This is a genomic window from Streptomyces sp. NBC_01571, from assembly GCF_026339875.1.
Lineage (GTDB): Bacteria > Actinomycetota > Actinomycetes > Streptomycetales > Streptomycetaceae > Streptomyces.
The window spans coordinates 8,629,018-8,686,688 of record NZ_JAPEPZ010000001.1; the positions used below are offsets into that span (position 1 = coordinate 8,629,018).

General features: G+C 69.1%; 32 protein-coding genes, 1 tRNA gene and 3 pseudogenes (1 of these 36 running past the window's edge). 18 read left to right on the plus strand and 18 right to left on the minus strand.

Features of this window, described 5'->3' with window-relative positions:
* Nucleotides 1–2,422, plus strand: partial view of a hypothetical protein gene (locus OHB41_RS38710; RefSeq protein WP_266704078.1) — the 3' portion only. It extends 5,594 nt beyond the left edge of the window; 2,422 of the gene's 8,016 nt are visible here — the last part of the coding sequence; the start codon falls outside the window, past its left edge; its stop codon occupies nt 2,420–2,422.
* A gap of 620 nt (nt 2,423–3,042) precedes the next feature.
* Here OHB41_RS38710 and tpg (OHB41_RS38715) read toward each other — a convergent pair.
* A pseudogene (gene tpg / locus OHB41_RS38715) lies at nt 3,043–3,444 on the minus strand (telomere-protecting terminal protein Tpg); the annotation flags it as partial.
* A 106-nt stretch (nt 3,445–3,550) separates the two neighbouring features.
* On the opposite strand from tpg (OHB41_RS38715), the gene OHB41_RS38720 reads away from it, so the two are divergent.
* The 4 genes from OHB41_RS38720 (at nt 3,551) to OHB41_RS38730 (ending at nt 6,580) form a co-directional block, all read left to right on the plus strand.
* Nucleotides 3,551–4,492 carry a transposase gene (locus tag OHB41_RS38720; protein ID WP_266695978.1) on the plus strand — a complete coding sequence of 314 codons (942 nt, stop codon included), beginning with the start codon at nt 3,551–3,553 and terminating at the stop codon, nt 4,490–4,492.
* Nucleotides 4,489–5,259 carry a transposase gene (locus OHB41_RS38725; RefSeq protein WP_266704082.1) on the plus strand — a complete coding sequence of 257 codons (771 nt, stop codon included), beginning with the start codon at nt 4,489–4,491 and terminating at the stop codon, nt 5,257–5,259. Before OHB41_RS38720 ends, OHB41_RS38725 begins: the two co-directional genes overlap by 4 nt.
* 4 nt (nt 5,260–5,263) lie before the next feature.
* On the plus strand, nt 5,264–5,743 hold the full coding sequence (locus tag OHB41_RS52410; RefSeq protein ID WP_353962912.1) for a DUF6233 domain-containing protein: 480 nt from the start codon (nt 5,264–5,266) through the stop codon (nt 5,741–5,743).
* 399 nt (nt 5,744–6,142) lie between these two features.
* On the plus strand, nt 6,143–6,580 hold the full coding sequence (locus tag OHB41_RS38730) for a hypothetical protein (protein ID WP_266704084.1): 438 nt from the start codon (nt 6,143–6,145) through the stop codon (nt 6,578–6,580).
* A gap of 77 nt (nt 6,581–6,657) precedes the next feature.
* Here the strand turns inward: OHB41_RS38730 and OHB41_RS38735 are convergent, their stop codons facing one another.
* The 5 genes from OHB41_RS38735 to OHB41_RS38755 form a co-directional block, all read right to left on the minus strand.
* Nucleotides 6,658–7,899: an endonuclease domain-containing protein gene (locus OHB41_RS38735; protein WP_323138431.1), complete on the minus strand. Its 1,242-nt coding sequence runs from the start codon at nt 7,897–7,899 to the stop codon at nt 6,658–6,660.
* Between the two features lie 258 nt (nt 7,900–8,157).
* Nucleotides 8,158–8,240, minus strand: a tRNA-Leu gene (locus tag OHB41_RS38740).
* Nucleotides 8,241–8,606: 366 nt separating this feature from the next.
* The gene (locus OHB41_RS38745; RefSeq protein ID WP_266704088.1) at nt 8,607–8,837 is read right to left on the minus strand and encodes a hypothetical protein; all 231 of its coding nucleotides are present in this window, start codon (nt 8,835–8,837) and stop codon (nt 8,607–8,609) included.
* Nucleotides 8,837–9,334 carry a single-stranded DNA-binding protein gene (locus OHB41_RS38750; protein WP_266704090.1) on the minus strand — a complete coding sequence of 166 codons (498 nt, stop codon included), beginning with the start codon at nt 9,332–9,334 and terminating at the stop codon, nt 8,837–8,839. Before OHB41_RS38750 ends, OHB41_RS38745 begins: the two co-directional genes overlap by 1 nt.
* Nucleotides 9,335–9,542: 208 nt before the next feature.
* A complete protein-coding gene (locus tag OHB41_RS38755) occupies nt 9,543–10,070 on the minus strand; it encodes a hypothetical protein (protein ID WP_266704092.1) in 528 nt (175 codons plus the stop codon).
* Nucleotides 10,071–10,659: 589 nt separating this feature from the next.
* Here OHB41_RS38755 and OHB41_RS38760 point away from each other — a divergent pair.
* The 3 genes and pseudogenes from OHB41_RS38760 to tpg (OHB41_RS38770) form a co-directional block, all read left to right on the plus strand.
* A complete protein-coding gene (locus tag OHB41_RS38760) occupies nt 10,660–12,369 on the plus strand; it encodes an IS1182 family transposase (protein WP_266704094.1) in 1,710 nt (569 codons plus the stop codon).
* A gap of 134 nt (nt 12,370–12,503) precedes the next feature.
* Entirely contained in the window at nt 12,504–14,213 is a 1,710-nt protein-coding gene (locus OHB41_RS38765; RefSeq protein ID WP_266697308.1) for an IS1182 family transposase, read from the plus strand.
* 16 nt (nt 14,214–14,229) lie between these two features.
* Nucleotides 14,230–14,631 (plus strand): annotated as a pseudogene (gene tpg, locus OHB41_RS38770) (telomere-protecting terminal protein Tpg); the annotation flags it as partial.
* A gap of 7,171 nt (nt 14,632–21,802) precedes the next feature.
* On the opposite strand, the gene OHB41_RS38775 reads toward tpg (OHB41_RS38770), so the two are convergent.
* The gene (locus OHB41_RS38775; RefSeq protein WP_266704096.1) at nt 21,803–29,101 is read right to left on the minus strand and encodes a hypothetical protein; all 7,299 of its coding nucleotides are present in this window, start codon (nt 29,099–29,101) and stop codon (nt 21,803–21,805) included.
* A 368-nt stretch (nt 29,102–29,469) separates the two neighbouring features.
* Here OHB41_RS38775 and OHB41_RS38780 point away from each other — a divergent pair, with 368 nt between their 5' ends.
* Entirely contained in the window at nt 29,470–30,363 is an 894-nt protein-coding gene (locus OHB41_RS38780) for an IS1380 family transposase (RefSeq protein WP_266704098.1), read from the plus strand.
* Here OHB41_RS38780 and OHB41_RS38785 read toward each other — a convergent pair.
* Genes OHB41_RS38785 through OHB41_RS38800 form a run of 4 tightly spaced genes read right to left on the minus strand, consistent with a single transcriptional unit; the run spans nt 30,341 to nt 34,807 of the window.
* On the minus strand, nt 30,341–30,886 hold the full coding sequence (locus OHB41_RS38785; protein WP_266704101.1) for a GNAT family N-acetyltransferase: 546 nt from the start codon (nt 30,884–30,886) through the stop codon (nt 30,341–30,343). The genes OHB41_RS38780 and OHB41_RS38785 overlap by 23 nt on opposite strands.
* 26 nt (nt 30,887–30,912) lie before the next feature.
* Nucleotides 30,913–33,345, minus strand: a complete 2,433-nt coding sequence (locus OHB41_RS38790) for a site-specific integrase (protein ID WP_266697517.1) — start codon at nt 33,343–33,345, stop codon at nt 30,913–30,915.
* Nucleotides 33,342–33,689 (minus strand): helix-turn-helix domain-containing protein, encoded by a 348-nt coding sequence (locus OHB41_RS38795; RefSeq protein WP_526024906.1) that lies wholly within the window; start codon nt 33,687–33,689, stop codon nt 33,342–33,344. Before OHB41_RS38795 ends, OHB41_RS38790 begins: the two co-directional genes overlap by 4 nt.
* 14 nt (nt 33,690–33,703) lie before the next feature.
* Entirely contained in the window at nt 33,704–34,807 is a 1,104-nt protein-coding gene (locus tag OHB41_RS38800) for a tyrosine-type recombinase/integrase (protein WP_266697518.1), read from the minus strand.
* 309 nt (nt 34,808–35,116) lie between these two features.
* On the opposite strand from OHB41_RS38800, the gene OHB41_RS38805 reads away from it, so the two are divergent.
* From OHB41_RS38805 to OHB41_RS38820, 4 genes are all read left to right on the plus strand, one after another.
* Complete coding sequence (locus OHB41_RS38805) at nt 35,117–35,551, plus strand: transposase (protein ID WP_266706462.1); 435 nt, start codon at nt 35,117–35,119, stop codon at nt 35,549–35,551.
* 402 nt (nt 35,552–35,953) lie between these two features.
* Entirely contained in the window at nt 35,954–37,216 is a 1,263-nt protein-coding gene (locus tag OHB41_RS38810; protein ID WP_526024982.1) for an IS701 family transposase, read from the plus strand.
* Nucleotides 37,217–37,489: 273 nt separating this feature from the next.
* The gene (locus OHB41_RS38815; RefSeq protein WP_266697431.1) at nt 37,490–38,221 is read left to right on the plus strand and encodes a hypothetical protein; all 732 of its coding nucleotides are present in this window, start codon (nt 37,490–37,492) and stop codon (nt 38,219–38,221) included.
* A 133-nt stretch (nt 38,222–38,354) separates the two neighbouring features.
* Nucleotides 38,355–39,671, plus strand: a complete 1,317-nt coding sequence (locus OHB41_RS38820) for an IS701 family transposase (RefSeq protein ID WP_266697310.1) — start codon at nt 38,355–38,357, stop codon at nt 39,669–39,671.
* A gap of 849 nt (nt 39,672–40,520) precedes the next feature.
* Here OHB41_RS38820 and OHB41_RS38825 read toward each other — a convergent pair.
* Nucleotides 40,521–40,985: an acyl-CoA thioesterase gene (locus OHB41_RS38825; RefSeq protein WP_266704103.1), complete on the minus strand. Its 465-nt coding sequence runs from the start codon at nt 40,983–40,985 to the stop codon at nt 40,521–40,523.
* A 241-nt stretch (nt 40,986–41,226) separates the two neighbouring features.
* On the opposite strand from OHB41_RS38825, the pseudogene OHB41_RS38830 reads away from it, so the two are divergent.
* From OHB41_RS38830 to OHB41_RS38840, 3 genes and pseudogenes are all read left to right on the plus strand, one after another.
* Nucleotides 41,227–42,153 (plus strand): annotated as a pseudogene (locus OHB41_RS38830) (IS3 family transposase); the annotation flags it as partial.
* 70 nt (nt 42,154–42,223) lie between these two features.
* A complete protein-coding gene (locus OHB41_RS38835) occupies nt 42,224–43,642 on the plus strand; it encodes an IS30 family transposase (RefSeq protein WP_526025078.1) in 1,419 nt (472 codons plus the stop codon).
* A gap of 219 nt (nt 43,643–43,861) precedes the next feature.
* On the plus strand, nt 43,862–45,280 hold the full coding sequence (locus OHB41_RS38840; RefSeq protein WP_526025027.1) for an IS1182 family transposase: 1,419 nt from the start codon (nt 43,862–43,864) through the stop codon (nt 45,278–45,280).
* Between the two features lie 246 nt (nt 45,281–45,526).
* Here the strand turns inward: OHB41_RS38840 and OHB41_RS38845 are convergent, their stop codons facing one another.
* The 4 genes from OHB41_RS38845 to OHB41_RS38860 all read right to left on the minus strand — a co-directional run bounded on the left by OHB41_RS38845 (nt 45,527) and on the right by OHB41_RS38860 (nt 49,390).
* A complete protein-coding gene (locus OHB41_RS38845) occupies nt 45,527–45,823 on the minus strand; it encodes a hypothetical protein (RefSeq protein WP_266704105.1) in 297 nt (98 codons plus the stop codon).
* A gap of 569 nt (nt 45,824–46,392) precedes the next feature.
* The gene (locus OHB41_RS38850; RefSeq protein ID WP_266704107.1) at nt 46,393–47,109 is read right to left on the minus strand and encodes a ParA family protein; all 717 of its coding nucleotides are present in this window, start codon (nt 47,107–47,109) and stop codon (nt 46,393–46,395) included.
* A 191-nt stretch (nt 47,110–47,300) separates the two neighbouring features.
* Nucleotides 47,301–47,873 (minus strand): helix-turn-helix domain-containing protein, encoded by a 573-nt coding sequence (locus OHB41_RS38855; RefSeq protein ID WP_266704110.1) that lies wholly within the window; start codon nt 47,871–47,873, stop codon nt 47,301–47,303.
* Nucleotides 47,870–49,390 carry a transcriptional regulator gene (locus OHB41_RS38860; protein WP_266704112.1) on the minus strand — a complete coding sequence of 507 codons (1,521 nt, stop codon included), beginning with the start codon at nt 49,388–49,390 and terminating at the stop codon, nt 47,870–47,872. Before OHB41_RS38860 ends, OHB41_RS38855 begins: the two co-directional genes overlap by 4 nt.
* Before the next feature lie 1,415 nt (nt 49,391–50,805).
* Here OHB41_RS38860 and OHB41_RS38865 point away from each other — a divergent pair.
* Nucleotides 50,806–53,187, plus strand: coding sequence for a 2OG-Fe(II) oxygenase (locus tag OHB41_RS38865; protein ID WP_266704114.1), 2,382 nt, complete (start codon nt 50,806–50,808; stop codon nt 53,185–53,187).
* A 1,023-nt stretch (nt 53,188–54,210) separates the two neighbouring features.
* Nucleotides 54,211–54,888 carry an AIM24 family protein gene (locus OHB41_RS38870; protein WP_266704116.1) on the plus strand — a complete coding sequence of 226 codons (678 nt, stop codon included), beginning with the start codon at nt 54,211–54,213 and terminating at the stop codon, nt 54,886–54,888.
* Nucleotides 54,889–56,084: 1,196 nt separating this feature from the next.
* On the opposite strand, the gene OHB41_RS38875 is transcribed toward OHB41_RS38870, so the two are convergent.
* Together OHB41_RS38875 and OHB41_RS38880 are read right to left on the minus strand one after the other, a co-directional pair.
* Nucleotides 56,085–56,282 (minus strand): hypothetical protein, encoded by a 198-nt coding sequence (locus OHB41_RS38875; RefSeq protein ID WP_266704118.1) that lies wholly within the window; start codon nt 56,280–56,282, stop codon nt 56,085–56,087.
* A 75-nt stretch (nt 56,283–56,357) separates the two neighbouring features.
* Nucleotides 56,358–57,416 carry an IS110 family RNA-guided transposase gene (locus OHB41_RS38880; RefSeq protein WP_266704120.1) on the minus strand — a complete coding sequence of 353 codons (1,059 nt, stop codon included), beginning with the start codon at nt 57,414–57,416 and terminating at the stop codon, nt 56,358–56,360.
* Between the last annotated feature and the right edge of the window lie 255 nt (nt 57,417–57,671).

Below are 57,671 nucleotides of genomic sequence, written 5' to 3' on the forward strand. Positions count from 1 at the left end.
GCCGGGGAGTGCCGTGCCCGCCGGAATGTTCGATCCCCGCGCGCTGGATGACCTCTTCCTGCCCGGCGAGCCCCTCACGGCGGCAGCCGACCCGCTGGCCTGGCCGGCCTGGCTGGACAGGCCGGACGGGCCGGACCGGCCGGACTGGCTGGACTGGCGGGGACACAGCGGTGAGTCGTTCCTGCCAGGGACGGCGGGAACCGGCGGGGCGGCCCCACATGCCGACCGTGTCGGGCCGGACCGGCCGGAGGACACCGGACCGGCTGCATCCACCGCAACCGGCGTCGTGCCGATGACGGATGAGCCGGTCCAAGATCTGCCCGACGGACAATGGTGGAACCCGGCCGAGCAGGAACGGCAGCAGCGGTCGATATGGGCGACGGAGGGAGTCGACTCGTCGGTCCAGCAAGCGGCGCACGAGCGCGGATGGACGGTGTGGCAGGCACCACCGGACGGTGACTGCTTCTTCCACGCCCTGATCGCGGCCGGGCAGGCAGCAGGCCACACCCACCTGCCCGAAAGCGTGACGGTGATCCGCGCCCAGCTCGCCGCTGAGGTGGACCGGGTCCACGACACCCTGCTCCGGACGCGGGCCCTTCCACCACAGCAGCAGGACGACCAGGAACCCTGGTGGCTGACCGTCCAGCCGACCATCATCAACACCCAGGCCCGGCAAGCGGCCCTGGCCATCCTCCGCCCCGACCCCGACCCCGGTCAGGACACCGACACCGGCTGGCCCCAGCCCATCGAGGAGATCGAGCAGAACCAGTACTTCCAGGACCTGGTCCACTCCTTCACCACCCAACGGGCGAACGGAGCGCTGACGGAAGACTGGCAGAACATCGCCGAACAGTTCCGCACACCCCGCAACTGGAACAACGTCTCCGGCGACATCGCCCCGGTGATCGCCGCCCACCTCTACAACATCCGACTCCACACCCTCCAGATCGAACCCCACGGCACCACCTGGCCCCTCACCTTCGGCCCCACCCACGGCCAACCACTCCACCTGATACGCCACGCCGACCACTGGATGCCCGCCCTCCCCACCCCCACCCCCCAAACAGCCCCCACACCCCACCCCACCACCGGCCCCCCACCCCCACCCGACACACCCACCACCCACCAACCACCCACCCAGAACACACCCGACCAGCACACCACCCACACCCACACCACCCACCCCACCACCCCCCACCAGCCACCGGGCCGGCAGGCCGAGAAAAGTCCACACGCCAGCCCGAAGGACCGCAAAACCATTAAGTGGACGGATGAACTGACCCTGGCCGCCATCGACGCGTGGCGCAACACTAAACACGCCGACGAAGAAAACTGCACCAAAATCCCCCCACAGGGCGCTAAGGCGCGCGTCCGCATCCCGAACACCGACAGGTACGAAGATGTCCCCATTGGTACGAAAATACAAAAACTGATAAATGCGGGTGTGAAACGCGCGTCTCCCCACCTGATCGGGGGACTGAAAGAGCGCAACATCCACATGGAGGAAGTGGACGGCGCCTACAGGATTGTCCGCCAGGCAGGCCAAACACTTCGACGTGAGTGGCCGATCGAACAGTTTATAGCCGGTCTCCTGCACTGGCGGAGCGAAGACCGCAGCAATACACTCCCCAAACAAGGAGACGAGGTGGTCTTTGCCGTTCCTGGCAGCGACACCCCTTCCACCGTCCCCATCGGGGACATTCTGTACAATATGCTGCGCGGCCATAGGGAGCTGGCGGAGGCCGATATCGCCCTGCTGCAACAGCACGGAATTCACCTGTCGGAACCCGACAATGACGGCCGTCGCAGACTCCTGCAAAACCCTGCACCGACCGCCTCCGGCAGCGGGACCGGGCCTGACCCGGAAGCCCAGCCACGTCACACACGCCAGGACGGCACCGACGCAGGCCCGCCTCCGCAGCCCCACAGCCTCCGCCGCCGCGCGCCCACCCCCACCTCGGCCGGGCGACCGGTCGGAAAGCGGCCCCGCCTCACCCCCGCAGGCACCCCTCGCCGCTCCGTCCCGCAAGGCGCCCCCACCCCACAGCCCGCGCAGCAGCCAGCCGCCGAGACCAGCCGCCCCGGCATCACCACACCGGAACAAGAACAGCAACAGGACCCGGCGCGCGGCGCGGCGACCTGGCCCGGCGAGCACGCCGGCGAGGCTGCCGGGCAGGACCCCGAAGGCCTCGGCGACAAGCCGGCCGCGCACCCTGCCACAGGCCCGACACACGAGAGCGAGGAGAGCACAACAAGGACGGCCGGCCCACCGCCCGCCGACGGCCCGCCCCCGCACACGGCCACCCGCGCAGCCCCTGCCGCAGGCACGCCCGCAGACACCGGCACCGCAGAGCATCAAGCCATGTCGGTGGAGGACTACATCCTGGACCAGATGAGAGGCCGGCCCCGAACCGCCGAGTAATTGTCAAAACGTGTGGATCAGTTGAGGTGGTTCATGCACGGCAGCTGTAGACAGCTCTGTCGGTGTTCGTCACGGCTTGTCAGCGGTGTGACGGGGGTGGCAGCGGGCGCGAGGTCGGCCGCCTTGATCATGACGTGGACTGACACGACATCAGAACGAGACGGCCGCATCGGTCACGGTGGACCATGAAGGCCACGACCTCGCGTTGGAGGGTTTGCCGGCCTCGGTGGCCGGCTGTTTCGCCCGCTCCGAAACCCGGGAGACGTTCGCGCGGATGGCTCGGGCCATGCTGATGGAGCTCGAGGACGTCAACTGCTGGAGCCTGGCCGAAGCGATCTCGCCGACACCACACCATGATCAGCCCCGCAGCTATCTACAGCTGCCGTGTCGATGAGCGTGACGTGCTCGACCTCCCCTCAGGAACCCGGGAAGCCGCCCTCAACGAGTTGGCCTTCCACGCGTCGGCCCAGCTCCCTGCCGACGCGCCTTTGGGTGCACACGAGGCGCCGGTGCGAACGGCGGCAAACTGCAAGCAGGCACTCGCCCGTCTCCTGCCGCTCCTCGAGACACCCTCGTAGGCCAGAGCAGTGAGCCGGTGGCCGGGACCGGTCGGATGGTTGCTACAGGTCGAAGTCGAGCTGTTCGACGTCGGTGAACTCCACCATCAGGCCCTGGGCGCGGCGGCCGCCGTCGCGGAAGTACGTCTCCCCGAGGCCTTCGGCGGTGATCGCGCGCAGCTCGTTCTCGCCTGCGCCGGCAGCCTGGGCGTCGAAGAGGCGGGCGGCCCAGGCGGGTGGCAGGGCGAGGGTGAGGTGGCGGATCCGGGCGTCGTCGGTGGTGCCGGGGGCTGCGGTGAACCCGAACCGGGCCCGGGTGTCGATGATGATGCCCGTGGTGGTGGCGGCCTGTCGGCGGGCCTGCTCGCGGACGCGGGGCTGCCAGCGGGCGCGGACGGCGTCCGCCAGGCGCCCGGCGAGCTCCGGGCGGGGCCGGCGGATCTGGTCTTTGACGTAACGCTCGACCCTGTTGCCCATTCGGGTTGTGGGCTGACAGCGGCTTGATTGTGCTGGCACGGTTGGTGCTGCGGCCGGTTCCTTCCTGATCCCCGGTCGCGGGGTGGGAGTGGTCGTGTCGTTGGAGCCGCGGTCGTGGCCGGAGCCGGATCCCGTGGTGACGCGGGCGGTCCGGGCGAAGAACTACGGACGCGCGGTGCCGTTGCCGGTGGCGGTGCGCGACCGGCTCGGGGAACTGTTCCCGGACGAGGAGTTCGCGGCTGCATTCGGCAAGACGGGGCCGGCGGGTTGGTCTCCGGGGCGCCTGGCGTTGGTGACGGTGTTCCAGATGGCGGAGAACTTGACGGACCGCCAGGCCGCTGAGGCGGTGCGTGACCGGCTCTCGTGGGCCTACGCGTTGGGGCTGGGGCTGGAAGACACCGGCTTCGACTTCACCGTGCTGTCCCAGTTCCGCACTCGGGTAGTTGAGCACGGTCTGGAGGAGAAGGTCCTGGACCTGCTGCTGACCCGTCTGAAAGCGCAGGGTCTGGTCGGGGCCGGGGGCAAGCAGCGCACCGACTCCACCCGTATCGTCTCCGCGGTGCGGGACCTGAACCGCCTGGAGCTGGCGGGTGAGTCGGTACGCGCGGCAGTGGAGGCGTTGACGGTGGCGGCCCCGCACTGGGTCGCCGGCGTGCTGGACGTGCCCGGCTGGTCGCGTCGCTACGACACCCGCATCGACACCTGGCGCATGCCCTCCTCCGCCACCAAGCGCGACCAGCTCGCGCTGACCTACGCCCGCGACGGCCTCGCCCTGCTCAGCTCCGTCTACGATCCGCGCTCCGAACCCTGGCTGCGCGAGCTGCCCGCGGTGCAGACCCTGCGCACCGTGCTGCTGCAGAACTACACCCGCACCACCGCGCAGAACGGACGCGAGGCGGTGGCCCGCCGCACCAGGACCGAGGAGGGCGGCGACGGGCTGCCGCCCGGCCATCTGCGCATCGCTTCCCCTACGACCTCGACGCCCGCTGGTCCGCCAAGCGCGACACCTTCTGGAACGGGTTCAAGCTGCATGTGAGTGAGAGCTGCACGGATGCGCCCGAGAAGGAGCGCACCGCCCCGAACCTGATCACGAACGTGGCCACCACCGCCTCCACCGTCCCCGACACCAAGGCCCTGGACGGCATCCACCAGCAGCTTCAGCGCCGCGGCCTGCCTCCGGGCGAGCACTACCTCGACTCCGGCTACCCCAGCGCCGAACTGATCGTGAAGTCCCGCAAGACCTACGGCATCACGCTGATCACCCCGGTTCTGCTCGACCAGTCCCGCCAGGCCCGCGCCGCCCAGGGCTTCCAGGCCGACGCGTTCACCATCGACTGGAAGTACCAGCAGGTCACATGCCCCCAGGGACAGACCAGCTCCTCCTGGAGCCCGTGCACCCAGCACGGCCACCCGATGATCGTGGTCACCTTCACCAAGCCGACCTGCGGCCCCTGCCCGGTCCGCGAGTTATGCACCACCAGCCGCCGGGGCTTCCGGCAGCTCACCTTGAACCCTCGCCCGCTGACCGAGGCCCTGCGCACCGCACGCGCCGAACAGGCCGACCGGGACTGGCAGGACGCATACGCCCTACGCGCCGGTGTCGAGGGCACCATGCGACAAGCGATCGCCGTAACCGACAGCCGCCGGGCCCGCTACCGCGGCCTGGCCAAGACCCACCTCGAGCACGTCCACAGCGCCGTCGCCCTCAACCTTATCCGCCTGAACGCCTGGTGGAACGGCAGGCCACTCGACCGCCGCCACACCAGCCACCTCGCCCGACTCGAACTCAGCCTCGCCGCGTAACCGAATGGGCAACAGGGTCCTCCCCGACGGCCAGGAAGTCCGCGGACGGCTGCACGCCCGCCGCCAGGGAAGGGGTAGCTGGCTCTACCAGGTAGGAATCTTGGTGTGGAAGGACAGTGTGGACGGCTCCGCCGAGCCTGCCGAGCAGCGATTCTGGGTCTCTCCTGCACACGCACGTCCGGTTCCCGATGTCTCCTACGAGCACGTCCCCACCCGCCGTGCATCTGGACCGGGCAGCCCGTCCCAAGGACGCGCGCCCGCGTGGTCCCTTCAGTATCTGCCCCACCGTCCCGGGCACCCTGGCGCCACACTCCTCCACGTTGTCGGCTGCACTCCAAGCGACCGGACACTCACCCTGGAAGAGGCTCTTGCCGCACTCCAGCAACCCCGCGCGGCAGCCTGCATCGAATGCGACGCGGCCCGGTCCCTCGCTCCCGAACAAACTGTAGGCCGACCAGAACCATCAGCCCCGGCAACACCGTGACGGCATCCGCTCGGCCGCCGTCTCCTGCAGTGCCAGGCACCCTGTTCCTGCCGGGGAGCAGCGTCGGCGGATTCCGGGCGCGGGACCGCGTCGTCCGCAGGAGCGCGTACCGTTGACCGGCATCACGAACTCGCAGCGGGAATCACCATGCCGTTTTCTCCAGAACACTCCGCCAGCGCCGTTGTCCCGGCCGGGCCGGTCATACAGCGTCGGCCCCAGCGGTCGGCGGTCCGTCACGGACAGGCTTCGTGTGCCGACTACGGCTGCACCCGCATCGAGTGCCGCCAGGCGGCACTGAGAGCGCGCCGCCGGCGCAGGCAGGACCGGCTGCGGGGCCTGCCTGCTCGTGTGCCGCCGTACGCTGCCGCGCGGTGGGCGGTTCGGCTGCGTGAGCGGGGCATGTCCGCGCAGGACATCGCCGACCGGGCCGGCCTGTCCGTGACCCTCATCCGCCGTATCCTCCGCGTCCCGGAGCAAGGCCAGGCGAAGCGGGACATCGCTCGCACGACCGCTGACGCAGTCCTCGGCATCCCGCTCCCTGCGCGCCGCGAACCTGGCGCCCCGGGCCTGACCAGCGCCTCGGTATCGTCGCGGCTGCTGGCCGACCTGGCCCGTGCCGGATGGCCCGCCGCCGCACTCGCCCAGCGCCTGGGTGTCCACGCCCGTACTGTCGCTGAGGTCCGTGAGAAACGTCGCCGCCTCCGGCTCGATCTGGCGCTGCGGATCCGCAGCCTGCACCGTGAACTCATCGGCATCGACCCCGTCAGCCAGGGCATCCGCCCCGCCGACGCCGCCCGCGTCCGCACCGCAGCCGCCCGACACACCATCAAGGGCTGAGGAAACCAGGGGTCGTGGGCGTCCGGGTCGGCTACGGACTGGCGCTGGGAGGGTGCGGGGGTGACGGTGCTGTTCCTTCAGAACAAGGCCAGGCCGTCACCGCTGGTGTCCGCGATAACGGGCCGGGACTGGGCGGGGAGGTCGTCAATGCGGTCGGGTCCGGCCGCAGCGGCCACACAGGGGGCGGTCTCGGCCAGCCAGGCACGGAACTGTTCAGCGGCTTCGCGGTAGGAGACGTGCGCCAGGACACGGTGCTCGCCGGACGGGCAGAAGTCGACGACGACCGTGAGGACGCAGGCATGGGGCGCGTGGTGACTGCCCGTCCACGAGACGCGCAGGGCGCCGCAGGGTTTGCGTCCGCGGGAGCTGCGGGCATCGCGGTGGGTCGGGCGCTGTGGCCGGCACGCTACGTGGGCGGTCCACGCGGCGAGGTGGGCGAGTGGCAGGGTGGTGCGGGCGCGGCAGCCGGGGCAGCGGTGCCAGTGCCGGAGCCAGTCGGCAGCCTGGGTGTCGAAGAGGCGCGTGTAGTGGCCGGCCACGCGGATGTCGTTGCTATAGAGGTGGTCGGGGCGCTCGTGCGTGTTGCAGGACTGGCAGACCGGGGCACGGACATAACCGTGTTCATGGCAATGGTCCAGTACGGCCGCGGGTGCGGTGCGGCAGACCGCGCACGCCCACCCGGCTACTTTCCGCGCCATGCCGGGCTTCTTGCCGAGAACCGAGTACAGCTGGCCCTGCAGTTCCCCGTTATAGGGACGCAGCGGGACGGCTGGGGCATCGGGGCTCGCCGTCTGCCCGCCGTCGGCGGACCGGGTCTGCCCCAGGCGGTCGGATGACTCGGTCACGGCCGTGTCCGCCTGACGGGCCCGCCTGGCATGTAGCCACTGCGTTTCCGTGTGCGCTGCCGCGTCCAGCAGCCTGACCACAGCACGCGGCAGCCACCACGACCGTGCCGTCCGGCCATGAGGCCGTTGCACGAGCAGCCTCCACCAGTCGATCCCCGCCAGATGGGACGGCCGGGCGTCTCCACCTTGGCCTGGGCGCCCGGGGCCGCCCGCTTCCTGCAGATCCCGGGAGATGCGCTCGCGCCACGGCACCAGCGTTCCCTCGTCATGTTCCGGCTTCAGCGCACTGCCGAACGGGCCGATACGGACCAGGTCCCGGCGGTCCATCTCCACAGCGCTCATCTCCGCCGCAGCCCGGCGCACCTCCACCTCCGAAACGCCCCACGGGCCGCCGCCGGCCTTCACCATCGCCACCACACGCCGACCGAGCACCACATACCCCGCCTGGACATGCACGGGAAAGGAGGTGAACACCGCAGAAACCGTCGGCACAACGCTGCCAGCCGTCAAACCGGCCCACAAGACATCCGCGGCGCCCAGAGAGATCAAACCGTCCGCGCGGCCCGCGGTGACACGCTCTGACATACCGCCAGGCTAGCCACCCGGCAAAGCACAGCGATTCCCGGCCCCGTCAGCCGGAAACCCGTCGCGTTTCGCTCCCCGGACTCTCCGGCTACGGGAGCTGCCAGTTCTGGCTTACCGTGCCACCGGGCCCGGGCTCTGTCGTTTGTGTAGGAGTGGAGGGAATCGAACCCTCACGTCCATAGGACACCGGGACTTGAATCCGGCGCGTCTGCCAATTCCGCCACACTCCCCAGAACACTTCAGCACTCACTGCGCTGCACCCCGGTCCCGGGCTCGACTCAGCCCGGGACCAGAGGGCGGACCCGTGTACCGCCGTCACGCCATACACGGACCACTGTGCTGTGAAGCGATCAAAACGATATCCCACGAACTCACCGTCCCTGCCCGCCTGGTGGAGGTCGGTGCCTGCCGCGTCCAGCCGGCGGCGCGGCCCATAAGCGGACCACGATCACGGCGACGTCACCGCGGGCCCCGCGGGTGACACCGGCGCGCGCGGACAAGGCGTCGACCTCGATGCGTTCGCAGGCGTGACGGGAAGAGCCGACGAACGCTTCGGTGAGACCCGGCACTCGCCCACCCGGACGACCACTCAGGAGTCAGGAGGCGGCTGGTGGCGGTGGCACGGCCAGGATGTTGCGCACCACCACCGGGTCCAGTCCGGTACGCCGGGCAATGTGCTGGACCGTCTCCCCTGCCTGCCGGGATGCGACGACGGCTGTCCTGAGGTCCCGGCGCGCTGCCTGCAGGGCCTCCTCCGCTGCCGTCACAGCCGCCGCCGCTGCCTCCAGCATGCCGTCCGCAGGCATGTCCGCGGAGGATGCCGGCATCAGAACGGGGCTTCCGTGGCCGGGGCGTCCGCGCCGCCGGTGGGTGTCGTTGGCCGTACCGGGCTGGCAGTGGCCCACGGGTCGTCCGGCGCCGTTTCCCGCGCCGGCACAGGACGAGAAGTCCGGGTGATCGTGACCGTGGCGAACGTCATCGACGCGCCCACATCATCGACGTCCAGCACCATACGGGAGCGCTTTTCCCCCTCCGGTGTCTCCCACCGGTCGGTGCGCAGCCGGCCCGCCACCACCACCCGGGCCCCCTTCGACACCGACCCGGCCAGGTTCTCCGCCAGCTGACGCCACGCACTGCACTCCATGAACGTGGCCTCACCATCACGCCACGTGTTCGTATCACGGTCGAACGTCCGTGGCGTCGACGCCACCGTGAACCGCGCCACCGGAACCCCCGCAGCGGTGAACCGCAGCTCCGGATCATCCACAAGGTTCCCAATCACCGTCAACGGAAGATCATTTCGCATCCACAAAGCCTCCCACACACCACCGACACCACCCCCACACGGTTGAGGAAGAGACCAGAGGAGAAGGCTCGAAAAAATCGCATCATGGTGAGAACCCTCGAGCCCTCCGACCCGCAACGACGGGTAGGTGCCAAGTGATCCGGTGCGGTCGCTGCCGCGTTGTCGGCGACGTGGTCCGCGGACTGTGACGCGGTGAACACGGCGGCTGGATGAACGGCCTGGCCTTTCAGGAGGTCTGGCTGCCGGACACATGGATGTACATCGGGCGGCACGCACGGACCTCACGGCTCAGCGTCTGGACCACGGCGCGCACGTGGTCCACGTCCTCGCTCCCGTCAATGGCTTCCAGTGCTTCGGCTGCCGCCACTCTCACCTGGCGCGGCAGGCTTTCGTAGGAGGCGAACTGGTAGGCGACGGTGCGCCGGCTGGCCCGCTCTTGCAGGCTCACCCCGCCGGGCATGTGCGTGAACACCGCCGCCTCGTACAGGAGGACCGCACGCATGAGGACGTACGCGGTCGCTTCCTCTTCCACACCGCAGCCCTTGAGCCGGTTCAAGACCTCGTCCACATGCCGGGTGCACAGGTCGAACCAGACCTTCCCGTTCAACAGGAACAGGACCCCACCCACGGCGAATCCCGCGCCGGGGCCCCACCACGGGTTCAGCAGCCAACCCGCGCCGGCCCCCAGAGCTCCCATGCACAAGCCCAGCATCACAACCGCTACGCGCAGCCGCGCATCGCGTGGGACGTTCATGCCCAGGATTATCCGCATCCGGACCGTAACGCGGGACCTGATCACCAGGTTGCACACGGCAGCGCCGGACCACCTCCCGCCGTACGGCGCGCGAGCCGGGCCACGGGACCCTGCCCCGGGGCCCGGCTCACAAGGCCTTGGCCGGGTACCGTGCGCAGCCCTCCAGAGCGGACGACGACGGGCTGCGCACGGCCAGGGTGATTATGTCCTGGGGGCCGGCGAGGGGTTCGGACACCGCATCGCCCGGGCAGCAGGGGCGCCGTGCCCAGCCGCCAACGGGGAGCGAAACGACTACGCACGGCAGAAGGCACCCCCGGGTAGCGGGGCGCCTGGATCATCGTTGCACGGGGCCGGAATATGCGAGGCGCGTTGCTCAACAGCTGCCTATTCGCACCCTGTACACGTCCCTTACGGGCTGGCTGGGGGCCGGGGTGGGGTGTCCTTGTCGGGGCGGCCGAAGAGGGCTTTGAACAGTCCCATGACCCTGTTGCCCATTCGGGTTGTGGGCTGACAGCGGCTTGATTGTGCTGGCACGGTTGGTGCTGCGGCCGGTTCCTTCCTGATCCCCGGTCGCGGGGTGGGAGTGGTCGTGTCGTTGGAGCCGCGGTCGTGGCCGGAGCCGGATCCCGTGGTGACGCGGGCGGTCCGGGCGAAGAACTACGGACGCGCGGTGCCGTTGCCGGTGGCGGTGCGCGACCGGCTCGGGGAACTGTTCCCGGACGAGGAGTTCGCGGCTGCATTCGGCAAGACGGGGCCGGCGGGTTGGTCTCCGGGGCGCCTGGCGTTGGTGACGGTGTTCCAGATGGCGGAGAACTTGACGGACCGCCAGGCCGCTGAGGCGGTGCGTGACCGGCTCTCGTGGGCCTACGCGTTGGGGCTGGGGCTGGAAGACACCGGCTTCGACTTCACCGTGCTGTCCCAGTTCCGCACTCGGGTAGTTGAGCACGGTCTGGAGGAGAAGGTCCTGGACCTGCTGCTGACCCGTCTGAAAGCGCAGGGTCTGGTCGGGGCCGGGGGCAAGCAGCGCACCGGCTCCACCCGTATCGTCTCCGCGGTGCGGGACCTGAACCGCCTGGAGCTGGCGGGTGAGTCGGTACGCGCGGCAGTGGAGGCGTTGACGGTGGCGGCCCCGCACTGGGTCGCCGGCGTGCTGGACGTGCCCGGCTGGTCGCGTCGCTACGACACCCGCATCGACACCTGGCGCATGCCCTCCTCCGCCACCAAGCGCGACCAGCTCGCGCTGACCTACGCCCGCGACGGCCTCGCCCTGCTCAGCTCCGTCTACGATCCGCGCTCCGAACCCTGGCTGCGCGAGCTGCCCGCGGTGCAGACCCTGCGCACCGTGCTGCTGCAGAACTACACCCGCACCACCGCGCAGAACGGACGCGAGGCGGTGGCCCGCCGCACCAGGACCGAGGAGGGCGGTGACGGGCTGCCGCCCGGCCATCTGCGCATCGCTTCCCCCTACGACCTCGACGCCCGCTGGTCCGCCAAGCGCGACACCTTCTGGAACGGGTTCAAGCTGCATGTGAGTGAGAGCTGCACGGATGCGCCCGAGAAGGAGCGCACCGCCCCGAACCTGATCACGAACGTGGCCACCACCGCCTCCACCGTCCCCGACACCAAGGCCCTGGACGGCATCCACCAGCAGCTTCAGCGCCGCGGCCTGCCTCCGGGCGAGCACTACCTCGACTCCGGCTACCCCAGCGCCGAACTGATCGTGAAGTCCCGCAAGACCTACGGCATCACGCTGATCACCCCGGTTCTGCTCGACCAGTCCCGCCAGGCCCGCGCCGCCCAGGGCTTCCAGGCCGACGCGTTCACCATCGACTGGAAGTACCAGCAGGTCACATGCCCCCAGGGACAGACCAGCTCCTCCTGGAGCCCGTGCACCCAGCACGGCCACCCGATGATCGTGGTCGCCTTCACCAAGCCGACCTGCGGCCCCTGCCCGGTCCGCGAGTTATGCACCACCAGCCGCCGGGGCTTCCGGCAGCTCACCTTGAACCCTCGCCCGCTGACCGAGGCCCTGCGCACCGCACGCGCCGAACAGGCCGACCGGGACTGGCAGGACGCATACGCCCTACGCGCCGGTGTCGAGGGCACCATGCGACAAGCGATCGCCGTAACCGACAGCCGCCGGGCCCGCTACCGCGGCCTGGCCAAGACCCACCTCGAGCACGTCCACAGCGCCGTCGCCCTCAACCTTATCCGCCTGAACGCCTGGTGGAACGGCAGGCCACTCGACCGCCGCCACACCAGCCACCTCGCCCGACTCGAACTCAGCCTCGCCGCGTAACCGAATGGGCAACAGGGTCGAGCGTGACCCTGTTGCCCATTCGGGTTGTGGGCTGACAGCGGCTTGATTGTGCTGGCACGGTTGGTGCTGCGGCCGGTTCCTTCCTGATCCCCGGTCGCGGGGTGGGAGTGGTCGTGTCGTTGGAGCCGCGGTCGTGGCCGGAGCCGGATCCCGTGGTGACGCGGGCGGTCCGGGCGAAGAACTACGGACGCGCGGTGCCGTTGCCGGTGGCGGTGCGCGACCGGCTCGGGGAACTGTTCCCGGACGAGGAGTTCGCGGCTGCATTCGGCAAGACGGGGCCGGCGGGTTGGTCTCCGGGGCGCCTGGCGTTGGTGACGGTGTTCCAGATGGCGGAGAACTTGACGGACCGCCAGGCCGCTGAGGCGGTGCGTGACCGGCTCTCGTGGGCCTACGCGTTGGGGCTGGGGCTGGAAGACACCGGCTTCGACTTCACCGTGCTGTCCCAGTTCCGCACTCGGGTAGTTGAGCACGGTCTGGAGGAGAAGGTCCTGGACCTGCTGCTGACCCGTCTGAAAGCGCAGGGTCTGGTCGGGGCCGGGGGCAAGCAGCGCACCGACTCCACCCGTATCGTCTCCGCGGTGCGGGACCTGAACCGCCTGGAGCTGGCGGGTGAGTCGGTACGCGCGGCAGTGGAGGCGTTGACGGTGGCGGCCCCGCACTGGGTCGCCGGCGTGCTGGACGTGCCCGGCTGGTCGCGTCGCTACGACACCCGCATCGACACCTGGCGCATGCCCTCCTCCGCCACCAAGCGCGACCAGCTCGCGCTGACCTACGCCCGCGACGGCCTCGCCCTGCTCAGCTCCGTCTACGATCCGCGCTCCGAACCCTGGCTGCGCGAGCTGCCCGCGGTGCAGACCCTGCGCACCGTGCTGCTGCAGAACTACACCCGCACCACCGCGCAGAACGGACGCGAGGCGGTGGCCCGCCGCACCAGGACCGAGGAGGGCGGCGACGGGCTGCCGCCCGGCCATCTGCGCATCGCTTCCCCCTACGACCTCGACGCCCGCTGGTCCGCCAAGCGCGACACCTTCTGGAACGGGTTCAAGCTGCATGTGAGTGAGAGCTGCACGGATGCGCCCGAGAAGGAGCGCACCGCCCCGAACCTGATCACGAACGTGGCCACCACCGCCTCCACCGTCCCCGACACCAAGGCCCTGGACGGCATCCACCAGCAGCTTCAGCGCCGCGGCCTGCCTCCGGGCGAGCACTACCTCGACTCCGGCTACCCCAGCGCCGAACTGATCGTGAAGTCCCGCAAGACCTACGGCATCACGCTGATCACCCCGGTTCTGCTCGACCAGTCCCGCCAGACCCGCGCCGCCCAGAGCTTCCAGGCCGACGCGTTCACCATCGACTGGAAGTACCAGCAGGTCACATGCCCCCAGGGACAGACCAGCTCCTCCTGGAGCCCGTGCACCCAGCACGGCCACCCGATGATCGTGGTCGCCTTCACCAAGCCGACCTGCGGCCCCTGCCCGGTCCGCGAGTTATGCACCACCAGCCGCCGGGGCTTCCGGCAGCTCACCTTGAACCCTCGCCCGCTGACCGAGGCCCTGCGCACCGCACGCGCCGAACAGGCCGACCGGGACTGGCAGGACGCATACGCCCTACGCGCCGGTGTCGAGGGCACCATGCGACAAGCGATCGCCGTCACCGACAGCCGCCGGGCCCGCTACCGCGGCCTGGCCAAGACCCACCTCGAGCACGTCCACAGCGCCGTCGCCCTCAACCTTATCCGCCTGAACGCCTGGTGGAACGGCAGGCCACTCGACCGCCGCCACACCAGCCACCTCGCCCGACTCGAACTCAGCCTCGCCGCGTAACCGAATGGGCAACAGGGTCGAGCGTTACGTCAAAGACCAGATCCGCCGGCCCCGCCCGGAGCTCGCCGGGCGCCTGGCGGACGCCGTCCGCGCCCGCTGGCAGCCCCGCGTCCGCGAGCAGGCCCGCCGACAGGCCGCCACCACTACGGGCATCGTCATCGACACCCGGGCCCGGTTCGGGTTCACCGCAGCCCCCGGCACCACCGACGACGCCCGGATCCGCCACCTCACCCTCGCCCTGCCACCCGCCTGGGCCGCCCGCCTCTTCGACGCCCAGGCTGCCGGCGCAGGCGAGAACGAGCTGCGCGCGATCACCGCCGAAGGCCTCGGGGAGACGTACTTCCGCGACGGCGGCCGCCGCGCCCAGGGCCTGATGGTGGAGTTCACCGACGTCGAACAGCTCGACTTCGACCTGTAGCAACCATCCGACCGGTCCCGGCCACCGGCTCACTGCTCTGGCCTACGAGGGTGTCTCGAGGAGCGGCAGGAGACGGGCGAGTGCCTGCTTGCAGTTTGCCGCCGTTCGCACCGGCGCCTCGTGTGCACCCAAAGGCGCGTCGGCAGGGAGCTGGGCCGACGCGTGGAAGGCCAACTCGTTGAGGGCGGCTTCCCGGGTTCCTGAGGGGAGGTCGAGCACGTCACGCTCATCGACACGGCAGCTGTAGATAGCTGCGGGGCTGATCATGGTGTGGTGTCGGCGAGATCGCTTCGGCCAGGCTCCAGCAGTTGACGTCCTCGAGCTCCATCAGCATGGCCCGAGCCATCCGCGCGAACGTCTCCCGGGTTTCGGAGCGGGCGAAACAGCCGGCCACCGAGGCCGGCAAACCCTCCAACGCGAGGTCGTGGCCTTCATGGTCCACCGTGACCGATGCGGCCGTCTCGTTCTGATGTCGTGTCAGTCCACGTCATGATCAAGGCGGCCGACCTCGCGCCCGCTGCCACCCCCGTCACACCGCTGACAAGCCGTGACGAACACCGACAGAGCTGTCTACAGCTGCCGTGCATGAACCACCTCAACTGATCCACACGTTTTGACAATTACTCGGCGGTTCGGGGCCGGCCTCTCATCTGGTCCAGGATGTAGTCCTCCACCGACATGGCTTGATGCTCTGCGGTGCCGGTGTCTGCGGGCGTGCCTGCGGGAGGGGCTGCGCGGGTGGCCGTGTGCGGGGGCGGGGGCGGGCCGTCGGCGGGCGGTGGGCCGGCCGTCCTTGTTGTGCTCTCCTCGCTCTCGTGTGTCGGGCCTGTGGCAGGGTGCGCGGCCGGCTTGTCGCCGAGGCCTTCGGGGTCCTGTCCGGCTGGCTCGTCGGCGTGCTCGCCGGGCCAGGTCGCCGCGTCGCGTGCCGGGTCCTGTTGCTGTTCTTGTTCCGGTGTGGTGATGCCGGGGCGGCTGGTCTCGGCGGCTGGCTGCTGCGCGGGCTGTGGGGTGGGGGCGCCTTGCGGGACGGAGCGGGGAGGGTCGCCTGCGGGGGTGGGGCGGGGCCGCTTTCGGACCGGTGGGGGCGAGGTGGGGGTGGGCGCGCGGCGGCGTCGGGCGGATTTGTCGGGCTGCGGAGGCGGGCCTGCGTCTTGTTGGGTTTCCTCGGCCTGCTGGTCCCGGCGCCGGCGCTGGCGCCGGGGCTGGTCGGTGCCGTCCTGGTGTGTGTGGCGTGGCTGGGCTTCCGGGTCAGGCCCGGTCCCGCTGCCGGAGGCGGTCGGTGCAGGGTTTTGCAGGAGTCTGCGACGGCCGTCATTGTCGGGTTCCGACAGGTGAATGCCGTGCTGTCGCAGCAGGGCGATATCGGCCTCCGTCAGCTTTCTTTGGCCGCGCAGCATATCATACAGAATTCTGCCGATGGGGACGGTGGAAGGGGTGTCGCTGCCAGGAACGGCAAGAACCGCCGTGTTTCGCGGTTTGGGGAGTGTATTGCTGCGGTCTTCGCTTCGCCAGTGCAGGAGACCGGCCACAAACTGTTCGATCGACCACGCATGTCGAAGTGTTTGGCCTGCCTGGCGGACAATCCTGTGGACGCCGTCCACTTCCTCCATGTGGATGTTGCGCTCTTCCAGTCCCTCGATCAGGTAGGGAGATGCGTATTTCACACCCACACTTATCAGTTTTTTTATTTTCGTACCAATGGGGACACGTTCGCACCTGCCGGTGTTCGGGATACGGACGCGCACCATGTCCTCCTTTGAGGGAATTTTGGTGCAGTTTTCTTCGTCGGGGTGTTGGCTGTCGCGCCACGCGTCGATGGCGGCCAGGATCAGTTCATCCGTCCACTTAATGTAGGTTTTGCGGTGCTCCATGCTGTCTTGTTGGGTTTCCTCGGCCTGCCGGCCCCGGCCCCGGGGCTGGTTCGATTTTGGTTGCTGGTGGGGGGTGGTGGGGTTGGTGGTGTGGGTGGTGTGCTGGTGGGGTGTGTCTTGTGTGGGTGGTTGGTGGGTGGTGGTGGGTGTGTCGGGTGGGGGTGGGGGGCCGGTGGTGGGGTGGGGTTGTGTGGGGGCTGGTTGTGGGGTGGTGGGGGTGGGGAGGGCGGGCATCCAGTGGTCGGCGTGGCGTATCAGGTGGAGTGGTTGGCCGTGGGTGGGGCCGAAGGTGAGGGGCCAGGTGGTGCCGTGGGGTTCGATCTGGAGGGTGTGGAGTCGGATGTTGTAGAGGTGGGCGGCGATCACCGGGGCGATGTCGCCGGAGACGTTGTTCCAGTGGCCGGGTGTGCGGAACTGTTCGGCGATGTTCTGCCAGTCTTCCGGCAGCGCTCCGTCCGCCCGTTGGGCGGTGAAGGAGTGGACCAGGTTCTGGAAGGACTGGTTCTGCTCGATCTCCTCGATGCTGGGCCGGGGCCAGCCGGTGTCGGTGTCCTGACCGGGGTCGGGGTCGGGGCGGAGGATGGCCAGGGCCGCTTCCCGGGCCTGGGTGTTGATGATGGTCGGCTGGACGGTCAGCCACCAGGGTTCCTGGTCGTCCTGCTGCTGTGGTGGAAGGGCCCGCGTCCGGAGCAGGGTGTCGTGGACCCGGTCCACCTCAGCGGCGAGCTGGGCGCGGATCACCGTCACGTTTTCGGGCAGGTGGGTGTGGCCTGCTGCCTGCCCGGCCGCGATCAGGGCGTGGAAGAAGCAGTCACCGTCCGGTGGTACCTGCCACACCGTCCATCCGCGCTCGTGCGCCGCTTGCTGTACCGACGAGTCGACTCTCGCCATCGCCCATATCGACCGCTGCTGCCGTTCCTGCTCGGCCGGGTTCCACCATTGTCCGTCGGGTAGATCTTGGACCGGCTCATCCGTCATCGGCACGACGCCGGTTGCGGTGGATGCAGCCGGTCCGGTGTCCTCCGGCCGGTCCGGCCCGACACGGTCGGCATGTGGGGCCGCCCCGCCGGTTTCCGCCGTCCCTGGCAGGAACGACTCACCGGTGTGTCCCCGCCAGTCCAGCCAGTCCGGCCCGTCCAGCTCGTCCAGCCAGGCCAGCGGGCCGGCCGCGGCTGCCGCCGTCGGCGGCTCGCCGGGCAGGAAGAGATCACCCAGCGCGAGGGGATCGAACATTCCGGCGGGCACGGCACTCCCCGGCCTCTCCACACCCGGTCCCGCCGGCGCATCGCCCACGCCGCTCGCCGGCCAGCTGCTGTCTGTGATCGGCGGGCCCGGGTGGTGTGAGGTGCTGGGGTCCGTGGGCGGGGCCGGCGTGTCCGTGTTCATGGGTGGTGCGGGCCGGGTGGAGGTGCCGGTCTCTGGCCGTGTGGCCGGCAGGCCGGGTGCGGGCTGGGCGTGTGGGGCGGGCGGGGCCGGCCTGTCCTGCCCGGCAACAGCAGCGGCGGCAGCGGCAGCAGCGGTGGTGGTGGTGGGGTCGCCCTGTGGGGCGGTCTGGCGGGAGCCTGCCGCCGCGCTGTCGCGGGGGCTCGGCTGCGGGCCCCCTTTCCCGCGTTTCGGGCGGCGTCCGTGATTTGAGCCGGGTGGCTGTTCACCTGTCTGTGCGTCGTCTGCTGGCCGTGGCCTTTTCCGGCTGGGGGGTGCGGGTGTTGTGGTTGTGGTGGGGTGGGTGGGGTGCTGGTGTGTGTCGGGTTGGTGGCTGGTGCCTGTATGGCGGGGGCTGGTTGTGTGGGTGGGGGTTGTTGTTCCGGGGTGGTCCCAGTACAGACGTGTACGCCTGGTTTTGGTGTCGGTTTCCCCGATATGCAGGCCGGCGGCCTGCAGTTGGGTGATCTCGTGGTCCGTCAGTCCTGTCAGTCCCTGATGGCGGGCCTGGAACAGCCATGTGCCGATGGGGATGTCTGCACCGCTGGTGGTGGCGGCGTTGTCCGTGGCGTTGTGTTCCCGGCCGGTGTCGCTCGCGTCGGTGAGGGTGATGTAGGTGCCGTCGGGGGGGATGGCGGTGCTGCGGTCCTCGCCCGCGGGGGCGGCGGCCCGCCAGGTGGCCAGGCCACGCAGGTAGACCTCCACACCCCACACCGGCACCACCGACCCTGCCTCGTCCGTGCGCCAGAGACGGCCGTCCTCTTCCATGGTGGGGATACCGCGCGCTCTCAGAGCACCCGCCAGCAAAGAACCACCCGGCTGCTCCAGCCCCTTCCGCCGCAGGTTGTCGAGCCAGAAGCCGATGGGGACGGGCCGTTCTCGGCCATCGGCACCCCGGAGGGACACGGAATCACGGAAGGGGGGGATGCCGGTGTTGTGCTTCCCGTGGGCGGCACGCCACGTGTCCAAAGCCTGCAGGTACTGCTCTACCGGCCGATAAATGTGGTGGCGCTGATCTGGGGTGGGCTTCAGTTTGTAGCGCGTCAGCGTAACGCCGCCCCTGTTTACCTCCCCTACCTTCTCGAGGGTCCAGCCGAGTGTCCGCAGCTTATTGGCCTCGTCCTCGGTCAGCCCCCTCCCTTTGCGCTGCAGGTCGTGCACCCAGCCGCCGATGCGGACGTGCACGACTTCGGCACCGGGAACGCGGAGGGACACGGAAGCTTCTTGTGGGGGCAGGAGGCGGCTGCGGTCCTGGCCGGCGGGGGCTTCCTTACGCCACTGCTCCAAAGCCTGCATGTACCGCTCGATCAGCGGACGAAGCCGTCCGGGAGCGACCTCGGGCGGTGTCTGCTCCGTGTCCGGGTCCAATCCGGGTGGTGCCGGCGTGCCGGGAAGGGAGGGCCAGTCGTGGTCGGCTGTCGGTTGCTCGGGATCTGTCGGCAGGGTCCTGGTGGACGGTTCCGCTTCGCCGGCGCGGGGCCCGGGGAACCAGCCGGGCATGTCTGGGAGGGTGGTTGCGTCACCGGTCGTGGTCCACCAGGGGGGCGGGGGTGTGTTGTTGTTTGCGGGCCAGGTCGTGGTGTCCGGGGCGGTCGGTGCCTGGTAGGTGGTGTCTTCCGGCAGGCCCGGGTGGTGTGAGGTGCTGGGGTCCGTGGGCGGGGCCGGCGTGTCCGTGTTCATGGGTGGTGCGGGCCGGGTGGAGGTGCCGGTGTCTGGCTGTGTGGCCGGCAGGCCGGGTGCGGGCTGGGCGTGTGGGGCGGGCGGGGCCGGCCTGTCCTGCCCGGCAACAGCAGCGGCAGCAGCGGCAGCGGTGGTGGTGGTGGGGTCGCCCTCCCGGGCGGTCTGGGGGGGCCTGCCGCCGCGCCCTCGCGGGGGCTCGGCTGCGGGCCTCCCTTTCCCGCGTTTCGCGTGGCGTCCGTGATTTGAGCCGGGTGGCTGTTCACCTGTCTGTGCGTCGTCTGCTGGCCGTGGCCTTTTCCGGCTGGGGGGTGCGGGTGTTGTGGTTGTGGTGGGGTGGGTGGGGTGTTGGTGTGTGTCGGGTTGGTGGCTGGTGCCCGTGTGGCGGGGGCTGGTTGTGTGGGTGGGGGTTGTTGTTCCGGGGTGGTTCCAGTACAGACGTGTGCGCCTGGTTTTGGTGTCGGTTTCCCCGATATGCAGGCCGGCGGCCTGCAGTTGGGTGATCTCGTGGTCCGTCAGTCCTGTCAGTCCCTGATGGCGGGCCTGGAACAGCCATGTGCCGATGGGGATGTCTGCACCGCTGGTGGTGGCGGCGTTGTCCGTGGCGTTGTGTTCCCAGTCGGTGTTGCTCGCGTCGGTGAGGGGGGTGGGGGTGGGGTCGGTGAGGGTGATGTAGGTGCCGTCGGGGGGGATGGCGGTGCTGCGGTCCTCGCCCGCGGGGGCGGCGGCCCGCCAGGTGGCCAGGCCACGCAGGTAGACCTCCACACCCCACACCGGCACCACCGACCCTGCCTCGTCCGTGCGCCGGAGGTGGCCGTTCTCTTCCTTGGTGGGGATACCGCGCGCTCTCAGAGCATCCGGCAGCAAAGAATCCCAATTCTTCAGCCCCCTCCGCCGCAGGTTGTCGAGCCAGATGCCGATGGGGACGGACTGTTCTCGGCCATCGGCACCCCGGACGTGCGCGGAATCACGGAAGGGGGGGATGCCGGTTTTGTGCTTCACGTGGGCGGCACGCCACGTGTCCAAAGCCTGCAGGTACTGCTCTACCGGCCGATAAATGTGGTGGTGCTGATCTGGGGTGGGCTTCAGTTTGTAGCGCGTCAGCGTAACGCCGCTCCTGTTTACCTCCCCTACCTTCTCGAGGGTCCAGCCGAGTGTCCGCAGCTTATTGGCCTCTCCCTCGGTCAGCCCCTTCCCGTTGCGCTGCAGGTTGTTCAGCCAGCCGCCGATGCGGACGTGCACGACTTCGGCGCCGGGACCGCGGAGGGGCACGGAAGCGTCTTTTGGGGGCAGGAGGCGGCTGCGGTCCTGGCCGGCGGGGGCTTCCTTACGCCACTGCTCCAAAGCCTGCATGTACTGGTCGAACGTCGGGTCAGTTTTCGTGTGCGGGCCTTGGTGGGGTGTGCGGGTGGGGCGGGCGTGTTTGCGTGTTTTGTGGTGGGTGGTGGTGTGGGCGGTGTTAGTGGTGGTGTGGGGGGGTGTTGGGTGGGTGGCGGGTTGGTTGTCGTGAGGGGCTGTGGCGTCGGCCAGTGCTGGGGCTGTGGCGTCGGCCAGTGCTGGGGTTGTGGCGTCGGCCAGTGCTGGGGCTGGGGCGTCGGCCAGTGCTGGGGCAGTGGTGGTGGTGGGGTGGGCGGGCATCCAGTGTTCGGGTCCGTTGCCGGTTGTGCGGACGAGGTGGTGTTCGGGTGCGTTTTCGGGGCCGAAGGTGAGGATCCAGGGGGCGTGGCCGGGGTGGATGTGGAGGGTGTGGAGCCGGATGTTGTAGTGGTGGGCGGCGAGGGCGGGGGCCAGGTCGCCGGCGACGGTGTCCCACTGGCCGGGGGTGAGCAGGCTGGTGATGACGTGCTGCCAGTCCTGCTGGTCGGGCCGGGTTTCGGCGTGGGCCTGGGAGAATTCGTTGGCGTACTGGGTGAATGCGTCTGTGCCCTGGGTGTGGCCGGCTTGGTGGGCGGCGTGGTCGGCCAGTGCGGTCAGGACCTGGGTTCGTGCGGCGGGCATCCAGGGGGCGAGGTGGGGGTGCTGAGGGTGTAGTCGCAGTTGTTGTTGGAGTGTTTCGGCGAGGGCGGCGCGTACGTCGGTGGTGTTCGCGGGCGGGCCGTCCGGTGCCTGCATGTCGCGTGCTGCGATCAGGGCGTGGAAGAAGCAGTCACCGTCTGCCGGGACCGGGTACACGGTCAGGTGGCGGTTTGCGGCCTGGTCTGTCACGTATTGGGGGACCTTGGGCGGCGTCTGCTCCGTGCCCGGGTCCTGTGGTGGGCCCCACTGGTCCGCCATGCCGGCCGGTATTCGGTCACCGGTCTCGTCCGGGCCGTACGCGACGTCCCCGCCGGTCCAGCCGGTCCAGCCGTCCGCGACGTCCTGGCCGGTCCAGCCGGTCCAGCCGGTCCAGCCGGTCCGGCTGTCCGCGACGTCCGCGACGTCCTGGCCGGTCCAGCCGGTCCAGCCGGTCCGGCTGTCCGCGACGTCCGCGACGTCCGCGACGTCCTGGCCGGTCCGGCCGTACGCGAGGAAGCCCTCGTTGTCTCCGGGGTCCCGGGTTGTGGTGGTGGGCTGGGGGTGTGCCGGGGGTGTCCTGGTGGAGGGTTCGGTTTCGCCGGTGGGCCAGTCGAGCAATGCCAGGAAGTCGGCGGGCAGGCCGGAGAGGGGCCGGGTGAACTCGTCGAGCGCGGGGGGGGGCGGTTGGGTGGGCCGGTCGGGCAGGGGTGTGTCGCTGGTCGTGGTCGGGTCGGGTTCGGGGCTGGTTGTGGTGTGGGGGGCGGGTGGTGTGTGTGGTGGGTGGGGGTGGTGGGGGTTTTGCGGCTCGGCCGGTGGGTGGGCGGGGGGGTGTGCCGGGGGTGTCCTGGTGGAGGGTTCGGTTTCGCCGGTGGGCCAGTCGAGCAATGCCAGGAAGTCGGCGGGCAGGCCGGAGAGGGGTCGGGTGAACTCGTCGAGCGCGGGGGCGGGGGCGGTTGGGTGGGCCGGTCGGGCAGGGGTGTGTCGCTGGTCGTGGTCGGGTCGGGTTCGGGGCTGGTTGTGGTGTGGGGGGCGGGTGGTGTGTGTGGTGGGTGGGGGTGGTGGGGGTTTTGCGGCTCGGCCGGTGGGTGGGCGGGGGGGTGGGGGGTGTCGAGCATTGCCGTGAGTGTGTGGGTTTGGGGCCGGTGGCGGGCGGTGAGGACGGCGATGGTGCGGTCGATGGCTGTCCGGCGGGCTGTGTCCGGGGCCGAGGGGTCGTCTGGGCGGGTCTGGGCGTCGGCCTGCGCCTGGTAGGTCAGGTAGGTGGTCCAGGCCTCGTCTTGGGTGACGGTTTCTCGTATGTCCGGGGGGAGGGAGCGGAACACGGCCTGGAGGGGTTCGTTGTCGGGTGTGGTGCTGGTTGTTTGTCCGGGTGTGCCGGCTGTGTGGAGGTGTCGGGGGGGTCGGGTTGTGGTGTTGTCGGCGCCGCCGAGGAGTCTGGTTTTTTCGCCGGTGAGGAGGATCTGTGCGAGGTGTTGTCCTCGTTCGCGTTGGGTGACGGGCCAGGGCTGTTTGGGCAGGTTGCGGTCGGCCTCGCGGATGGCGTCGGCGGTGGGCAGGTCCTTGGTGGGGTGGGGGGCGAGGTAGCGGAATTCGCGCCGGACTTCCTCGATCAGGAACCGGTCGTCCTGGTGTGCCGGAGCAGTGCCGGGGGAGCCGGCCGTCCCCGTCCGGGTGGGTGTTTCGGTGGCGGGGGGTGTGGAGCCGGGTGCGGGGGTGGGCGTCCGGGTGGGTGTTTGGGTGGCGGGGGGTGTGGGGGTGGGCGCCGTTGCGGGCCGGGTGGGGGCTGTCGGGGTCTGGGTGGGTGGGCCGGGGGGGAGGCCGGTGTGGATCCATCGGGCGACGGCTTCGGCCTGGTGGCCGGGTGACATGGTGTGCCAGGCGGGGTCGAGGGGGTAGTCGCGGACGAGTTTCGGTGCGGGGGGCAGGTCGTGTGCCGGGTGGCCGAGGGCGGCGAGTTCGGCCCTGACGGTGCGCTCCAGCCGGTCCGCGGCGTCACGGTCGTCTGCCGCCCTGGTCCGTCCGGGTGCGCCGGGGGCGGTGCCGAGGGGGAGGTCGGTGCCGGTGAGGATCTTGTGGGCGAGGGCGGTGGCCTGGTCTGCGAGGGGCTGGGTGTGCCAGTGGTCGGCGAGGTGGTCGTAGGCGTGCGCGAAGGTTTCGGTCTTCCGCGACATCCCCGGGTGCTGTGCCCGGTGGAGCTCGATTGCGGCCAGTACCCGCAGCCGGCTCGCCCGGCGCGGGTCGTGGGCGGTGAGTTCCTGCCACCGGCTGGCCGGGAAGGGGTTGGTGCCGGTGGCGATCAGGTGGGCGAGGGCGGTCGCACGGCGCTGCACGGGCTGGGAGTCCCAGGCCGGGCCGAGGTCGTCGTAGTGCTGGGCCACGGCGGCCGAGAGCGGGCCGGTCACCGTGTGTCCCAGGCGGTGGAGTTCACCGTGGACGTGGACCTGCAGCAGGCTCGCGTCGAGGGGGGAGGCTGCTGCCAGTTCCCTCCACCGGCTCCGCCCGGCGGTGGCCTGGGCTGCGCCGGCTGCGGCAGGTGCGGCGGCTGCGGCCGTGCCGGTCCGGGCCGTGCCTGACTCGGCCGTGCCGGTCCGGGCCGTGCCTGACTCGGCCGTGCCGGTCCGGGTCGTGCCTGACTCGGCCGTGCCGGTCCGGGTCGTGCCTGACTCGGTCGTGTTGTTTCGGGTGGAGGGGGTGGGGTGGGTGGCCTGGGCTTGTGACTGGGTTCTGGTGGGTGTGCCGGCCATGACGGCGTAGGCGTCCTCGGCGGCATGGTCGGCCGGGTGGTCCTGGGACGGTGTGGCCGTCGCCTGCCGGGTCCCGTCCCCGGCCGCGCCGGTTGTGTGGTCGGCGGTCCCGGTCCTGCGGGTGTCCCTGGCGTCCGCCCGCGGGGGCCGCTGCCCCGTCCCTTCCGCGGTCCGCTCCGTCGTTGGCTCCGCGGCCCCGTCCGCGGCCCCGTCCGCGGCCCCGTCCGCGGTCCCGTCCGCGGCCTGGTCCGCGGTCCGTTCCGCGGCCTGGTCCGTGGTCCGTTCCGCGGCCTGGTCCGTGGTCCGTTGCGCAGTCCCGTCCGCGGTCCCGTCCGTGGTCTGGTCCGTGGTCTGGTCCGTGGTCCGGTCCGTGGTTGGTTGCGTGGTCCGTTCCGTGGCCCGTTGCGTGGTCCGGTCCGCGGTCCGTTGCGTGGTCCGTTGCGTGGTCAGGGCGGGGTGGGAGGTGGTGGGCAGGGGGGGGTGGGAGGTGGTGGGCAGGGGGGGTGCGGGGGTGCGGGCCGGGTCGGTGGCGGGACGGGTGCCTGTGTTTGTGGTGGGGTCGCTTTCCGTGGTGGGGCGGGGGTTGTCCGGTGTGCTGGTGGGGTCGTTGTCCGTGGTGGGGCGGGGGTTGTCCGGTGTGCCGGCGGGGGTGGTGGTGGGGCGGGGTGTGGGTGGGGGGGTGGTGCGTGCGGTGGTGAGGGTGTGGTGGAAGGTGTTTTCGTGGCGGGTTTCGTGGCGGAGCCAGGCGGTGAGTTCGTTGTCGTCGGTGCGGGGGAGGGTGGGGTCGGTGTCGGTCTGGATGCGGTCGTGGACGCGCAGGGTGTCCTCGCGGAATTCTTCTGCGAGGCGTTCCAGGGCGGGTTCGTCGATGTGGTAGTGGTGGGCGGGGCTGTCGGGGTGGCCGGTCAGGGTGTGGAAGTCCTGGCCGGCTTGTTCCATGAGTGTCTGGCGCTCGGCTTCGTGGATCATGCGCCGGGACAGGCCGGCGTGCAGGGCGTCCAGGCTGTCCTGGAAGGGGCGGGCCGGGGTGGTGTCGCCGGCCGCGGGCACGCGGGGGCCGGCGGGTCGTGGGGGGCGGCGGTAGTCGGTGTGGGCCGGGTGGCTGAACCAGTCGGTGTCGACGGCGTGTTCGACGTCTTTGTCGAAGACGCGGGCGAGCCGTTCGCGTCCGGCTTCGCCCAGGGGTGCTCCGTGGGCGGGACTGTCCTCGAAGGTGTCTGCCGCACGGTGGAAGAGGTCGCGTGCCTGTTCCAGGCGTTCGTGGCGGACCCGGGCGTGTTCCAGACGTTCCAGCAGCAGCCGCCGGCCGGTCGCTTCCTGCAGATGCTGCTGCCAGTGGCCGGTGAAGTGGCGTGTGTCGCCGTGGTGTTCACGCAGGACGGTGTGCGCGGTGCGCAGATCGTCGGCCAGGTCCGCGCGGGCCCGTTGCAGCACCGGACCCGGGATCTCGACTCCGGTCTCCTTGACCTGCCCGGCCAGGGTGTCGAACACGTCCAGGCCCTGCGCGATGTGCCGTTCCCGCATGCCGAGGTGATGGATCTGTGCCGGCAGCTGTTCATACAGGCGGGCGATGAGCGCCTGTGCCTCCTGACGCGCCTGGAGGTGCTCAGGCGTGTCCGGGCCACCGGAGATCCGGCCGAGTGCGGTGACCGCCTGCCGGTGTACGGCCTCGAGCCTCTCACGCAACTGATCCACCGCCACCCGCTCCTGCGGCAGGGCTTGCCGCGTCTGCGGTTCTTGCGGCAGCCGTTCCTGCCCGGCCAGGTCCCCGCGGCGGCCGGAGCCTTCACGCCCGGCGGGGACGGGATCACCGTGAACCCGGTCACCGCCGCTCAGGTAGCGGCCGCCGAACAGGTCCTGGCGGCGGTAGTCGGCCACCGCCCGCTCGAACCGCTCCCCGAACACCTGCCCATGGCGCTGGTGCTGGGACAGCTGCTCCCACATCCGCGGCAGCACGGTCTCCGCTTCGGCCAGCACCTGCCGCTGCTGCGCGGGCGTGACCCGGCCGCCTGTCTGCCCGGCCAGCTCCTCCAGCCGGGCCCGTACATGAGCGTGGTAGACCTCCAGGAACTGCCCGTGAGCCGTGTCACCGGCGGGCAGGTACCGGCCCGCGAACACATCCGCGCGTACGAACTCCTCCCGCGCCCTGTCCAGCCGCCCGCCCGACAGATGTTCCGCCGCGGCCAGCCGGTCGTGGAACGCCGCGTCCCGCTGCTGCCGGAACTCCTCCCACCGCGCCGACGGACCCCCTGCCCCGCCCCGGCCGCCGTCGGCACCCGCAGACGAGGGCGGGCCGCCGGGAACGGCACCCGCATACGAAGGCGGGCTGTCAAGAACGGCATCCGCGTACGAGGGCAGACCGGCGTGCCCGCCCGCCGGGTGAGTGACACTGCCACCCGCATGCACAGGCAGCCCGTCGTGCCCGCCGGCCGGGTGCACGCCGGCCGTTTCCGTCACCCGGCCCCCCTCCGGACCAGCCGCCCGCGCACCCGCCCGCGGGGCGGTGTGCGCGTCTGTCTGCGGGGTGGTGTGCGGGCCGGTGTGCGCGTCTGCCCGCGCACCCGTCTGCGTACCCGTGTGCGGGCCGGCCGTGTGCGGGCGGGCCGTTTCCGTCACCCGGCCCCCCTCCGGACCAGCCGCCCGCGCACCCGCCCGCGGGGTGGTGTGCGCGTCTGTCTGCGGGGTGGTGTGCGGGGTGGTGTGCGGGGTGGTGTGCGCGTCTGTCTGCGGGGTGGTGTGCGGGGTGGTGTGCGCGTCTGCCCGCGCACCCGTCTGCGTACCCGTGTGCGGGGCGGCCGTGTGCGGGGCGGCCGGGTGCGGGCGGGCCGTTTCCGTCGCCCGGCTTCCCTCCGGACCAGCCGCCCGCGCACCCGGGTGCGGGGCGGTGTGCGCGTCTGCCCGCGCACCCGTCTGCGTACCTGTGTGCGGGGCGGTGTGCGCGTCTGTGGTCGTGTGGCGGCCGGCAGGGGTCTCACCGGCACCGGTGACGGTGCCGGTGACGTTGGTGCCGGTGCTGGTGCTGGTGCTGGTGCTGGTGCTGGTGCTGGTGCTGGTGCCGGTGACGCTGGTGGTGGTGCTGGTGGTGCTGGTGGTGGTGTCTGTGTCTGCTTGTGGGGGTGTACCGGTGAGGCCGGCCGGCTTGGTCGTGGCCGGTTTGTGTTCGTGGGGTCCGGGGCGGTAGTAGGAGGGCAGGCCGTCGGAGAGGGTCGTGGTGGTGCGCCGGGGGGTGAAGGAGAAGGTGCCGGCGGGCCGTGTCAGGGGATGGTGTGGGCCGGGCAGCGCGTTCACACCCCCCGCACCCGCACCCGCACCCGCACCCGCACCCGGGCCGGTGCCGGTGCTGGTGCCGGTGCCGGTGGTGGTGGTGGTGGTGGTGGAGACGGTGGGGGGTTTGCCCAGGCCGAGGGCGGAACGCAGTTTCCAGCCGGCTTTGCCGCCCAGGTGGGCGCCGGCGTGGCCGAGGAGGGCGCCGAGGGCGCCGGAGGTGAACGTGGCCAGGGAGGTGGTGAACTCGCCCAGGGTGATGGCGTTGTAGGTGCCCTCGGCCAGGTTCATCGCGCCGCCCCACAGGGCGGCCTCTCCTGCCAGCGCGGTGATCTTGTGGCCGAAGTCGGGGGCGAATGCCCGGGCCACGTCCCGGGAGAACACCCCCCGCAGCACCGCGGCCTCGGCGGGCAGGGTGTGCAGCGCCGCCGTGAGTGCCGCCTCCATGTGCGTGGTGCCGAAGGACCGGGTGAACGCCCGTGTCCAGCCCTCGCCCAGCTCCCGTGCCGCACCCGCCGTCATCAACTGGCCCAGATGCTGCTCGAACAGGTCCCCGACACCGATGGACACCGCTGTGACACCGTCACCGCGGCCCTCGCGCAGCGCCCGCGCCAGGCGCGCGGTGCGCTGGGCGAGGTCCTCGCCCCAGTCCCTGACCGCGGAGCGCACGTCCGGACCCGCTCCGGCCGCCGGTTCCCGGCCCGCGGCCCTGCCCGGTTCCCGGCCCGCGGCGGTGTGCGGCGGCGCATCCAGCGCGGCGTCGACCGCTCCCCGCAGTGTGGCGGCCGCGTCCCGCCCGAACGCCTTGCCCAGCAGCCCCCCCAGCGCACCGCCCACGAACGGCACGAACGCGCTGAACACTCCCTGCAGCGCCCCGAACCCCACCGCCTGTTTCAGCAGCTGGCCGGAGTCCTCCAGGGTGTAGCCCTGCTCCTGGGTCAGCCACTTCGCGAACTCGTGGGTCGCCGCCGCCAGCCCGACGTTCAGCACCTCCTGCGCGGCCAGCCCCGCCAGGAACCGGAAGATCACACTGCGCAGGATCGCCCGGTAGGTGGCGCGCAGCACCGCCTGCTCGGCCAGCGCGCCGAACGGGTTCCACACCGCCATCGCCATGACCAGCGACCACTCCACCAGGAACAGGTTGAGCTGGATGACGGTCATGTTCTTGTAATACGCCGCGTCCGCCCGGGTCTTCTCCCCGTACCGGGCCAGCTGCTCGGCGGTGTCGGTCAAAGCCTTGATCCGGTCCGCCCCGGCCCCCGTGCCGAACGTGGCCATCGCCGCCGCGTACGCCTGGCTCCAGGAGCCCTCGACCGCGCCCTGGACGGAGTGCGACACCTGCGCGATCAGGTCCTGCAGCTCCCGCAGGTCCCGCTGCAGCTCCACATGCGGTTCCACCACACGCTGCCGCATCGCAGCCTCGTCGAGATCAGGCCACTCCATCCCGGTGAGGAACTTCAGCAGGTTCCCCAGCGGCGAGCCCGGCGACAGATCCACTACCCACCCACCCCGCACACCCCTGTCCGTACCGCGGCACGTCCGCCGTCACCGGCCACCGGCCCACCCGCTGCCCCGGCACACGCACACCACACTCCACACTCTGCACACGTAAACACCCGCCCGGAGGGTTCACCCACCGGGCCGGACATCAGGTGATGCCTCTGGCCGGCCTGTGCATTTGGGCGGGTGGGCCGTCCGGCCCGGACGCGGCCGGCGAGCGGTCAGCAGGACGGGCCGGACTGAACCCGGATCCACCGGCTGATGCCTGTGGATAGTTCTTCCGGATACGAAGAAGTGCCTTGCGACCTGCGATGATGGGGTTTCTCTAGGACCACATCAGGCACGATCAGCAAGGCACTTCCGAGATGCAATCTTCCCATGCCGCGGCGGCGGTCTCATCCGCGTTTGATGATCCGAACCTGATCGCGTACGGCGGGCTGGAGCCGGTGGTGCGGCTGGCCGAGCGGTGCGGTCTGCCGGCTCTGGCCGGGGAGCACATCCGTCTGCCGGCCTCGAAGGACGGCACCGGTGCCTTCCCCGCGGCGAAGCTGATGTCGCTGGTGGGCGGCATGGTCGCGGGCGCCGACAGCGTCGAGGACATGGACCGGCTGCGGCACGGCGCGATGGGCCGCCTGTTCTGCGGAGTGCGGGCCCCCTCCACGCTGGGGTCGTTCCTGCGCTCCTTCACGCACGGGCATGTGAAGCAACTGCACGCCGTGGCCCGCCGGTTCCTGCCCGAACTGGCCCGTCACACCCCACTGCTGCCCGGCGCGGACCAGGCCGCCTACGTGGACATCGACGACACCATCCGCCGCACCTACGGCTACGCCAAACAAGGCACCGGGTACGGATACAGCAAGGTCAAGGGCCTGAACGCACTGCTCGGTATCGTCTCCACACCCCTGTCCGCCCCCGTGATCGCCGCCACCAGGCTGCGCAAAGGGCCCTCGAACTCCGCACGCGGGGCGGCGGCGTTCGTGGCCGAGACCATCCGCACCGCCCGTGCCTGCGGCGCCAGTGGCCTGCTGGTGATGCGCGCGGACTCCGCGTTCTACGGCGCCGACGTCATCAATGCCTGCCGGACGCTGGGCGCCCGTTTCTCGGTCACGGTGCGGATGAACGCTTCCGTCAAGGCCGCCATCGCCCGCATCGACGAGGACGCCTGGACGCCGATTAATGGTGGAGTCGGGTATTGGAACCGTCCGAATACCCTCCCGGCGGGGAGGCGGGAACGGATCACAGCGGCGCCAGGATCATGAGGATCTCGTCGCGGTCGTCATCTGGAGCGAGCCGAAGGGCGCCAGGCCATCGTCCGATCTCCTTCCAGCCGAGACGGCCGTAGAAGTCTTCGAGCCCGACCCCGCCCCGTGCAGCGAGGTGCAGCTGCTTGAGGTTCATCTCGTCGCGGGCGATCTCACGGGCCCGGTTCATCAGCGCAGTGCCGATAGAGCGACCGCGGAAACTGGTGTGGCTCTGGAGGTGGTTGATGGTGCCCCAGTGCGCGACGACCGGGCTTATGTCGCGGCGGATGTTCAGCCAGCCAGCGAGGCTGCCGTCGATGACGGCGAGGAGGAGTCGGCTGCTATCGGGATCGAGGTCGGCGATGAGCCGGTCGGCGACGGGAGTGACGTGGTCTGTGTCGACGGGCGGGAAGGGGAACCCGGCGGCCCCGCCGGCGTTGGTGACCGTGATCCAGCAGTCGATCAGTTCGCGTTTCAGTTCTGCTGTGATCTCGTGCGGGCGGACGATCTGGTGAAAGACAGGGGTGTTCGTACTGGTCATAACGGGAAGTCTCGCTTTCGGGTCGGTCAAGGTTGGGCTTTCGAGTTGTGCTGGTCACGGTTCCGCTGGGCGACGTCTGAGGCGTAGGCGGCCCAGTCCCCGGCTGATGCTTGCTGCCATTGGACGGCGACTTTGATGTGGACTCCGAGCATCCGGGCGAGGATCGCGGCGGGGACTTCGGTGGCGAGAGTGAACAGCGCGGTGGAACGGTCCTGTTTGGGCCGGATCCCAATTCGGTGAAGGCGTTTGCCGATCTGGCTGTCGGTGAGGGGGAGCCCTGGATGGCCGCCCGGGAACAGCCAGGGAACGTCGTCCGGGGTGCCGATCTTGGCCTTGCCGCGGCGGGTCGTGACGAGCTCGCGGACCAGGCTGGCCAGTGGTGTGGGGAGGACGACTGGCGAGGTGCCGAAGGTGATGGAGACGGTGTCCCCGTCGATGTGGACGTCGTCGACGGTGAGTTGGCTGATGGTGGCGATCTTCTGTGCGTAGAGGATCAGCAGCAGTCCGGCGACGCGGTCTGGGGTCGGCAGTGTGTCGTCGTTGAGGAGGCGCCGGGCGTCGGCCCAGCGTTTCTCGCTGTCGATGACGCCCTGTGGGCCTGTCCAGCGGAGGGTGCCGTAGGTGAGTCCGCGGGCATGCCGGTGCTGTACCGACCAGCGCACGAAGTGGCCGGTCTCGTCGCGGTAGCTGACCGTGGCATCGGCCATCCAACGTTCCAGGTCCGGCTGGGTGCAGGTCCCCAGCGTGAGCCCTTCGCTGTTGAGCCAGGTGAGGAAGCTGTCGGCTGCGGTGACGTGGCAGCGAACGTTCAGATCCTGGAGTCGAGTCGCGTGGCCTTCGCCGAGGCGTCGTCGGAGCCGACGCATGTGGTGCCAGACCGCGTAGCCGTGCAGGATCCGGCGCTCGGCGAGATCGGTGCGGGCCTGGACTGTCTCGGCGATCCATTTCTCGAGGGCGATAAGCCGTTCGTCACGAGGCGGGAGGGTGCCGGTCGCGACCAGGACACTGCGCAGGTGGGCCAGCACTTTGCCTGGGGGGAGTTCGTCGAGGACCTCGTGGGTGACGGGCCTTTCGTCGCGTCCTATGCGCTCGAGGAGGTCGCGGGCCTTCGAGCGGGAGACCCAGGCGATGGCGACGTCCGGGCGCTCGGCACTCGTCAATGCCTCGCGAAACGGGGCGAGTTCGGGACGGAGGGCTCCGGTGGCGTTGCCGAGGAGGTCGCGTACTTGCTGGTCGAGGACGCATCGCTGACAGGGGCGGGGACTGAGCTGCCAGGTGGTGGTGCAGACCGGGCAGCGGCCCCAGAAGTCGGGGTCGGGGTTGGTGCACTTCGCGCACAACGGCGCCTCCCAGGTGCCGCCGCGGGCCTGGGCGACGGTGCCGCAGCCTCTGCAGGCCACCCATCGGTGCTGGCAGCGTTCGCACCACGGCTGGCCGGTGGCCCGGGACATCTCGCAGGGCACCGTCCGTCCACAGATGCCGCACTCAGCGGTGATCCTCGGTCGGCAGTTGTTGCAGCGTGGGCCGTCGGGCAGCCGGTTCGCGACCGGCATGCGTCGGCGGCAGCCGACGCACTCCTCCAGGTTGTCGGGCTGTCTGATCATGCAGTTCGGACACAGCGGCCGGCCCTCGGAGTCGCGGGTGGCGGGCTCACGCACGGCGCCGCAGCCGGAACACGGGACGGCCGCGTGGCGGGCGAAGCAGGCCCGGCAGATCCTCTTGCCCTCCAGCAGTTTGGACAGTGCCTTCACCCCGTAACAGCGCGGGCAGGCCGGCCGGACGACCTTGGTCGCCCCGGCCGCGACGAGCTCATCGATGAACCGCAGGGCAGCAGGAGTAGGGGCTTCGTAACCGGCCCCGGTCAGCAGCTCGGGGCGGGCGACGACGGCCCAGGCCAGGCGGCGCTGCCCGGCGGGCCGGACGGTGGCGCATCCGAGCGCGGTCAGGATCGCGTCGGCATCGAGTGCGGGATCGAGGTTCGTTATGAGTTCGGTGAGTTCCCGAATCGGATCGCCGTCGGTGTCGGGGCAGTTCTGGCAACGGGGCTCGCCGTTGCGGTCCCGGCTGACGACGCGTCGTTCTTCGTGGCAGCCCGCGCAGATGGCTGGCTTGTCGAAGCAGGGTGAGCAGCCCCATCGTCCTCCGGTGCTGCTGCCGACGTAGCGGCATGCGCGGCCGCACTCGCCGCAGCGGGGCAGTGCGACGTCCTGGGCGCCGGCGTCGTGCAGGGACATCAGTAGTTTTGCGACGCAGTAGGGCGCCGGTGGCTGGCCGGTCCGCAGCAGCGACGGGTCGTCGTGCAGGGCCTGGGCGAGGCTGCGGCGGCCCGCTCGTGCGCGTACGACTGTGAGGACGATGTCGCGGACACGCTCGGCGGGCAGGTGCTTTTCGACGTTCCCGACCAGCCGCACGACCAGGCCGACCGGATCCGCGACGACCTCCTCGGCAAGACCGGTCACCGGTCGACTCCGCTGATCCGGGCCCGCCGGGGCCGCAGATCGCCTACTCCTTCGGAGACCGACGTCCCGCCTGCGGCAGCCTTCTTCGGCTTCGTCGCGGAGCCGGCAGCGGCGATGGGTTCGATGAGGTCGTCCATGGTGCAGTCGAGGATGTCGAGCAGGGCCATGAGGATCTTCAGGCTGAGGCGTTCGGGCCGCTCGACGACGAGCCGGTAGACCTGGCTCGACGACAGCGTGATGCCGCGTTCCTTCAGCGGCGGGATGAGGTCGGTGGTGGAGAACATCCCGCGGTCCGCCATGACCTTGCGCAGGTGCCAGTGATAGTCGAGCTTGGCGGCCATCATCAGGTCCTTCCTCGTCAGACGCCGGCGAACGCCGGGGCCAGGGCCTTGCTCAGGGCAGTGTTCATGAAGTCGTCGCTGACGTGCGTGTAGATGGCCGTGGAGCTGTCGCACTCGTGACCGACTTGCTGCTGGATGAAGCGTCGGTCCACCCCGTCCTCGGTCAGATGCGTGACGTAAGAATGACGAATTGAGTGCGGAACTAGATCTTTTGGGAGCTTTAGGGCGTCCCGGTATGCCTCGAACCGGTCGTTGATGGAACTGGGCTGTAGGCGTCCCCCGCGTTCGGTGATCCACAGTGCTGGGTGATCGGGGAAACCGAAGCGCGGCCGGACGTTCTCGACGTAGTCCTCGACCGCCTCGACGGCCCAGTCCATCACCGACAGCACGTTCCGCCGACGTGGCGGCTGACCCTTCTTTGCCTTGCCGTAGCGGACGTTGAGCGTGCCGTACCGGCCGAACTGGCGAGCCTTCGGGTTCCGTCCGAAGTCGACCACGTCCAGCTTCGATGTCTCGGTCCGGCGGAGGCCCCAGCCGTAGATGACCTTGAAGAGGGTGGCGTCGCGGTAGGCGGCGAGGGCGCCCTTGCGCTTGGACTTCACGGCGCGTGCGACCTGGTCGTCGGCGTAGTCGAGGAACCGCTGCAGCTCTTCGCGGCTGAACGGCCGTGCTTCTGGGTCGCCTTCGTAGTCCTGCAGGTGGGGCAGGGTGTTCCACTCGTGTGCGACCGCCACAGGGTGGGCGCCGAAGGCTTCCTCGCAGGCGGGGCCCCAGCCGTAGCGGCCATCGATGAGGAACTCGGTGAACAGCCGAATGTCGCCCTGGTAGCTGCGGAGCGTGGACGGCGCCAAATGCTTCTCGCTCGTCAACGAGGCAGACCACTCGTCCATGTGGGCCGGCGTCCACTGCCACGGGTAGTCGTTCGCGAACTCGAGGAACCGGCGGACGAGCCGTTCCCTGGGGTCGATCGTCTCGTCCTTCAGCCCTCGCGACTTCTGCTGAGCCCGCCAGCCCCGCAGCATCGCGTCGAACATCGCGTCCTCCGGACGCAGCTGAACCACCCCGGACACGAGCTCCATGCGAGCCGACCCGGCCAGGACCACCTTCTGCTGATGCACCACTCCAGACCATCCCTTCTGGAGGGCAGATCATGCATCAAACGGGATGGCCTCGGCAACATGCCTGCTCAGACCGCTAGTTCGTAGTAACGTCGGAGACCGCGAAGCCGTCGCTGTGAGCTGGCGACCTGCGACTTCTCGCCCGTCTGATGCAATTCCCGAGGGTCCAAATACCCCAAGGCGGTCTGGGACGAGGAGGGCCAGTGCTGGATCTCCGACGCCGAGATAGCCGAGGTCCCCTACACCGCCTTCACTTCCAAACCGAAGAAGCAGCAGGTCACCGCCCGTCTGATCGTACGCCGCGTCAAACGCCTGAACGCCGGTGGCGTCCCCGCCGGGCAGGGCACGCTCTTCGATACCTGGCGCTACCACGCCGCGTTCACCGACTCCCCACTCTCCTTGGCCGATGCCGAGCGCGATCACCGACGGCACGCTGTCGTCGAGCAGGTGATCGCCGATGTCAAGAACAGCGCCTTCGCCCACGCGCCGTCCGGTCATTTCCAGGCCAATGCCGCCTGGCTCGCCCTGGCAGCCCTGGCACACAACCTCACCCGCGCCGCCGGCGCCCTGGCCTCCACGTTCCACGCCAAAGCGACCACCGCCACCATCCGTGACCACCTGATCAACGTGCCCGCCCGCCTGGCCCGCTCCGCCCGCCGCCTCACCCTGCACCTGCCCGAACGCTGGCCCTGGAGGGAGGACTTCGCCCAGCTCTTCAGCATCGTGCACGCACCACCAGTCCTCTGACGCTCCCTGACCGACCTGCCCGAATGGGCCCGAGACCCGTGGACAAAGTGGAAGAGCTGGGCAGACCAGCGGCCGCCCCATGCCCGAATCCGCAACTCAGCCCCGACACAGCCTGCACGACCCCGAAACGATCAACCCGGAATCAAGCCGGTGGATCCGGGCTCAACCACCCGAGCGACCCTGCGAAAAGGGACACAACTCGAATGTGCTGACAGTCGCGTAATGATCGGTGGTTCTCGGTCTCTCTCCTGGTATGAGCAACTCATAGGGTGTGCCTCGTCGTTCGGCTTTGCGTCCGCGGACCGAGGTGGCGGTGTCGCGTGTGGTGGAGAAGCGTCTAGTAGGGCTTCGTTAGGTACCCCAACTGCCGCCTGTTGGGTAGCGTGTGATCTTGTATCGGGTGTGACACCTGAGGAGATGGACGAGGTCCGTCCGCGCTTGGAGGCGTTCGCGGCCGAGATGCTCGGCTCGCTCGCGCGGCGGGACCAGCGGGCCAAGGGCGAGCTGTATGTGCGCGGGCTGATGCTGGATGGCAAACGGAAGTCGATGCAGCCGATGGCTGAGCGCCTGCGTGTGGACCACCAGCAGTTGCAGCAGTTCGTCTCCTCCTCCACCTGGGACTACGTCGAGGTGCGACGGCGGGTGGCCCGGTGGGCGGCGGCGCACATCGCCCCGGAGGCGTACGCGATCGACGACACCGGTTTCCCCAAGGACGGCTACGACTCCCCAGGGGTGGCCCGGATGTATTGCGGCGCCTTGGGCAAGCGCGGCAACTGCCAGATAGGGGTGAGCGTCAACCTGGTGTCCGACCGCGCCTCGGCGGCGGTGGACTGGCGGTTGTTCATCCCTGAGAGCTGGGACGATGCCGAAAACAGCGGCGATACGCTGCTGGCGGAGGCGATCCGGCGTCGGCGGGCGAGGGCGGGCATCCCTGACCGGGTCCGACACCGCGAGAAGTGGCGCCAGGCGCTGGAGATGCTCGACGAAGTTCGCAATCAGTGGGAACTGCCGGATCTGCCGGTGGTCGCCGATGCCGGTTACGGCGATACCACCGGCTTCCGCCTGGGCCTGACCGAGCGTGGCCTGGCCTACGCGGTCGCCGTCAAGGGCACCACGAGCGCCTACCCGGGTGACGTGCGGCCCGAGCGCCCGCCCTACAGCGGCCGGGGCCGCCCGCCCCGGCCCGCCTACCCGATGCCGCACAGCAGCCTGCGCGATCTCGTCCTGGCCGCGGGACGAAGAGCCGCTCGCACCGTCACCTGGCGTCAGGGCAGCAAGATGGGCCCGCGCAACCCGCGCGCCGAGATGCGCTCGCGCTTCGTGGCCCTGCGCGTGCGCCCGGCCAACCGCGACATCCCCCGTGATGTCGACGGCAGTCTGCCCGAGTGCTGGCTGCTGGCCGAATGGCCACCCGGCGCCGCCGAGCCGACCGACTACTGGCTCTCCACCCTGCCCGCCGACACCCCGCTACGCGAACTGGTCCGTATCGCCAAGATCAGATGGCGCATCGAGCACGACTACCGGGAATTGAAAGACGGCCTGGGCCTGGACCACTTCGAAGGCCGCACCTACCTCGGCTGGCACCGCCACGTCACCCTCACAGCCCTCGCCCAGGCCTTCTGCACCATGCTCCGCCTCGACCCAAAAGTCCCTGCGCCGGCCTGACCCTCTACGCGGTCCTCCGCGAGTTACAGAAGATCCTGGCCACCTGGACCGGCGCCTGCTCGATATGCGGCCAACCCACACCCACACCCCACCACAGGACCTAACGAAGCCCTACTAGTGTGATGCGCCAGAAAAGCCGGTCTTAAGTCTGTAGGCTGTTTTTATGTCGCATCGAGGCCCCCTCGACTTTCGACGTTTTCGCGGGTCGCTCTGGCGAGTGTGGCTGTTGGCGTTTGGGTCCTGCGGTCTTGGCGGCGGTCGTAGGGTGAGGCTGTGGATGAGCGGCTTGTAGAGCAGGTACGGCAACTGGACCAGCAGGGTCGGTCGGTGAAGGCGATTGCCAGGACGTTGGGGGTGGGCGTCAGGGATGTTGGCGGGGTGCTCAACGGTGCCGTGCAGGTCTCGGCGTCGGTGCGTGACGAGCCGCGTTGCTGGGTGAACGCCGGCTGGAGCCGCAGCGTGGATCTTGAGGGCGCGCCGCAGTGGGCGGCCTTGGACCCTGGGGCTTCTGACGCCGAGGAGGTGCGTGGCCTTGTCGCCGTGCTCGTCGCCGCGGACAGTACGCGCTCCGCGAAGGCGCAGGTCGCCGGGTTCCTGCTGGATGTGTGGTGTCTGGGGGTGAAGAACGCGCTTGCCCCGGAGCCGATGGGCGAGAGGCAACTGAGCGGGCACCGGGCGGTTTACTTCGGCGCCTTCGAGGGGCATGTGCCGGTTCCTGCCGAGCTTGCCCGCGCCCTGGTGTTCGGTGCCGCCGCCTACGCTCGCGGCCTCGGGTTCGATCCCGAGGCGGACTTCGAGGCCGCCGCCGCTGTCCTCGGTGAGCCCGCCGGTCCCTGCCCGATCCGCTTCGGCCGCGATGGCAAGCCCTTCTACGTCAACGGCCCCTATGACGATCCCGAGGCGGTGGCGCGGACGTTGCGGCGCGCCGTAGGTGACGACGGCTTCCACTGTGCCATTGCCTTCCCCGAGCAGCCGCGGCGTCGGTTGTCCTGGTCGCGCCGGTAGGCCGGACCCCGGGGCGGGGGAGCCCGGTGGCTATCACCTTGACGGGTGAGGCACCGGGTGTCCGGGCCCGTGGTGGGCGGGGCCGCGGCAGCATCGGTGGTGTGGCGACCGCGCCCGGGGAGGGATACCTGCGATGCCGACTGTGCCCGCTTCGCTGTTCGCCGTACTGGAGTTGGTACGGGGCAACTTCACCGCGCCGACGTTTCGAACCTTCACGGCGCTGGTCACGGGTCTGATCGCGCAGACCGGGCGGTGCACGGTGACCGGGATGCTCACCGGTGTCGGGTTGACGCGCGCATGGTCCCACGACCGCGCCCACACCTTCTTCTCCCGCGCCCCGTGGAACCCGGACATCCTGGGCATCTCCCTGTCCCACCTGGTCGTGCGCCAACTCCTGCCCGCAGGTGCGGTGTTGACGGTGGCGGTGGACGACACGCTGTTCAAGCGGCGCGGGAAGAAGGTCTTCGGTGCGGCCTGGCAGCACGACGGCGCGGCCACCGGACCCCGGGGTGTCGGGCGCGGGACCTGCTTCGTCGTCATCGGCCTGGTCGTCGACCTGCCCTTCCTGGCCCGGCCGGTGTGCCTTCCTGTCATGGCCCGGCTGTGGCGACCCGGGCAGGAAGGCAGCAAAGTCGACATCGCCGCGTCCATGATCCGCCTGCTGGCCGCCTGCCACCACGGCCGGCGCGTTCATGTCGTCGCGGACGCCGCCTACCACGGCAAAGCCTTACGCGATCTGCCCGCGACCTGCACCTTCACCACCCGACTGCCCGCACCCTCGGTCCTGTTCGCCCAGGCCCCGCCCAGGACCGGCAAACGCGGGCGCCCCGCGCTCAAGGGCGCGCGACTGGGCACGCCCGCCCAGCTCGCGGCCACCGCCGACTTCGCTCCCGTACAGGTCACGCGCTACCAACGTACCGAGCAGGTGCATCTGGCCGAGGTCACCTGCCTGTGGTACGGCTCCTTCCACACCCGCACCGTGCGCGTGATCCTGCTCCGCGACGACACCACCGACACCGGCTACGACCTGGCCCTGGTCACCACCGACCTGACCAGCAGCCCGGCCGAGCTGATCACCCGTTACGCGCGGCGCTGGTCGATCGAGGTCACCTTCGCCGAGGCCCGCGGCCTGCTCGGAGCCGGCCAGGCCCACAACCGCACCCGGGCCGCGGTGGAACGCACCGTGCCCTTCGCCCTGTACTGCTACACGATCACGGTCGTCTGGTACGCACTGCACGGCCACCAGCCCGGCGACGTGGCCGAGCACCGCGAGCGCGCCCCCTGGTACACCACCAAGACCGACCCGTCACTGTCCGACATGGTCGCCAAGCTCCGACGGGTGATCATCGCCGCCCGATTTATGCCCACCCGCCCAGGTCAGCCCACCGAGCAGGAAATCCGCACCGTCCAGCAGGCATGGGCCGCGGCCAGCACCGACGCCGCCGCGTGACTCCCCGAGCCTGTCAGAACGTCGAAAGTCGAGTGACATGCTCGGGGTCAATCGACTCGGGTGCACGTAAAAGGGGCACCTCATGGCACGCAGCACCACGCGGCCCATCGTCAAGCTGAGGTCGACAGGCTCGCCGTGATGTCGGCCTCCGGCGCTGTGGCCGCGGGTGCCGAAGCACTGCAGCAGTCACCGGTGCGTGCAGCTCAGGCCGCCGCCGGCTCGTCCGGGACGCTCTGGGCCACGCAGCTGTTCTGGGACGACAACGGCACGCCGTGGTCCCAGGCGGACTTCGCAGAGCTTCGGGACAAGGGCTCCGACACCGCCGAGATCAACCTGCCGTGGGACGTCATCGAGCCGGCCCGGGGCACCTTCGACTTCTCGGAGCTGGACCAGGAGCTGGCCAACGCCGCCGCGGCGGGCCTCCGCCTGGTGCCGATCTTCTCGTACTCAGGCTGGGGCGGCAGCCTCGCGTCCTGGGTGACCGGTCACGAGATGAGCCCGGCCGGGGAACAGAGCCCCACGCCGGCCTGGTGGGCCCCGAACGCGCGGCTGGCCTACCTGGACTACGTGACCACCACCGACAAGCACATGCTAGGCAGGACCGGTTACGGCGGCAGCATCCTGAACTACGGCACGCTCGATGCCCAGTTCGCCTACTCGGTCGGTCCCCACCAGTCGTGTTGCATCGGCTGGCCACCGGAGGCGCGTCCCAGACCAGCAGCACCCGCTCCCCGCGCCCGCCCGCACCGGCCCGGACGGTTCTTCTTCGGGCTCACGCGGCCACGGGGACACGGCCCGCCGGAGGACGGGCGGCGCCGGGCCGTGAGCCGTTCCCCGGCGGAGATCCACTCATCGGCTGTCCTGCGGCCCCTGCAGGAGGCGAGCGGTCTTCCGGACCTTCTCGGACCACGGTGTGGGCGACAGCGTGGTGGGGTCGAGACGGACGGCGGTACGGCTGCCGTACGCGTAGGTCGTCTCGCCGTCCGCGGAGCACACTCGGTAGCCCGCGGTCGCCGACGTGGCGCCCATGCGTTCGATCCACAGGTGCACGGCGTACTCGCCGAACATCACGATGGGACGGTTGTAGGTGATAGTGAACGCCTTGACGACGTTGAAGCTGTCTCCCTCAGGGCCTTTCTCGCTGATCAAGCCGTGCTTCCGCCAGAAGGCGACCCATGCCCGCTCGACCAGCGCCTGGTAACGGGTGTTGTGCAGCATCCCCATCGGGTCCAGGTCGTCGAAGTGAACGCTCAGCGGTATCAGGACGCCCATGTTGGCGGTCGCCATGCTGACCGCCGGAACAGTCTCCGTCATCACTACCTCCTCGGCTATGTACAGGACATGATCCAGTACTTCAGCGGCCGGGCGTGTCCCGCCGACGGGTTCACACGTGTGATGCGCGACACTGGCAGCAGGTGCGGGTCCGACGGTGCCCGGTCGGGCAGCGACGCCCATCCCTGTGTCCGATAGAGCCGGGCAGCGCCCAAGGTGAGGCGACCCCGGTGGTGTGGAGACTCTGACAATGGATCTTGCAGATCCGAGGAAGGGTGTTCTGGTGGGACGGAAGTCTCCGTATCCGGCGGGGTTCAGGAACGATGCCGTCGCGCTGTACCGTGCGGCGGGTGGGAAGCGCACGTATGCGGCGGTGGCGGCGGATGTTGGGGTGACCGGCGAGACGCTGCGCAGTTGGGTGCGCCAGGCCGATGAGCAGGCGGGCCGCGGCAACCGCGACGAGCTGGTCGCCGAGGGCAGGGATGAGGAACTGGCCCGGCTACGGGCGGAGAACGGCCGGCTACGCAGGGCGGAGAAGGAGTGGGAACTCGAGCGGGAGATCCTGCGCCGGGCGGCCCAGTATTGCGCGAAGGAGATGAGGGCATGACCCTCCGCTGGGGCTTCATCTCCGACAACCGGGCCGACTTCGGCGTGCAGCGGATATGCCGGGTGCTTCAGGTCTCGCACTCGGGCTTCTACCGGTGGATCGCCGGCGCGAAGGCCCGCGAGGTGCGGCAGGCTGCCGACGATGCCCTGGCCGCGGAAATCCGCGAGATCCACACCGGCCACAAGGGAACGTACGGAGTGCGGCGTGTCCATGCTGAGCTGCGGGGCTTCGGACACACGGTGAACCGCAAGCGCGTCGAGCGGCTCATGCGCAAGCACGCCCTGGAGGACCTCCATCTGCGGCGCCGTAAACGCACCACGGTCCCGGACCGCCTCGCACCGCCTGCCCCGGACCTCGTCCAACGTGACTTCTCCGCCAGGCAGCTGGACGAAGAAGTGGTGCGGTGACATCACGTATGTGCAGGTCGGCGGGTCGTGGCTGTATCTCGCCTGCGTCCTGGACATCTACTCACGCCGGGTGCTCGGCTACTCGATGGCCACCCATATGCGGGCCGAGCTGGTCATCGACGCCCTCAAGATGGCGGTGGCGGTCCGCGGCGGCCACGTGGACGGCGTGATCTTTCATGCGGACAGAGGCTCGCAGGGTGGATTCAACCGGTCGTCGCAACACCCTGATCTCGGAGGTGTGCGGCGTGGCCACGGCGGACTGGAGTTTGAAGACCAGCGATGTTCCGGAGGGGCGGCGTCGGCAGTGGCGCGCTGACCGTGCGTTGCGGCCGGCGATGCGTTCGCCCGGACGGCCTGATCCGTCTCGGGTCGTGCAGCGCCAGTTCTGGCGACTTATCGCCACGGGGGTCACGACGGTGGAGGCGTCGCTGGCGGTCGGCGTGTCGTGGCCGGTGGGTGCGAGGTGGTTTCGTCACGCTGGCGGCATGCCGCCGATCTCGTTGGCCGAGCCCTCGGGCCGGTACCTCACGTTCGAGGAGCGCGAGGAGATTGCGATCCTCAGGGCGACGAGCAAGGGCGTGCGCGAGATCGCCCGCGCCCTGGGGCGTGACCCCGGGACAATCTCTCGCGAACTGCGCCGCAACGCCGCCACGCGCGGCGGCAAGCAGGAGTACCGCGCGACGGTCGCCCAGTGGAAGGCTCAGCAGGCGGCCAAGCGCACGAAGAGCGCGAAGCTCCTGGGCAACGACCGGTTGCGTGAGTACGTGCAGGAGAGGCTTTCGGGGAACGTTCACCGGCCTGACGGGACGGTCGTCGCGGGACCGCAGACGCCTCCGTGGAAGGGGCTGAACAAGCCGCACCGGCAAGACAGGCGGTGGGCGACAGCATGGAGCCCGGAACAGATCTCGCACCGGTTGAAGGCCGACTTCCCCGAGGATGAGTCCATGCGCATCAGCCACGAGGCGATCTACCAGTCGCTGTTCATTGAGGGCCGTGGTGCGCTCAAGCGGGAGCTGGTCGCCTGCCTGCGCACCGGGCGGGCACTTCGGGAGCCTCGGTCGAGGTCACGGAACAAGCCGCAAGGGCATGTCACCGCGGATGTCGTCCTCAGTGAACGTCCTGCAGAGGCCGCGGACCGCGCGGTCCCGGGGCATTGGGAAGGCGATCTGATCATTGGGACGGGCCGGTCCGCGATCGGCACGCTCGTCGAGCGCAGCAGCCGATCTACACTCCTGGTGCATCTGCCGAGGATGGAGGGCTGGGGCGAGGTGCCGCCGGTGAAGAACGGCCCGCCGTTGGGCGGTTACGGCGCCGTCGCGATGAACACTGCCCTGACTGAGTCGATGACGAAGCTACCCGAGCAGCTCCGCAAGACCCTGACCTGGGACCGCGGGAAGGAACTCTCCGGGCATGCCCAGTTCGCGCTCGAGACCGGGACGAAGGTGTTTTTCGCCGATCCGCACTCGCCCTGGCAGCGACCCACAAACGAGAACACGAACGGGCTGCTGCGTCAGTACTTCCCGAAGGGCACCGACCTGTCCCGGTGGTCCGCCGAGGACCTCGCAGCCGTCGCCCTGGCTATCAATAACCGACCCCGCAAGATCCTCGGCTGGAAGACCCCGGCCGAGGTCTTCGAGGAACAGCTACGCTCACTACAACAACCCGGTGTTGCAACGACCGGTTGAACTCGCCCAGTACACCGCTGCCACGTTCGCACAGGTCTGCGACGGTTTCGGGATCCGCAGGAGCATGGGCCGGGTCGGCTAGGAGCGTGTCTCAGTAACCGGCAACCCGCCTGCGGTTCGTGATTATTCATACGGGATGATCACGGTATGCGTGGTGGCGAGGGGCTGTTCGAGGTCGAGCCGGTCGGGAAGAAGCGGCCGCAGGGTCAGCTGGCGGCGGTGGACAAGACGTTTCGGCCCTTCGATCCGCATCAGGTCCTGCTGCTGCCGCCGTCGCTGGACGACTGGCTGCCCGAGGGCCACCTGGCCCGGTTCGTCGCCGACCTGGTCGATGAGGTGCTCGACCTCGGACCGGTCCTGGCGGACTACACCGAAAAGCGCGGCTACCCGCCCTACGATCCGCGGCTGATGGTACGACTGCTGATCTACGGCTACACCACCGGCGTCCGCTCCTCCCGGGCGATCGAGCGCCGCCTGGCCGACGATGTCGCGTTCCGGTTCCTGGCCGCCGGCCAGGAACCGGACTTCCGCTCGATCGCCCGCTTCCGCCGCCGCCACCTCGACGCGCTGGCCGGTCTGTTCACCCAGTCCCTGCACCTCGCACAGACACTCGGCATGGTCAAGATGGGACGCGTCGCGCTGGACGGCACGAAACTGGAGGCCAGCGCCTCCAAACACAAGGCGATGAGCTACGGCCGCCTGGTCGACAAGGAAGAGCGGATAGAGGCCGAGATCGCCGCTCTGGAAGCGAAGGCCCACGCCCTGCTGACCGACGCCGAGGCCGCCGACGAAGCCGAGGACGACACCTTCGGCGTGGACGGCAAGGAGGCGGACCTGCCCGCCGAGCTGGACCGGCGTGAGAAACGCCTGGCGAAGCTGCAGGCCGCCCGCGCGCAGATCGAGGCCGAGGCCGCCGCCAAGGCCCGCGCCCACGCCGAGGACAAGGAACGCCGCCGTCAGGAACGTGCCGCCAGCAGCGACGAGCAGGCCGTCACCGACGCCGGGGAAGCGGCCGCCGCCAAGGCCCGTCCCAAGCCCAAAGCCCAGGCCAACTTCACCGACCCCGACTCGCGGATCATGAAGAACAGCGACGGCGCCTACATCCAGGCCTACAACGCCCAGGCCGTCGTCGACGAAGAACACCAGGTCATCACCGCCGCCGACGTGACGACCAACCCCTCCGACGCACTGAACTACACCACGATGCTCGACCAGTCCGCCCACAACACCGGCATCCACCCCAAGCAGGCCCTGGTCGACGCCGGGTACTGCTCCGAGACCAACCTCGAAGCCGCGAACGAGCGCCAACTGGCCTGCGGCACCGACACCTTCATGGCCACCGGCCGACTCGCCCACGACGAGCAGGTCCCGCCCGCTCCACGCGGACGCATCCCCAAGGACGCCACGCTGAAGGAGCGCATGGCCCGCAAACTGCGGACCAAACCCGGCCGGAAGGCATACAGCCGCCGCAAAGCCATCGTCGAACCTGTCTTCGGACAGGTCATGACCTGCCAGAACGGCCGCCAGCTCCTCCTGCGTGGCGAGGACGGCGCCCGCGGTGAGTGGCGACTGCTCGCCGCCTGCCACAACCTCCGCAAGATCTTCCGACACTCCGGGCTCGCCGCCCAGGCCGGCTGACCAGCCAGGCCCCCGGCCCACGCCACAGGCCCTACCAGCCGAACAACAGCCGGGAAGGACCCAACCACGGCCTCACAGGTGCACACGAAACGGCCGCGACCGATCCCATCGATCACGGCCAGCGAGCCCCTTGCTCGTTACCGAGACACGCTCCTAGCCGCCTAGTCGACTAGTGGAATAGTCGGTGGGACGGGTGTCCGCGAACGAGCTGAGCGTTCGCGGACACCCTGCGAGATGTACGCCGCGTCAGAAGCCGCGGGCGCTGAGCCATTCGTCCAGGGCGACCGAGACGATGTCACCGATGGGCAGGTGGTCGAGTTCGTTGTCCAGCGCGAAGCGCTTGAGCCGCTTCTTCAGCTTCAGCGCCGCGGGGACCGACGAGTCGAGACTCTCACGCGCGATGATGCGCTGGTTGAGGACGACGGCAGCCTCGGGGATGTCCTTGGGCCGGCCAGGACCGTGGGCATAGGGCGTTCCCTGGCTGGGCGCTTCATGCGCTCGCGCGGCCTGTTCCTGATGGGGCCCCGGGCTGTCAGTCCTCACCGGGAATGCTGTACCGCCTGCTATCGGAGGCACGGCAGGGCGCACGGCAACCTCGGCGGACGGGCCCGTAGAAGAAGGCGCGGTCGTGACGTGGGACGAGGCGGACTCCAGAGGCTGGGCCTGCTGGGCGGGCTGAACCGCAGGTGCTGCGGGCTCGGTAGCCGGAGCCGCAGGCGGCACCTGTTGCTCCACCGGCTCACCTGCGGATTCCGTCCCTGCCTCGGGGGCAACGACTACGTGGGCTGGCCGACTGGGAGCAGGTTCCTGCCCAGAGTCGCTTGGCGCTGTAGCGGCGGCCACCGCGGGAGTGTCCTGCGCCACCTCGGGCACCGTCTCGGTCCCGTCCTGTGCCGACGTCTCGACGGGAGCGCTGGACGGAGCAGACGGAGTCTGGGGCGTGCTGGTCGGGGGCTGGCCCTCGGTCTGGGCGGCGGCTTCCTCAGCAGCGAACTGCTCGTGGGTGAGCTCGGCGGCCGGAGGAGGGGGCGGAGGGGTCGTCTTCCTTGCTCCGCCCAAGGCACGACCGCCCGTGCGTCGGGCCGGAGGCCTGATCCTTTCGTTCTTCTCGCTCACGCTGCGGTCAGCTCCTTCATCAGCTCGGCGTACTCGCTCAGCTCGGTCGGGATCTCGCCGAAGGCCTCCATGTAGTGCACCCAGGAGTGGATGGTGGTCTCGGCGAGCGGGAACGCCTCGTCGCGGTCCGGGCCGATGCCCTCGCCCTCGGCGGGGTCGAGCAGTTGGTCCTTTGCCCGGCCGGGCAGGCTGGTGCGGTCGTCGGCCTTGACCATGACGACGTGGGCGGTGACGCCGTGTTCGTTGCGGGCGGCGGCGCGCTCGGCCTCGTCGAAGGTGGCCACGAGCTTTCGGCGCTCGATCTTGGTGGGGGCGACCGGGACGAGCAGCAGGTTCGCCTCGGTAACAGCCTCGTGGAAGATGCGGGCGCTGCCGCCGCCGGCGTCGACCACGATCGCGCCGAACTCGGCGCGCTTGGCACGGATGTACTCGGCGATGTCGTCGAACGGGTAGCGCTCGACAACCAGGTTCTCGGGAACCTCGAAGCCGGCGGCCTGGGCGACCTTGAACCAGTCGTAGGCGGACTGGCTGGTCGCGTCGGCGTCCAGCAGCAACGTGGGCAGGCCGAGGACGACGGCGTAGTAGAGGGCGATGAACCAGGCCGAGGTGGTCTTTCCGGTGCCGCCCTTGAGCATGCCGACGACGATGACGAAGGCGTCCCAGGCGCTTTCAGTGGCCGCGGCCAGGGTCTTGTGACGGGTGTTCTCGTTCACGTGTGCTTGATCTCCTGAAACTGGAAGGGTGCGTTGACTTGGCGCGAGTCCTCGACGGCAGCGACTCGAACTCGGAGTTGGCGCAGCGAGGCAAGGGGGTGCCCTCGACGCGCACCTGTACCTGGAATGGCGGATGGGCGAGGTCTTGAGCCGAGCGATGCTGCGGGCGACATCAGGCAGGGCCAGCGAGTTCATGGCCGTTTCCTCATCTGATCCGCGGGACCGTGACGGTGCTGGGGGCGCATGGGCGTGTTGGCCTGATGCAGGAGCCGGTAGACCGTGGCAGTGGAGAAGTTGCACTCCTCGGCAAGCTCAGGGACCGTGGCCCCGCCCTCGTACCGCGCTCGGAGAGACAGCGCGAGTTTCTGCCGCTCAGCCGCTCGCGCGGCGGAGCGCAGCTGTACCGTCTGCCGCGTGGTGCGCACGGTGCCGCCAGCCTCGATCAGCAAGCGTCGGGCAACGGCCCTCGTTTCTCCCGCCGCTGCAGCGAGTTCGGTGAGGGTCGCGCCGTGCTTCTCGTAGAGAGCGCGCAGATGGGTCGCGAGCCGCCGGCGCGCTTTAGGGTCTTCGCGCATACGTCGGGTCTGCCACGAGGTGCGCATAACGGTCCCGGCATCGTGCAGCCGGTTGAGGACCGTGCCATACGACAGCCCGCTATCGGCTACGAGTTCGTCAACCGTGGCACCGGACTCGTATCGCGCGCGCAAGGCCTGCGGGCTTGGCGGTTCGCTCTCGGGAGGCGTGTTCTGGGCGTGTGAGGTCATGCTGCGGACTCCCATTCGCTAAGGGCTTCGGCATGGGCGGCTGTCAGCTCGTCGTAACTGCGCTGGTCAGCCGGGGTGATGAGGATCAGGCGGCCGTCGGTAGCAATCCGCCAGTCGGGCGCGGCACGGCCGGTGACCGGATCGAGGACGCATCCGCCCGGGGCCTGCCACGTGGAGAGGACCTCATCGGGGCGCGGTGCCGGAATGAGGACCTGGCGGCCGTCGCGGACGATCACATGAGCCGTGCTGCGGTGCTCTGCAAGCCTGCCGAGCACTGCCCGATACATTGCCCGCTCGGCTGCGTGGAACGTCCTTCGGCTTGAAGAGAGGCCTGCGGTTCCGTGGTGGGAGGCGATCTCGTCCCAACCACGTGAGGGAACGACTTCTGCTTCGGTAACAGCCCCCAGAAGCCTGTTACCGAAGCCTTCCAAGGCACGGGGGGCCAGGATCCAGATCTCGCCGACGTGGTGCACGAGACCGTGACTTCCGAGGCGGTGGAGAGTCCGGTAGACGGTCGCGCGAGAGACAGACGAGGTGATGACGAGTTCGCCGACAGTCTGAGCTGGGCGTGAGTGCAGGGCCCCAATGATCAACAGTGCGGAGCTCCCCAGCGCGCGGTGAGCGAAGGCATCGTGGGCCATCAAGCGACTGATGACGGTGGAGTCGATATCGGCCGAAAGGGCTGTCTCGGGAGTGGACCACTCGTCAAGTGCCGGGTCGGGGGGGAACTGAGTGGTCTGTGAGTGAGAAAGCCGATCCCCCGCTACGCGCCCAGGACCGTTGCCGAGGTACCAGGCGGAACCCTCTTTGCCGCGTCCGACCCTCAGCCGGCGGAGCCACCCACCGGGCTTCAATACGGTGTCGTACGCGTTGCGCACGGCCTGCCGAGAGATCCCGGCTTCCTCTGCGGCCTGGCGCTCGCTTGCAGCGTGCAGACGGCCGCCGGCGGCCTCAGCGAAGTTGAGGTGCGCGCGCAACACCCGCAAGGCGGTGCGTCCTCGTTCGCTACGCCACGGAGTGACCTCAATGCGGTCGCGAAGGGCCGCGAGGTCTTCGTGGGCATCCTGGCGAGACACGACCTGCGCTGTGTTGCTGACTGTTGCGCTGGCGCTCTCCCAAACGCGCTCGATGTACGCGAGGGCGCGGGCTTGTCCAGAGCGCAGGGCGATGTTTTGCGCGTGCCTGCCGCCCTCGTGATCCGGGTGCATGAGCAGGTCCGTCAGCTGGTTGACGGTGCCGCCGACCCGGGCCACGTGACAGGCGATAGCCGCTGTGATGCGGTGACCGTGCTCGGCAATCCCCGTCCGAGCGTCGCGCTGAACGACTTGCCCTTGACGATCGAGCTTGCTGTAGCTGCCCGCTGAATAACGGCCGGTGAGGTCTCCAAGAAGGACCAGATCAGCCGCGGCTCGCGGGAGCTGGGCGAGCCCCTGCCGCTGGCTTTGGGTGCCTGTGACTGCCTCTGGTTGGGATGAGGGCTGCTGCGTGTAGTGCGGAGTAGGTACGTCGTATGGCATTCTGGGGGTCGTCTCGCAAAGACATGGACGCCACCGAGGCCCGCTAAAACCACGGGTGGTGTCCGGAACCGACCTCCAATCGGTGCCAGCGAAGCCTCCAGGATTGCCGTCCTGGGGGCTTTCGTGCTTCTGGCGTAGATTGGCGGCAGGCGTCCCCATCGCAGTCGACCGGAGGCGAATCAGAGCCGTGACTGAGGCATCATCTTTGATCCACTCTGGCCAACTCGGGTCACTCAGAGGGAAGTTCGGAGGCCCGTTGCCTCTGACTGCCTCTGAGCGACCCGGGTCGAACCGGGGTCGAATCAGAGTGATTTCCTCTGACTGCCTCCGCTCGCCTCTGCAACCCGTCCTAGCAGGTCACAGCCTCATCGCCTCGCATAAGCGCAGGTCAGAAAGGTTCGCTAGCTGTACCACTGGTTTCCAGCAAAAGCGGTGATGTGCGGCATGGCAGTTCCCGTCTCTGTCGGCGGGGTTCCGTCACCCCGCGTGCCGTGGTTGGAAACAGGGTCGTGAGGCCTGCAACGGCTCGGCAAGACGGCTTCTGTCAAGCGGAAGGGCTTCTGTAAAGAGGCTGGTCAGAGCCCTATTCTATCAGCCCTTAGTCGCCAGAGCGGAGCGCCGGGTGATGCTGCTGTTCGGTTCGAGCTCGGGGGGAGCCAGAGGCGGCGCATGCGGGTGCGACTACTCACTACGTAGCGCTAATCGCCCGAAATATCCACTTAGTTTCAATTGCGAGACTCCTCTGTCGATGGATGCTCGGTACAGCGGCGAGAATCAGCATCACTGCAGGTCAACTACTGTTCGTTTTGGAGTTTGGGGCCCTCGGGGCGAATCCGGGTCGAATCCGCACCCTTTTAGGTTCTCGAGCGTATGGCCGCTGGTCAGGGTGGCGTGAGGCCGCGTGCTGATTCGCCTTGCGGATGGGGGCGGCGTGGCGAGTAGTCGGGCCACTGAGCCGCTGACGGGACACTGAATGGCGGTGGTCGGCTGCCAGGGGCGGGGGGCTGTCCAGCGGATTCTTCGCTGTTGGTGGCGGTCGCCTTTCGTGATCACGGCCTGCGGAAATGTCTTGAGGCGGGACGGCTGATGCGCGACGGCCCGGGATTGATGGTTCCTGGCCGAGACCGACCTGCCGAGCGTTTCAGGGGCCGTCCAGGAGCCGCGCGGTGGTCGTGCCATGTGGCAGAGGCCCCGCAGCCCCGGGCGGCAGTCGGCGCTCTCGCAACATCCGGTATCCCCCGAAACTGCCATTCCTTGGCGCCGATATCAGCACAGCCGCGGTCGGCTCGCCGTCACCAACGCTGAACTGGACCTCTTGGTACCTCGGAGAGTTCCCCGGGAACGAGGGCTGCCCGCGGCGCTAGGGTTTCCTGGACAGGCCTTACGGCACGCTGCACCTCTGGGGACGCAACAGTATGGGACACGGAGCGCGGAGGCAGCTGGCGGAGCTGCTCGGTGACGCACAGCGGCGCGGGGATTTCAGCACCTGCATCGAGATGTCGGCCCGAGCGTTGCGCATCGAGGTCGAGGGGGTGGGGGAACTGCCGCTGCCGCTGCGTGCTCCGGTCACCAGGAAACTGATCGCGCAGGCCCGTCAGGCATCCTTCGGCCGGGGCGAGCAGACCCTGTCCGACACCAGCGTCCGCGACACTTGGGAGATCACCCCGGACCGCATCACGCTCGGTGGGACTGACTGGGACCGCACCCTGGACGGCGTTCTCGACGGTGTCCGCACCGCGCTCGGTCTGCCGCCCACTACCGTCCTACGTGCCGAGCCGCACGCACTGCTCGTCTACGGCAAGGGCCAGTTCTTCCTGCCGCACCAGGACTCCGAGAAGGACGACTCCATGGTGGGCACCCTGGTCGTCTCGCTGCCCTCGCACCACACCGGCGGCGAACTCGTCGTCTCGCACGCCGGCCGCAGCGTCGTCCACCAGGCGTCCCGGGAGAAGCTGACCTTCGCCGCCTTCTACGCGGACTGCCTGCACGAGGTGAAGCCCGTCAAGTCCGGTTACCGCGTCACCCTCACCATGAACCTCCTCGCTGAACGCGTCCGCCCTGCCGGCGAGGACGACGGGGACTCGGTCGCCGACCTGGCCCACTGCCTGACCGAACACTTCACCGAGCCGGCCGAAGAGCGCTACGCCTACGGCCGCCAGAAGGCCGCGCCTCCGAACCGCCTCGTGTACCTCCTCGACCACGAGTACACCCAGCGCGGCCTGGACTGGGACCGCCTCAAGGGAGCCGACGCCACCCGCACCACCCTGCTCCGCCACGCCGCCGCACAGACGGACTGCGAAGCGGTCCTCGCGTTGGCCGAGGTGAAGGAGACCTGGGACGCGCACGCGCCGTACGACCGCCACGACTACTACGGCGAGGTCGAGCACTACGACGACTGCGACGACGAGGAGTGCGAGGGTGAATGCCTCCTGGACCCCGACGGGGAACCCGGCGCCGAGCGCAGCCGCAGCGGCGACTTCTCCAACTACGAACTCAACGAACTGATCGACGACGAGATCACACTGAGCTGGTGGACCCGCCCGCACGGCACCGGCGGCGAGCAGATCAACCTGCCCGTCGCGTACGCCGAAGTGTGCGCCACCACCGAGAACAAAGACCTGACGCCCTACCAGTCCGAGTACGAGGGCTACATGGGCAACTACGGCAACACCCTCGACCGCTGGTACCGGCGGGCCGCCGTGGTCCTGTGGCCCCGGCAGCGCTCGTTCACGGCCCGCGCCGAGGCCGGCTCCGAGGGCGCACTGCGGGAACTTCAGGGCCACCTGGATGCCGGAGACCTCGACCGGGCGCGCACGCTCGCCCGGTCACTCGCCCCGTTCTGGAAGCACCACGGTTCGGGCGAGGCGGCCGCGGCGCTCTTCGCCGCAGCCCTGCCCGTCGCGGTGGGACTGCGGGAAGCAGACACTGCCGCGATGCTCCTCGCGCCCTTCGGGGTGGAGACCCTGGGCGAGCTGCACGCCCCAGGTCTCGCGGCAGCGGCCGCCCGGTACGGAAGGACGTGGGCCCGCGGGGCCGTCAGCAGCTGGTTCGGCACGGTTGGCGCGTACACCGGGGCCGACCGCGCGGCCTGGCTCGAATCACTGCCCGGCCTGTGCACCGCGCTGCAGGCTGCCGACGGCGATGGGGACGCGATGGCCTCGCCGCTGGCCGAAGGCGCCTGGCAAGCAGTCGAGCAGCAGCTCACCAGCTGGCTCGGCATCGGCCGCGAGACGGAGCGCCGCACAGGAATGGAGCGGCTCGGCGCATCACTGGCCCGCGTCCTGCAGGCGGCAGGACCCGAGACCGCCGACACCATCGCCGCCACGCTGCGCGGCCTGCCGGACACCGCCCTGGAATGCCTGCTCCCCGCCCTGCGCACCGCGGCCCACCACCCGGTGACCATACGTGACGGCGCACCCTCAGCCCGCGCCTTCCAGACCCTCGCCGAGCACTGTGAGGACCGGCTCACCGCGGCCCTCACCCGCCCCGCACGCGCGGCCGACGACTGGTCCCTCACCCCGGCCGGGACATGCCGCACTGGCTGCGGACTCTGCCCCGACTTGGACGCCTTCCTCACCTCCAGCACCCGCCACGTCATGGAATGGCCGCTCGCGAAAGACGGACGCCGCCACCTCCACAGCCGCATCGACCAGGCCGGCCTGCCTGTCTCCCACACCACCCGGCGCCAGGGACGCCCCTACGTCCTGGTCCTGACCAAGACGAAAGCCGTCTTCACCCGCGAACAGGTGGCCCGCACCCGCGCCGAGACCGACCTGGCGTGGCTGCGGGACAAATGACCCCAGCCGCGCGGCTGAGGGCGGCTGTCGATGTCAGGGCGAACCTCTGGGCCGCGACTTCCGCGGCAGCCCCGACAGATCACGTTGGTCGTCAAGGCCATCCTGACCTTGCAGTACCTCATCCGCGATCGGGATGTCGGCTACCTCTCACCAGCCGAGTTCGAACAGCAGCGCCTACGAGCAGATAAACACGCGATTGCAGCATGAGCCCCTGTGCCTACACTCCGGGGACGCCTTAGCAGCACTTCACCCCGTCAGCGTAAACACCCGCTGTCCGACCGCAGGCGGTAACTTCAATGCCGGACTTCTAGACAGCCCTGACTCAGACGTCCGCGTGTTTCATCAGGTCATGGGTGAACTCTTCTGACCTCGGCGCCGTAACTACAAGTGTTGTCCTCCGTAGTACCTGACGAGCGGAGAGCTTATGCCTGGAGTTACGAGGAAGCGCTGTAGGCAGAGCTGTCTACGCCTGGTCAGCACCCTTCGTAGACAGTGCTTCGGGGCTGGTTCTGTTATCGGGCCAGCCCCTCACCGTCGCATCCGGCACGCCGAACGGAGTCAGGACCACACGACTAGCTACATGCATTGGGGAAGGTTCCTTCCCCTTTTTTTGGATACGGAATATATCTCACATGTGAAATCTTTTCTCCGCCCTGATGTCGCTGATGCAGTAAGAAGCGGGGGGGGGGGGGCTTCCCCATCCGGAAAGAGATTGGTTTTTGAAATTTATTTCTGTGAGCATCTTCAGTCTGATACATGAAGCGCTGCGTAGTCGTCGACGTCACTTCTCCGGAAATCCGGTGGATTCCGGAGTGAAGGCTCAGTGGGGAACCTAAAGGCCTACTCCGGACATGTGTGAAGAATGTGGTCAGTGTAGATGAGAAAGGAGAAATAGATCGTAAATCGCTCGGAGTTGTTCCAGGGAATGCACCAGTGGGGATTTCTGTCTCATTCCGTTTATTGTGTCCGATGATTTGGTTCACTTTTTAGTGTGATCGATATCTTTAGGTCAGGATTTTTTGTATGAAAGGTTCTCTTTTCTCCGGTGAACATATGGTTCAACCGGTTATGGAAGCGGGCATGAGTGTCGAGAACGCCAAGTGTATTAAGCATGCGGTGTATGGCGAGATGTTTGCCCGCCAGGGCGCGATGGTCGCTTATCGCGGCAGCCTCAAGTTCGAGCGCAAGGGCCAGGGTGTGGGAGGGATGCTCAAGCGCGCGGTGACGGGTGAGGGGTTGCCACTGATGGTGGTGCGGGGGCAGGGCGAGGCGTGGTTCGCGCACGAGGCGCAGAATTGCTTCATCGTCGAGGTCGAGACTGGTGACGAGTTCACGGTCAACGGTCGTAACGTGCTGTGTTTCGACGCCTCGCTGTCGTACCGGGTTGCGATGGTGAAGGGCGCGGGCATGGCCGGCGGTGGGTTGTTCAACAGTGTTTTCACGGGGCAGGGCAGGCTGGGGCTGATGTGTGAAGGGAACCCCCTCGTCATACCTGTGTCGGCTCAGTACCCGGTGTTCGTCGACACGGACGCGGTGGTCGGTTGGACGGCAGCGTTACGGACCTCGTTGCACCGTTCGCAGTCCATCGGGTCGATGTTGAGGGGCGGTTCCGGCGAGGTCGTGCAGTTGATGTTACAAGGTGAGGGGTGCGTTGTCGTACGGCCGAGCGAGGTGACACCGGAGAAGGAACAGCGGCGTTGAAGTGCCAAAGCCGTTGCTTTGTCTATGTCGTGGTGTCGCGAAGTGTGATGACTGATGCATCGACCCTCGGGGACGAGGGCCGTTTCTGATGCCGGACCGCACCGCGGCGGCCCTCACCACGTGGTTGCACGAGCACCCCAGCGCGGAGATCGTGTGCCGGGACCGCGTGAGCGCGTATACCGAGGCTGTCCGGACCGCCTGCCCCGAGGCCGCGCAGGTCGCGGAAAGGGTTTCATCTCTGGATGAACCTGTGCGAGCCGTCAAGAATGAGGAAGTAGGGGGCTGATGAGAAGCGGTATAGCTGGGGTGACATGCGCTGAGGCCGGTATGACGGTCCGCAGCCTGGCTGCTTCTGGTCACACGAGAAGAGCTTCTCCTACTTTACGGGTCACTGTGTGACCTCTCGCTGAAGACTCGGTTTACCCTCTGGCGAGAGGAAGCATCGTGGTGTCCAATTCGGTTCACACGATCACGAAAAATGCCCAAACCTGCTTGAAGCAGTCACAGGCCACACCTCAGCTGCGGGCTCACGACGCGTGGGCTCTGCCAGTCGAGAGCCTCGGAGAGGTTCTGGGTGTGTCCTTCTCCGAGCGGGAACTGATCGAAGATCACCAGGCATGGCTCATCGTCCTTCGCGGCCTGATCGTCGTCATCACGGTCCCCGGACTGTCCGACAAGGCGAAGGAACGTCTTGTCCGAAGGCTGTTCTCCGAATACATCCAGCACGGCTGGTCCGCCATCACGATGGACTCGAATGGCGGGATCACCTACGTCGAGACCGGTCTGGAGGGGATCGCTCCGGAGGACTGTTCGGTAGTCGATCCACCTGTGCACCCGAAACGAAGCCAGAACGTGCGCGAGCTCTACCAAGGGACCGCCTACGAGGCGCTGCACGGCTGGCGCGGCGACGATGAGGTGATCGCGGCGCTGCGCACACTCATCACCGATGCGCTCAACGGCACGGCCGAGGATGTGCCGGAGGAGGCCTACCCATTGCCCGAGAGCGTGGGGGCGGCAGTCTCCATCGGTTACGACGAACAGGGCGCGCCGCACCCTCTCGTCTGGGTCCGCACGGACATCTCCAGCGGACTGCGAGCTGACCGGAAAACTCCACGGTCAGGTGGGTACGGCGAGATAGCCCCTCGGCGGTGGCTGTCGGGGGCTCTTGCGGGGTGTTCGGGGGTGTCGGGAGGAGTTCAGGCGGCTGCCGGGGCGAGGGTGACGTCGTGGCCGAGGGCCTTGAGCTGGCGGACCAGGTCGCGGGCCTTGCGTGCGGGGTCGAGGTTGCGGGCATGGAAGTCCGCGCCCAGTTCGCGGTAGCGGGCGGTCGGGTTGGCCATCAGGTGCCAGACGGACACCAGGATCGAGCGGGCGACCGCGACCAGGGCTTTCATGTGGCCGCGGCGTTTGACGATGCGCCGGTAGCGGGCGCCGAGGAAGGTGTCGGTGCGCGCGGCGGAGATCGCCGCCTAGCCCAGGGCTCCCCGGAGCCAGGGATTGCCCTTGCCCGTCGGCCCGGAGGTGTTCTTCCCGCCGGACTGGATGGTGCGTGGGGAGAGTTTCGCCCAGGAGACAAGGTGGCCGGCGGTGGGGAAGACGGTCATGTCCAGGCCGGTCTCGGCGAGGATCACCTGAGCGGTGCTGGGGCCGACGCCGGGGATCTCGTCGAGTCGTTCCACGTCGGTGATCGGCATCAGCGTGCCCTGACCCGGGCCTTCGTCGTCCTCGGTGGTGGACAGTTCGGCCAGGCGGATGGTGATCCGGGCGGTGAGCTTGTCGATCTGCACGGTGAGGTAATCGACGGTGTCCAGCAGCATCCGGCACATGAACGCGTGGTGCTCCTCGAAACGCCCGGTCAGGGCTTCGGCGAGGGTGGTGTGACTGGCCTTGATCGTGCCGTGGGCCAGGTCCGCGAGGGCCTTGGGGCTGCGCTCGCCCGCGATCAGGGCCTCCAGCATCGCGCGCCCCGAGACCCCGAAGATGTCGGCGATCACGGTGGACAGCTTGATCTGGGCGTCTTCGAGGAGCTTCTCGGTTCGCTGCTTGTGGCGGGTGCGCTCGTGGGTCATCACCGCACGCGCCCGGGTGAGGTCGCGCAGTTCACGGACCGGCTTCGGGGGCACGAACGAGGCCCGGAGCATGCCGCGCTCGGCCAGCTTCGCCAGCCAGACCGCGTCCAGGCGGTCGGTCTTCGGCCGGCCTGGGACGTTCTTGACGTCGCGGGCGTTGACCAGCCAGCACTCCAGGCCACGCGACTCCAACAGGAAGAAGTACGGCTTCCAGTAGGTCGATGTGGCTTCCATGACCACGCGGGTGACGCCCTGGCAGATGAGGTGGTCGGCCAGGTCCAGGATCGCGCCGCTGGTCGCGATGGTGTTGAAGACGCGCTGGGTCCGAAAGCCCGGCCTGTCCTCGTGCGGCAGGCGCACGCACACCATCCCGGACGCCTTGGCGATGTCGATCGCCGCGACCCGCTCCACAAGCTCGACCGCCTGCTCGATCTCCTCGATGTCTTCGGCCTCAGCCATGAACCCCTCCCCCTTCACACCGTGCCAGTACAGGACGGTGCCTGCCCGTGGGACCGCTGGGGGAGCGAGAATCTGACCGGCATGCTCGGAGGCAACAGTGCGTGGCCCCTCTGCGGTCCCGGCGCCAGACTGACCTACGGGCTCACAGTCCCAACGAAGCATCGGGGTCGGCGGGCAGGCACCGCGATCATGTTTTCACGCCAGCAAGGCGTACCCGAAAGGGATCAGGGGGACTGACCTGTGGGGCTACTGCGC

Bases quoted from the DNA above. Each gene is read 5' to 3' on its own strand.
- OHB41_RS38870 (WP_266704116.1), top strand. From the start codon at position 54,211: ATGAAAGGTTCTCTTTTCTCCGGTGAACATATGGTTCAACCGGTTATG.
- OHB41_RS38745 (WP_266704088.1), bottom strand. From the start codon at position 8,837: ATGCCGGCATCCTCCGCGGACATGCCTGCGGACGGCATGCTGGAGGCA.
- OHB41_RS38785 (WP_266704101.1), bottom strand. From the start codon at position 30,886: ATGACCAGTACGAACACCCCTGTCTTTCACCAGATCGTCCGCCCGCAC.
- OHB41_RS38820 (WP_266697310.1), top strand. From the start codon at position 38,355: ATGCCGACTGTGCCCGCTTCGCTGTTCGCCGTACTGGAGTTGGTACGG.
- OHB41_RS38795 (WP_526024906.1), bottom strand. From the start codon at position 33,689: ATGATGGCCGCCAAGCTCGACTATCACTGGCACCTGCGCAAGGTCATG.
- OHB41_RS38865 (WP_266704114.1), top strand. From the start codon at position 50,806: ATGGGACACGGAGCGCGGAGGCAGCTGGCGGAGCTGCTCGGTGACGCA.
- OHB41_RS38730 (WP_266704084.1), top strand. From the start codon at position 6,143: ATGTCCGCGCAGGACATCGCCGACCGGGCCGGCCTGTCCGTGACCCTC.
- OHB41_RS38755 (WP_266704092.1), bottom strand. From the start codon at position 10,070: ATGAACGTCCCACGCGATGCGCGGCTGCGCGTAGCGGTTGTGATGCTG.
- OHB41_RS38880 (WP_266704120.1), bottom strand. From the start codon at position 57,416: ATGGCTGAGGCCGAAGACATCGAGGAGATCGAGCAGGCGGTCGAGCTT.
- OHB41_RS38855 (WP_266704110.1), bottom strand. From the start codon at position 47,873: ATGACCTCACACGCCCAGAACACGCCTCCCGAGAGCGAACCGCCAAGC.
- OHB41_RS38825 (WP_266704103.1), bottom strand. From the start codon at position 40,985: ATGACGGAGACTGTTCCGGCGGTCAGCATGGCGACCGCCAACATGGGC.
- OHB41_RS38860 (WP_266704112.1), bottom strand. From the start codon at position 49,390: ATGCCATACGACGTACCTACTCCGCACTACACGCAGCAGCCCTCATCC.
- OHB41_RS38780 (WP_266704098.1), top strand. From the start codon at position 29,470: ATGCAATCTTCCCATGCCGCGGCGGCGGTCTCATCCGCGTTTGATGAT.
- OHB41_RS52410 (WP_353962912.1), top strand. From the start codon at position 5,264: ATGGGCAACAGGGTCCTCCCCGACGGCCAGGAAGTCCGCGGACGGCTG.
- OHB41_RS38875 (WP_266704118.1), bottom strand. From the start codon at position 56,282: ATGAAAGCCCTGGTCGCGGTCGCCCGCTCGATCCTGGTGTCCGTCTGG.